The organism is Kitasatospora saccharophila, from assembly GCF_039529925.1.
Lineage (GTDB): Bacteria > Actinomycetota > Actinomycetes > Streptomycetales > Streptomycetaceae > Kitasatospora > Kitasatospora saccharophila.
The window spans coordinates 1-55886 of sequence record NZ_BAAANS010000028.1 but is presented as its reverse complement, the minus strand read 5'-3'; the positions used below and the strand labels follow the sequence as shown (position 1 = coordinate 55886).

At 72.0% G+C, this 55886-nt stretch carries 50 protein-coding genes and 1 pseudogene (1 of these 51 running past the window's edge); 16 read left to right on the top strand and 35 right to left on the bottom strand.

The features are described from left to right. The 7 genes from ABD345_RS21080 to hisC form a co-directional block, all read right to left on the bottom strand. Positions 1-745: the 5' portion of a response regulator transcription factor gene (locus ABD345_RS21080; protein ID WP_344553985.1), read on the bottom strand. Its footprint begins 17 nt before the window's first position; 745 of the gene's 762 nt are visible here — the first part of the coding sequence; its start codon is at positions 743-745; its stop codon lies off the left edge, out of view. Between the two features lie 146 nt (positions 746-891). Next, on the bottom strand, positions 892-1521 hold the full coding sequence (locus ABD345_RS21075) for a DUF5666 domain-containing protein (RefSeq protein ID WP_344553983.1): 630 nt from the start codon (positions 1519-1521) through the stop codon (positions 892-894). A 15-nt stretch (positions 1522-1536) separates the two neighbouring features. Continuing rightward, positions 1537-2739, bottom strand: a complete 1203-nt coding sequence (locus ABD345_RS21070) for an ABC transporter permease (RefSeq protein WP_344553982.1) — start codon at positions 2737-2739, stop codon at positions 1537-1539. Beyond that, positions 2736-3512: an ABC transporter ATP-binding protein gene (locus ABD345_RS21065; RefSeq protein WP_344553981.1), complete on the bottom strand. Its 777-nt coding sequence runs from the start codon at positions 3510-3512 to the stop codon at positions 2736-2738. Before ABD345_RS21065 ends, ABD345_RS21070 begins: the two co-directional genes overlap by 4 nt. Next, positions 3512-4915 (bottom strand): efflux RND transporter periplasmic adaptor subunit, encoded by a 1404-nt coding sequence (locus ABD345_RS21060; RefSeq protein WP_344553980.1) that lies wholly within the window; start codon positions 4913-4915, stop codon positions 3512-3514. The genes ABD345_RS21065 and ABD345_RS21060 overlap by 1 nt, the downstream gene beginning before the upstream one ends. Before the next feature lie 215 nt (positions 4916-5130). Then, positions 5131-6423: a TrpB-like pyridoxal phosphate-dependent enzyme gene (locus ABD345_RS21055; RefSeq protein WP_344553978.1), complete on the bottom strand. Its 1293-nt coding sequence runs from the start codon at positions 6421-6423 to the stop codon at positions 5131-5133. 105 nt (positions 6424-6528) lie between these two features. After that, positions 6529-7605 carry a histidinol-phosphate transaminase gene (hisC, locus tag ABD345_RS21050; RefSeq protein ID WP_344553976.1) on the bottom strand — a complete coding sequence of 359 codons (1077 nt, stop codon included), beginning with the start codon at positions 7603-7605 and terminating at the stop codon, positions 6529-6531. A gap of 287 nt (positions 7606-7892) precedes the next feature. Here hisC and ABD345_RS21045 point away from each other — a divergent pair, with 287 nt between their 5' ends. The 3 genes from ABD345_RS21045 (at position 7893) to ABD345_RS21035 (ending at position 11452) form a co-directional block, all read left to right on the top strand. Further along, positions 7893-9050: a LacI family DNA-binding transcriptional regulator gene (locus tag ABD345_RS21045; protein ID WP_344553974.1), complete on the top strand. Its 1158-nt coding sequence runs from the start codon at positions 7893-7895 to the stop codon at positions 9048-9050. 199 nt (positions 9051-9249) lie between these two features. After that, a complete protein-coding gene (locus ABD345_RS21040; protein WP_344553973.1) occupies positions 9250-10398 on the top strand; it encodes a metallophosphoesterase in 1149 nt (382 codons plus the stop codon). A 184-nt stretch (positions 10399-10582) separates the two neighbouring features. After that, the gene (locus ABD345_RS21035) at positions 10583-11452 is read left to right on the top strand and encodes a hypothetical protein (protein ID WP_344553972.1); all 870 of its coding nucleotides are present in this window, start codon (positions 10583-10585) and stop codon (positions 11450-11452) included. Between the two features lie 233 nt (positions 11453-11685). On the opposite strand, the gene ABD345_RS21030 is transcribed toward ABD345_RS21035, so the two are convergent. Continuing rightward, positions 11686-13089: an MFS transporter gene (locus tag ABD345_RS21030; RefSeq protein ID WP_344553971.1), complete on the bottom strand. Its 1404-nt coding sequence runs from the start codon at positions 13087-13089 to the stop codon at positions 11686-11688. A gap of 121 nt (positions 13090-13210) precedes the next feature. Between ABD345_RS21030 and ABD345_RS21025 the strand changes: the two genes are divergently transcribed. Continuing rightward, the gene (locus ABD345_RS21025) at positions 13211-14206 is read left to right on the top strand and encodes an Lrp/AsnC family transcriptional regulator (RefSeq protein WP_344553969.1); all 996 of its coding nucleotides are present in this window, start codon (positions 13211-13213) and stop codon (positions 14204-14206) included. 36 nt (positions 14207-14242) lie between these two features. Here ABD345_RS21025 and ABD345_RS21020 read toward each other — a convergent pair whose 3' ends face one another. After that, positions 14243-15457 carry a M20 metallopeptidase family protein gene (locus ABD345_RS21020; RefSeq protein ID WP_344553967.1) on the bottom strand — a complete coding sequence of 405 codons (1215 nt, stop codon included), beginning with the start codon at positions 15455-15457 and terminating at the stop codon, positions 14243-14245. Positions 15458-15838: 381 nt separating this feature from the next. On the opposite strand from ABD345_RS21020, the gene ABD345_RS21015 reads away from it, so the two are divergent. Beyond that, on the top strand, positions 15839-16699 hold the full coding sequence (locus ABD345_RS21015) for a SecDF P1 head subdomain-containing protein (RefSeq protein ID WP_344553966.1): 861 nt from the start codon (positions 15839-15841) through the stop codon (positions 16697-16699). Between the two features lie 27 nt (positions 16700-16726). Here the strand turns inward: ABD345_RS21015 and ABD345_RS21010 are convergent, their stop codons facing one another. Continuing rightward, complete coding sequence (locus tag ABD345_RS21010; protein ID WP_344553965.1) at positions 16727-17506, bottom strand: SDR family NAD(P)-dependent oxidoreductase; 780 nt, start codon at positions 17504-17506, stop codon at positions 16727-16729. A 70-nt stretch (positions 17507-17576) separates the two neighbouring features. Between ABD345_RS21010 and ABD345_RS21005 the strand changes: the two genes are divergently transcribed. Next, positions 17577-18419 carry a LysR family transcriptional regulator gene (locus ABD345_RS21005; protein ID WP_344553964.1) on the top strand — a complete coding sequence of 281 codons (843 nt, stop codon included), beginning with the start codon at positions 17577-17579 and terminating at the stop codon, positions 18417-18419. 194 nt (positions 18420-18613) lie between these two features. After that, positions 18614-20185 carry a recombinase family protein gene (locus tag ABD345_RS21000; protein WP_344553963.1) on the top strand — a complete coding sequence of 524 codons (1572 nt, stop codon included), beginning with the start codon at positions 18614-18616 and terminating at the stop codon, positions 20183-20185. A gap of 129 nt (positions 20186-20314) precedes the next feature. On the opposite strand, the gene ABD345_RS20995 is transcribed toward ABD345_RS21000, so the two are convergent. From ABD345_RS20995 to ABD345_RS20960, 8 genes are all read right to left on the bottom strand, one after another. Then, entirely contained in the window at positions 20315-21775 is a 1461-nt protein-coding gene (locus ABD345_RS20995) for a replication initiator (RefSeq protein ID WP_344553961.1), read from the bottom strand. 157 nt (positions 21776-21932) lie between these two features. After that, on the bottom strand, positions 21933-23528 hold the full coding sequence (locus ABD345_RS20990) for an FtsK/SpoIIIE domain-containing protein (protein ID WP_344553960.1): 1596 nt from the start codon (positions 23526-23528) through the stop codon (positions 21933-21935). A gap of 145 nt (positions 23529-23673) precedes the next feature. Beyond that, entirely contained in the window at positions 23674-24039 is a 366-nt protein-coding gene (locus tag ABD345_RS20985) for an SCO3933 family regulatory protein (RefSeq protein WP_344553958.1), read from the bottom strand. 1509 nt (positions 24040-25548) lie between these two features. Continuing rightward, on the bottom strand, positions 25549-26286 hold the full coding sequence (locus tag ABD345_RS20980) for a hypothetical protein (protein ID WP_344553957.1): 738 nt from the start codon (positions 26284-26286) through the stop codon (positions 25549-25551). A 94-nt stretch (positions 26287-26380) separates the two neighbouring features. Then, positions 26381-27286, bottom strand: coding sequence for an aldo/keto reductase (locus tag ABD345_RS20975; protein ID WP_344553956.1), 906 nt, complete (start codon positions 27284-27286; stop codon positions 26381-26383). Then, positions 27283-28473, bottom strand: a complete 1191-nt coding sequence (locus ABD345_RS20970) for a cupin domain-containing protein (protein WP_344553955.1) — start codon at positions 28471-28473, stop codon at positions 27283-27285. The genes ABD345_RS20975 and ABD345_RS20970 overlap by 4 nt, the downstream gene beginning before the upstream one ends. A gap of 14 nt (positions 28474-28487) precedes the next feature. After that, entirely contained in the window at positions 28488-28622 is a 135-nt protein-coding gene (locus ABD345_RS20965; protein WP_344553953.1) for a hypothetical protein, read from the bottom strand. 147 nt (positions 28623-28769) lie between these two features. After that, a complete protein-coding gene (locus tag ABD345_RS20960) occupies positions 28770-29258 on the bottom strand; it encodes an ATP-binding protein (protein ID WP_344554057.1) in 489 nt (162 codons plus the stop codon). 181 nt (positions 29259-29439) lie between these two features. Between ABD345_RS20960 and ABD345_RS20955 the strand changes: the two genes are divergently transcribed. Continuing rightward, on the top strand, positions 29440-30747 hold the full coding sequence (locus ABD345_RS20955; RefSeq protein ID WP_344553951.1) for an NsdA family TPR-like regulatory protein: 1308 nt from the start codon (positions 29440-29442) through the stop codon (positions 30745-30747). Here ABD345_RS20955 and ABD345_RS20950 read toward each other — a convergent pair whose 3' ends face one another. The 4 genes from ABD345_RS20950 to thiC all read right to left on the bottom strand — a co-directional run bounded on the left by ABD345_RS20950 (position 30748) and on the right by thiC (position 36305). Further along, entirely contained in the window at positions 30748-31281 is a 534-nt protein-coding gene (locus ABD345_RS20950) for an NUDIX hydrolase (protein WP_344553950.1), read from the bottom strand. It abuts the gene before it with no gap. 813 nt (positions 31282-32094) lie between these two features. Next, positions 32095-33063, bottom strand: coding sequence for a RelA/SpoT domain-containing protein (locus ABD345_RS20945; protein WP_344553949.1), 969 nt, complete (start codon positions 33061-33063; stop codon positions 32095-32097). Beyond that, positions 33060-34193, bottom strand: coding sequence for a nucleoid-associated protein (locus ABD345_RS20940; RefSeq protein ID WP_344553947.1), 1134 nt, complete (start codon positions 34191-34193; stop codon positions 33060-33062). Before ABD345_RS20940 ends, ABD345_RS20945 begins: the two co-directional genes overlap by 4 nt. 318 nt (positions 34194-34511) lie before the next feature. Beyond that, entirely contained in the window at positions 34512-36305 is a 1794-nt protein-coding gene (gene thiC / locus ABD345_RS20935) for a phosphomethylpyrimidine synthase ThiC (RefSeq protein ID WP_344553946.1), read from the bottom strand. Between the two features lie 241 nt (positions 36306-36546). Here thiC and ABD345_RS20930 point away from each other — a divergent pair, with 241 nt between their 5' ends. Continuing rightward, a complete protein-coding gene (locus ABD345_RS20930) occupies positions 36547-36747 on the top strand; it encodes a hypothetical protein (protein WP_344553945.1) in 201 nt (66 codons plus the stop codon). Positions 36748-36933: 186 nt separating this feature from the next. Then, a complete protein-coding gene (locus tag ABD345_RS20925) occupies positions 36934-38424 on the top strand; it encodes an SPFH domain-containing protein (protein ID WP_344553944.1) in 1491 nt (496 codons plus the stop codon). A gap of 115 nt (positions 38425-38539) precedes the next feature. On the opposite strand, the gene ABD345_RS20920 is transcribed toward ABD345_RS20925, so the two are convergent. The 3 genes from ABD345_RS20920 to ABD345_RS20910 form a co-directional block, all read right to left on the bottom strand. Further along, positions 38540-38740, bottom strand: a complete 201-nt coding sequence (locus ABD345_RS20920; RefSeq protein ID WP_344553942.1) for a hypothetical protein — start codon at positions 38738-38740, stop codon at positions 38540-38542. A 188-nt stretch (positions 38741-38928) separates the two neighbouring features. After that, positions 38929-39585 (bottom strand): thiaminase II, encoded by a 657-nt coding sequence (gene tenA, locus ABD345_RS20915; protein WP_344553941.1) that lies wholly within the window; start codon positions 39583-39585, stop codon positions 38929-38931. Positions 39586-39625: 40 nt separating this feature from the next. After that, the gene (locus tag ABD345_RS20910) at positions 39626-39943 is read right to left on the bottom strand and encodes a cupin domain-containing protein (RefSeq protein ID WP_344553939.1); all 318 of its coding nucleotides are present in this window, start codon (positions 39941-39943) and stop codon (positions 39626-39628) included. 94 nt (positions 39944-40037) lie between these two features. Here ABD345_RS20910 and ABD345_RS20905 point away from each other — a divergent pair, with 94 nt between their 5' ends. After that, positions 40038-40418 carry a phage holin family protein gene (locus tag ABD345_RS20905; RefSeq protein ID WP_344553937.1) on the top strand — a complete coding sequence of 127 codons (381 nt, stop codon included), beginning with the start codon at positions 40038-40040 and terminating at the stop codon, positions 40416-40418. Positions 40419-40512: 94 nt separating this feature from the next. Here ABD345_RS20905 and ABD345_RS20900 read toward each other — a convergent pair whose 3' ends face one another. Together ABD345_RS20900 and ABD345_RS20895 are read right to left on the bottom strand one after the other, a co-directional pair. Beyond that, a complete protein-coding gene (locus ABD345_RS20900) occupies positions 40513-40941 on the bottom strand; it encodes an SsgA family sporulation/cell division regulator (RefSeq protein WP_344553936.1) in 429 nt (142 codons plus the stop codon). A gap of 321 nt (positions 40942-41262) precedes the next feature. Beyond that, on the bottom strand, positions 41263-42126 hold the full coding sequence (locus ABD345_RS20895; RefSeq protein WP_344554055.1) for an IclR family transcriptional regulator: 864 nt from the start codon (positions 42124-42126) through the stop codon (positions 41263-41265). A gap of 363 nt (positions 42127-42489) precedes the next feature. On the opposite strand from ABD345_RS20895, the gene ABD345_RS20890 reads away from it, so the two are divergent. Beyond that, positions 42490-43017, top strand: coding sequence for an NUDIX domain-containing protein (locus tag ABD345_RS20890; RefSeq protein WP_344553934.1), 528 nt, complete (start codon positions 42490-42492; stop codon positions 43015-43017). A gap of 12 nt (positions 43018-43029) precedes the next feature. Here ABD345_RS20890 and ABD345_RS20885 read toward each other — a convergent pair whose 3' ends face one another. From ABD345_RS20885 to pdhA, 4 genes are all read right to left on the bottom strand, one after another. Further along, entirely contained in the window at positions 43030-44703 is a 1674-nt protein-coding gene (locus ABD345_RS20885) for a globin domain-containing protein (RefSeq protein ID WP_344553933.1), read from the bottom strand. Between the two features lie 170 nt (positions 44704-44873). Beyond that, positions 44874-46145 carry a dihydrolipoamide acetyltransferase family protein gene (locus ABD345_RS20880; RefSeq protein ID WP_380274087.1) on the bottom strand — a complete coding sequence of 424 codons (1272 nt, stop codon included), beginning with the start codon at positions 46143-46145 and terminating at the stop codon, positions 44874-44876. Further along, entirely contained in the window at positions 46145-47152 is a 1008-nt protein-coding gene (locus ABD345_RS20875; protein ID WP_344553932.1) for an alpha-ketoacid dehydrogenase subunit beta, read from the bottom strand. The genes ABD345_RS20880 and ABD345_RS20875 overlap by 1 nt, the downstream gene beginning before the upstream one ends. Then, on the bottom strand, positions 47149-48345 hold the full coding sequence (gene pdhA / locus ABD345_RS20870) for a pyruvate dehydrogenase (acetyl-transferring) E1 component subunit alpha (protein WP_380274085.1): 1197 nt from the start codon (positions 48343-48345) through the stop codon (positions 47149-47151). Before pdhA ends, ABD345_RS20875 begins: the two co-directional genes overlap by 4 nt. Positions 48346-48491: 146 nt before the next feature. Between pdhA and ABD345_RS20865 the strand changes: the two genes are divergently transcribed. Then, positions 48492-48959 carry an Lrp/AsnC family transcriptional regulator gene (locus ABD345_RS20865; protein ID WP_033253458.1) on the top strand — a complete coding sequence of 156 codons (468 nt, stop codon included), beginning with the start codon at positions 48492-48494 and terminating at the stop codon, positions 48957-48959. 4 nt (positions 48960-48963) lie between these two features. Here ABD345_RS20865 and ABD345_RS20860 read toward each other — a convergent pair whose 3' ends face one another. From ABD345_RS20860 to ABD345_RS20850, 3 genes are read right to left on the bottom strand one after another with little or no spacing between them, the layout of a single operon-like run. Continuing rightward, positions 48964-49491, bottom strand: coding sequence for a hypothetical protein (locus ABD345_RS20860; RefSeq protein ID WP_344553930.1), 528 nt, complete (start codon positions 49489-49491; stop codon positions 48964-48966). Continuing rightward, positions 49488-50072: a TetR/AcrR family transcriptional regulator gene (locus ABD345_RS20855; RefSeq protein ID WP_344553929.1), complete on the bottom strand. Its 585-nt coding sequence runs from the start codon at positions 50070-50072 to the stop codon at positions 49488-49490. Before ABD345_RS20855 ends, ABD345_RS20860 begins: the two co-directional genes overlap by 4 nt. Before the next feature lie 47 nt (positions 50073-50119). Further along, positions 50120-51178: a glycosyltransferase family 2 protein gene (locus ABD345_RS20850; protein WP_344553928.1), complete on the bottom strand. Its 1059-nt coding sequence runs from the start codon at positions 51176-51178 to the stop codon at positions 50120-50122. A 149-nt stretch (positions 51179-51327) separates the two neighbouring features. Here ABD345_RS20850 and ABD345_RS20845 point away from each other — a divergent pair, with 149 nt between their 5' ends. The 3 genes from ABD345_RS20845 to paaN all read left to right on the top strand — a co-directional run bounded on the left by ABD345_RS20845 (position 51328) and on the right by paaN (position 55371). Beyond that, a complete protein-coding gene (locus tag ABD345_RS20845; RefSeq protein ID WP_344553927.1) occupies positions 51328-52593 on the top strand; it encodes a hypothetical protein in 1266 nt (421 codons plus the stop codon). Positions 52594-52784: 191 nt separating this feature from the next. Continuing rightward, a complete protein-coding gene (locus ABD345_RS20840; RefSeq protein WP_344553926.1) occupies positions 52785-53576 on the top strand; it encodes a hypothetical protein in 792 nt (263 codons plus the stop codon). A 100-nt stretch (positions 53577-53676) separates the two neighbouring features. Further along, the gene (gene paaN, locus ABD345_RS20835; RefSeq protein ID WP_344553925.1) at positions 53677-55371 is read left to right on the top strand and encodes a phenylacetic acid degradation protein PaaN; all 1695 of its coding nucleotides are present in this window, start codon (positions 53677-53679) and stop codon (positions 55369-55371) included. Between the two features lie 18 nt (positions 55372-55389). On the opposite strand, the pseudogene ABD345_RS20830 reads toward paaN, so the two are convergent. Next, a pseudogene (locus ABD345_RS20830) lies at positions 55390-55886 on the bottom strand (hypothetical protein); the annotation flags it as partial.

Here is a 55886-nt window from a genome sequence, read left to right as displayed (position 1 = left end):
GGCGCAGCGCGTAGCCGATGCCGCGCACCGTGTGGATCAGCTTGGGGCCGTGCGCCGGACCGGAGTCGAGCTTGCGGCGCAGGTAGGAGATGTACGACTCGACGATCGACAGGTCGCCGCCGAAGTCGTACGCCCACACGTGGTCGAGGATCTGCGCCTTGGAGACCACCCGGCCGACGTTGGCCATCAGGTAGTGCAGCAACTTGAACTCGGTGGGGGAGAGCGAGACCGGGACGCCGCCGCGGGTGACCTCGTGCGCGGTCGGGTCCAGGGTGAGGTCGGCCACCACCAGGCGGCCGTCGTCGGCGGGGCCGCCGGCCCGGCGCAGGATCGCCCGGATCCGGGCGATCAGCTCCTCCAGGCTGAACGGCTTGGTGACGTAGTCGTCGGCGCCGACCGCCAGGCCCTGCACCTTGTCGCCGGTGCCGTCCTTGGCGGTCAGGAACAGCACCGGGACGTGCTCGGGGCTCTGCGGCCACTGGGTCTGGTCGCGCAGGCGCTGCACCACGGTGAAGCCGTCCAGGTCGGGCAGCATCACGTCCAGCACGACCAGGTCGGGGCGTTCGGCGGCGACCGCGTCCAGCGCCTCCTGGCCGGTGGCGGCGGAGGCCACCCGGAAGCCGGAGAAGCGCAGACTGGCCGAGAGCAGCTCGCGGATGTTCGGTTCGTCGTCCACGACCAGCAGGAAGGGCTCGCTCCCGGCCTGTCCTGCCGCCGCCGGGTTCGACTGCACTGCGCCTGACACGATTGCTCCGCCTCCCGGCCGGACGAATGGGCCACCCCGGACACCACGGGGCCTGTCCGCGGCGTCCGCCGGGCTGACCCGACCGGACACCGTCAGACAGACCCTAGCCCGACCAGGCTACGCAAAGTGAATGAAGATTGGATTAGTCATCCGCTCGTACCCGAACCGGTACCCGCGCCTCCCCCGGTGCCGCCGCCGGCGCCGCCACGGCCACCGAAACCGCCCGCGGCGTTGCCCTCGGTGAGCTGGGTGGCGTTGTAGGAGCCGTCCTCGGCCTTGCTGCCCATCACGGTGACGGTCTGGCCGGGCTGCAGGTCGCCGACCTTGCCCTCCTTGGTGGTGGTGACCTTGGTGGAGTCGCCGGTGGTGATCTTGACGGTGGTGCCGTTCGCCTCGGTCAGGTAGACGGTGGTGCCGTCCACCGACTGCACGGTGCCGCGGGTGAAGCCGCCCGCCGCGCCGCCGGGGAACTGGCCGGTGCCGCCCGTCTGCCCGCCCGCCTGGCCGCCCGCCTGCCCGCCGAAGCCGCCGTAGCCGCCGCGGGCGCCGCCGCCGGGGAACTGGCCGTTCGCCGCCCCGGCCCGGTTGCCGGTGCCGCTGCTGGTGCCGCTGTCCTTCTGGTACCAGACGCCGCCCGCGAAGGAGAGCACGGCGATGACGCAGCCGGCCAGCGCCAGGGTCGGCCAGGGGAGCTTGCGGCGCGGTGGCGCGGCCAGCTCGGCGGTGATGTCGCGGGCGTCCGGCGCGGTGGCCAGCAGCTCCTGGTCGTCAGACATGGGAGGAGTCTCCTTCTACTCGTGCCGGAGGGCGTCGATCGGGCGCAGCGCGGCGGCCCGGTTGGCGGGGTAGCTGCCGAAGAACAGTCCGATGGCGACGGCGATGCCGAAGGCGCCGAGCACCGACTCGGGGATCACCACCGGCTTGATGCCGACCACCGAGAAGTGCGAGCCGGCGATGCCGACCAGCACGCCCAGCCCGGCGCCGATCACCGACAGCAGGGTGGACTCGGCGAGGAACTGGCCGAGGATGACCGCGCGGGGCGCGCCGAGCGCCTTGCGGATGCCGATCTCCCTGGTCCGCTCGGCGACCGTCACCAGCATGATGTTGGTGATGCCGATGCCGCCGACCAGCAGCGAGATCGCGGCGACCGCGCCGAGCAGGACGGTGAAGGTCTTGTTGGTGGACTCGCGGGCGCTCAGCAGCGAGGTCTGGTTGCTGATCCGGAAGTCGACCTTGCTGGCGTCCTTGATGGCGTGGGTGCCCATCAGGATCCGGGTGATGTCGGACTGCGCCTCGGTGGTGGTCTCGGCGGAGGACGCCTGCACCAGGATCTGGTTGACCGAGCCGAAGCCGGTGAACGCGTTCTGCACGGTCGGCAGCGGGGCGATCACCACGTCGTCGGGGTCGTTGAAGCCGGTGGAGCCCTTGGTCTTCAGCACGCCGACCACGGTGAACGGGGTGCCGCCGATGGTGATCTTCTTGCCGACCGGGTCCTCGGTGGCGAACAGCTCGGTGGCGGTGGTCGAGCCGAGCACCGCGACCTTGCGGGAGTTCAGCACGTCGTCGGCGGAGAAGTAGTCGCCCTTGCCGACCTTCAGGTTGGAGGTCTCGAAGTAGGCCGGGTAGGTGCCGACGATCTGCCCGGGCTGGTACGAGATGTTCCCGTACAGCGCGGTGCCGCTGGTGGTGACCACCGGCGCGACCGACTTGATGGCCGGGGCGTCGGTGGCCGTGGCGAGCGCCTTGGCGTCGTCCACGGTGAGCTTCTTCGCGGCGGTCGCCGAGCCGCGCGAGGCGGAGGAGGAGACGGTCAGCGAGTTGGTGCCGAGCGAGGTGATCGAGTCCTTCACCGCCACCGAGGAGCCGTTGCCGACCGCGAGCAGCAGGATCACCGAGGCCACGCCGATCAGCACGCCGAGCATGGTCAGCGCGGAGCGGACCTTGTTGGCGGCCAGGCCGGCCACCGCGAAGCGGAGCATCTGCCAGGCGATCACGCGACCACCCCCGCGACGGCCAGGGCGGGCGGCGGCCCGTCGACCGGCGCCTGCCGGACGTCCGAGACGATCGCGCCGTCGACCAGCCGGACGACCCGCTTGGCGTGCAGCGCGACCTCGTCCTCGTGGGTGATCACCACCACGGTGCGGCCGCGCGCGTTGAGTCCGTCGATGATGCCCAGCACCTCCTCGGTGGAACGGCTGTCGAGGTTGCCGGTGGGCTCGTCGGCGAGCAGCATCGCGGGCGCGGTGACCAGCGCCCGGGCCACCGCGACGCGCTGCTGCTGGCCGCCGGAGAGCTGGTTGGGCTTGTGCCCGGCCCGGTCGGCCAGGCCGACCATGCCCAGCGCGGCCAGCGCCCGGCGGCGCCGCTCGGCGGCCCGCACGCCCGCGTAGGCCAGCGGCAGTTCGACCTGGGCCAGCGCGGTGGTGCGGGGCACCAGGTTGAAGGACTGGAACACGAAGCCGATCTTGCGGTTGCGGACCAGCGAGAGCTGGCCCTCGTCCAGGTGGCCGACGTCGGTGCCGTCCAGCAGGTAGCGGCCGGAGGTGGGCACGTCCAGGCAGCCCAGGATGTTCATCAGGGTCGACTTGCCCGAGCCGGAGGAGCCCATCACCGCGACGTAGTCGCCCTCCGCGATGTCCAGGTCGACGCCGAGCGGCTCGCCGCCGCCGGTCATCGGCCCGCGCAGGGCGTGCACGACGGCGTCGCCGTGGCCGTACGACTTGGTGACCTTGCGGATCTGGATCACCGGGGGCTTGGCGGTGCGCATCAGCGGGTGCCTCCGGCGCCGCCGCCGCTGCGGGTGCCGGTCCCGCCGCCGAAGCCGCCGGCCGCACCGCCCGCCGCGCCGCCGAAGCCGCCCGCCGCGCCGCCCGCGCCCGGGAACTGGCCGGACGGGAAGCCGTTGCCGGTGCCCGCGGTGGTGGAGGTCAGCTCGACCTTCTCGCCCTCGGTCAGGCCCTCGGTGACCTGCACGGTGCTGTCGCCCTCGATGCCGACGGTGACCTGCACCCGCTCGGTGGAGCCGTCGTCGTGCACCACGGTCGCGGTGCGGCTGCTGCCGGTGCCCTGGAGGGCCGCGGTGGGCACCGACAGGGCCTGCTCGGCGGAGCCGGTGGTCACCGAGATGGTGGCGCTCAGGCCGGTGCGCAGGGTCGAGGTGTCGCCGCTGATCTGCAGCGTCGCGCCGTACTGCACGGCCCCGTTGGTGGAGCTGGAGGGCAGCGAGGAGACCGACAGCACGGTCGCGTCCAGCTTGGTGTCGGACTGCGCGTTCAGGGTGACGGTGGCCGCCTGGCCCTTCTTCAGCTTGAGCGAGTCCAGCTCGGAGAAGTTCGCGGTGACCTCCATCCCGGACGGGTTGGTCAGCACGATGAAGCCGGACGGGGTGCTGCTGCTCGAACCGCTGCTGGTGGTACCGGTCTTGGCGCCGCTGGAAGAACCGGAGGAGCCGGAGGAGGACGAGCCGGAGGAGCCGGTGCCGGAGACGGTGTCGCCGACCTTGTTGGAGATCGAGGCGACGGTGCCGTCGGTGGTCGCGGTGAGCGTCGTCCCGGCCAGCGCGTCCTTCGCGTTGGCGAGCGTCGCCTCGGCGTTGTCGACCTGCTGCTGGGCCGAGGCGACCTGCGCCTGGTCCACCTTCACGGTGGTCGTGGTGGTCGGCTGCGGGGTGCTCTGGGCACTCGCGCCGCCGGTGCCGCCGCTGCCGGCACCGCTGCCGGTGCGGCTCGAACCCGACGAGCCGCTGCCGGACGTGCCGGCCACCGTGGTGGTGACCGTCTCGCCCGCCTCGGCCTTGGTCAGGTTGGCCTCGGCCGTGTTCAGCGCGGACTGCGCCTGGTCGACCTGCTGCTGGGCGGCGGCGGTGTCGACGGTGGCGAGCACCTCGCCCTTCTTCACCGCGTCGCCGACCGAGACCTTCACCGAGGTGAGCTTGCCGCCCGTGGTGAAGTCCTGCCCGGCGTCGGACGGTGAGAACAGCGTGCCCGATCCGGACACCGTGGCCTGGACCGTGCCCTTGGAGACGGTGGCGGTCCTGACCTTGGAGCTGGTCGCGGCCTTGCTGGTGCCGCTGTCCAGGGTGGTGTACGCCAGCGCGGCCCCGCCGAGCAGGGCCACGCCGAGCGCGGAGTTGACGAGGACGGCCCCACGCCGTCGCGGAAGCACCTTCATGGCGCAGAAGCATCGTCTCGTGCTCTTGCGCCGCTCTGTGCGGATCCTGAGTGCCGGCTGTGAGCAGCGATCCGGACGAATCCCCATGAACCGACCGCCCGGAGCCCGCCCGCCTACCGGCCGACCACCAGCCCTTGACCCTGCTCCCGGAAACCTCCCAGCAAAGTCCCGTCCCCGCTTCACGCGGGCCCGCCGAACGGGGACGGGCACCGGGATCAGTCGGTGAGCTTCCCCGCGAAGTGGTCCAGGTACGCCTGCATGTCGAAGTGCCCGTGCCCGGACAGCGCGAACACGATCGCCCGCGACTCGCCGGACTCCCGGCAGGCCAGCGCCTCGTCGATCGCCACCCGCACCGCATGGGTGGACTCCGGCGCGGGCACGATCCCCTCGGCCCGGGCGAAGGCCACGCCCGCCTCGAAGCAGGCGGTCTGCGGCACCGCGACGGCCTCGATCAGCCCGAGCTCCTTGAGGTGGCTGACGATCGGCGACATGCCGTGGTAGCGCAGCCCGCCGGCGTGGATCGCTGGCGGGGTGAAGCCGTGCCCCAGGGTGTGCATCTTCATCAACGGGGTGGTGCCCGCGCTGTCGCCGAAGTCGTAGTCGTAGCGGCCCCGGGTCAGCGAGGGGCAGGACGCGGGCTCCACCGCGACCGCCCGGACCTCCCGGCGGCCCGCCAACTGCTCGCCCAGGAACGGGAAGGCCAGCCCGCCGAAGTTGGAGCCGCCGCCGGCCGCGCCGATCACCACGTCCGGGTAGTCGTCGATCCGGGCGAACTGGGCCAGCGCCTCCCGCCCGATCACCGTCTGGTGCAGCAGCACGTGGTTCAGCACCGAGCCGAGCGCGTACTTGGCCCGGCCGCCGGCCGCCGCCACCGTCTCGACCGCCTCGGAGATCGCCAGCCCGAGGCTGCCGGTGGCCGCCGGGTCGGCCGCCAGCGCGGCCCGCCCGGCGGCGGTCAGTTCGGAGGGCGAGGCGTGCACCGAGGCGCCGTAGGTCTCCATCAGGGCCCGCCGGTAGGGCTTCTGGTCGTAGGAGACCCGGACCATGAAGACCTCGCAGTCCAGCTCCAGGAAGGAGCAGGCCAGGCCGAGCGCGCTGCCCCACTGCCCGGCGCCGGTCTCGGTGACCAGGCTGGTCACCCCGGCCGCCTTGTTGTAGTGCGCCTGCGCCAGCGCGGTGTTGAGCTTGTGCGAGCCGGTCGGGTTGCCGCCCTCGTACTTGTAGTAGATCCGGGCGGGGGTGCGCAGTGCGCGCTCCAGCCGCTCGGCGCGGACCAGCGGCGCGGGGCGGAAGCGGCGGTACAGGTCGAGGACCGGGCCGGGGACGTCCACCTCGCGCGGGCCGCCGAGCTCCTGGGCGACGAGTTCGGCGGGGAACAGCGGGGCGAGGTCGTCGGCGGTGACCGGCTCCTTCGTGCCGGGGTGCAGCATCGGCGGGAGCGGCTCGGGCAGGTCCGGCAGGATGTTGTACCAGGCGGTGGGGATCAGGTCGGCGTCGTACTGGCTCATCCGGGCTCTCCCTGTGGTGCGTCGTGCGCTTGCCGCAGGGAGTCCTTCCACCCGGACGGGGCGGGCAATCCGGTCCGCCCGCCCCGCCCGCGCCCTGACGCCGGGTCAGAGCTCCTTGCGGAACGCCTCCGCGGCCGCCAGGAACAGGTCGTTGCCCTGGACCTCGCCGATCGAGACCCGCGCGCCGTCGCCGGCGAACGGGCGGACCACCACGCCCGCCTCCGCGCAGGCGGCGGCGAAGTCGAGGGTGCGCTCGCCCAGGCGCAGCCAGACGAAGTTGGCCTCGGAGTCGACGACCGTCCAGCCCTGGGCGCGCAGGGCGGCGGTGACCCGGGTGCGCTCGGCGACCAGCGCCTCGACCCGCTCCAGCAGGGCCTGCTCGGCGCGCAGCGAGGCGACCGCGGCGTCCTGGGCGAGCTGGCTGACGCCGAACGGGACGGCGGTCTTGCGCAGCGCGTCGGCGACCGGCTCGTGGGCGATCGCGAAGCCGACCCGCAGGCCGGCCAGGCCGTACGCCTTGGAGAAGGTGCGCAGCACGCAGACGTTGGGGCGGTCGCGGTAGAGCTCGATGCCGTCGGGGACGTCGGCGTCGCGGATGAACTCGCGGTACGCCTCGTCGAGCACGACCAGGACGTCCGCCGGGACGGCGTCCAGGAAGCGGACCAGCTCCTCGCGGTGGATGGCCGCGCCGGTCGGGTTGTTGGGGTTGCAGACGAAGATCAGCCGGGTCCGGTCGGTGATCGCGGCCAGCATGGCGTCGAGGTCGTGGGCCTCGTCGGCGGTCAGCGGGACGGGCACGGGGGTGGCGCCGGCGACCTGGGTGATGATCGGGTACGCCTCGAACGAGCGCCAGGCGTAGATGACTTCGTCGCCGGGGCCGGCCGCGGAGAGCACCAGGGACTGGGCGACGCCGACCGAGCCGGTGCCGGTGGCGACGTGCTCGGCGGGGACGCCGAAGTGTCCGGCGAGTTCGGCGGTCAGGCCGCTGACCGCCATGTCGGGGTAGCGGTTGAAGTCGCCCGCGGCGGCGATCGCGGCCTCCAGCACGCCGGGCAGCGGCGGGTAGGGGTTCTCGTTGGAGGACAGCTTGAAGGCGTCGGCGCCGGCCGGCTTGCCGGGCTTGTAGCTGGGGATGCCGTCCAGGCTGGGCCGCAGGCGGGGGCCGTGTTCGGGCTGAACCACGGGGTTCTCCGTTTCTCGTTCCTCGACGGTGGCGTCGTTCCGCCCCCGGTCGGGTGCTGTGAACGATACCGACCGCCCTCACCCGTGCGGGTGAGATGCTCGTCCGGGTTACGGGCGCGGTTCGGCCATTCTGCCGGGTTCCTTTGGCACATGTCAGAGGTATCCGGGGCGGAAAACCGCGGCCTTCCCGGGGCACCCGGCCGAGGCGTCCACGGAGAAACGTATCTCCGACCTTCTGTAGCGAACCGGTCACGGACCGCCGTCACGCGCCATACGATCGGTCCGCCATGACAGCAGCAGCCAACCAGAACGGTCGACGGGCCACCGCGTCCCGGCGCCTGGAGCGGGCCGGCATCCGGGACGTCGCGGCGGCCGCCGGCGTGTCCATCACCACCGTCTCGGACGCCCTGAACGGCAAGGGCCGACTCCCGGACGAGACCCGCAGCCGGGTCCGCGAGGTCGCCGAGCGCCTCGGGTACCGGCCGTCCGCGGCCGCCCGCACCCTGCGCACCGGGCGGTCGGGGCTGATCGGCCTGACCGTCACCACGTACGGCGAAGAGCCGTTCACCTTCACCGAGTTCGCCTACTTCGCCGAGATGGCCCGGGCCGCCACCAGCGCCGCGCTCGGCCGCGGCTACGCCCTGGTGGTGCTGCCCGCCTCCTCCCGGCACGACGTGTGGAGCAACATCGCGCTCGACGGCACGGTGGTGATCGACCCGCCCGACCAGGACCCGCTGGTCACCGAGCTGTACCGGTCCGGGGTGCCGGTGGTCTCCGACGGGAAGCCGGGCAACTGCCCGGTCACCGCCTGGGTCGACAACGACCACGAGGCCGCCGTGCTCGGCATCCTGGAGCACCTCAGCGAGGCCGGCGCCCGCCGGATCGGCCTGCTCACCGGCACCTCCACCGACACCTACACCCGGCTCTCCACCGAGGCGTACCTCGCCTGGTGCGACCGGGTCGGCCAGGAGCCGGTGTACGAGGCGTACCCGGCGCACGACCCGGCCGCCGGGGCGGTCGCCGCCGACCGGCTGCTGGCCCGCCCGGACCGCCCGGACGCGGTGTACGGCCTGTTCGACCCGAACGGCACCGACCTGCTGGCCGCCGCCCGCCGCTACGGGCTGCGCGTCCCGGACGACCTGCTGCTGGTCTGCTGCAGCGAGTCCGACGTGTACGCCAACACCGAACCCCCCATCACCACGCTCTCCCTGAAACCCCGTCGGATCGGCACCACCGTGGTCAACCTGCTGATCGACGCGATCGAGGGGGTCGACGCGGACACCGGCACCGCGACCGGCCGGCTCTTCCCGCCGCGCTACCGCACCGCCGGCACCGGCCCGCCGCCCGGCACCCTGATGCCCACCGAGCTGATCGTCCGGGCCTCCTCGCAGCCCCGCGCCCCGCGCACCACCGTCAGCCCGCCCCGACCACCGGGCGAGGTCTAGACCCTTCCGCCCCGCACCGTCCGCCGACCGCCCCGCCACCGGTCGCCCCGCCCGCCGGTCGCCACCGGCGCGAAACGGGGCGGAACGGGATGGAACGGACACCCCGGCGGCCGGACCCGGGCCGGTGCGGGCGGGTCGACAGAAATCGGATACCGACCAGGTGAGGACGACGGGAGAGTACGCTTCCTATGATGGGCGAATGACACCCGAGGACCTCTTCCGCGAACCCGAGCAACCGCACTCGGGCCCCCGCCCCCGCCAGGACCTCGACGTGCTCCCGCAAGGCTCCTACTTCGAGCCGGCCGAACCGGCCGGCTACCCGTACGAGGAGACGTACAGCACCTACGGCGGCGCCCGCTACCTGGAACAGCACTGGGCCCCCGCAAGCGAGTTCGGCGCCGACGCGCCCGCGCCCGGCCGCCACTACGCGCCCGCCGGCCAGGCCCCGCACGAGGACCCGCCGACCATCGAGCTCGGCCCGCCGATCGACACCCCGCCCGTCGAGGTGCACTTCCCGTACCCGCAGCCCGAGCCCGGCGAGGGCCCCGGACCGCTGTTCGTCATCGGCGACGTCCACGGCTACCTCGACGAGCTGCTCGCCGCCCTCCACCAGCAGGGCCTGATCGACACCGAGGGCCACTGGTCGGCCGGCCGCTCCCGGGTCTGGTTCCTCGGCGACTTCACCGACCGCGGCCCCGACGGCATCGGCGTCATCGACCTGGTCATGCAGCTCGCCGCCGAGGCCGCCGCGGCCGGCGGCTACTGCCGCGCCCTGATGGGCAACCACGAACTGCTCTTCCTCGGCGCCTCCCGCTACGGCGACGAAGCCGTCCAGTCCACCGCCGGCACCGCCTCCTTCCTCGCCGCCTGGCGCCTCAACGGCGGCCAGCAGCACGACCTGGAACGCCTGCAGCCGCACCACATCAGCTGGCTGTCCCGGCTGCCCGCGATGGCCCTGGAGGACGGCCACCTGCTGCTGCACTCCGACACCACCGCGTACCTGGAGTACGGCGAGACCATCGCCGACGTCAACGACGCCGTGCACGCCCTGCTCGCCGACGAGGGCATCGACGAGTGGTGGGACGCCTTCCGCAAGTTCACCAAGCGCTTCGCCTTCCGCGGCCAGGCCGGCACCATGGCCGCCCAGGAACTCCTCGCCGTCTACGGCGGCTACCGGGTCGTCCACGGCCACAGCCCGATCCCGTACCTCACCGGCGACCAGCCCGAGGACGGCACCCCGCCGAACGTCCCCGGCCCCTACATCTACGCCGACGAGCTCGCCATCGCGATGGACGGCGGCGTCACCATGGACGGACGCCTGCTGGTCGCCCGGCTGCCGCTGAACTGACCCCCCGCGACCGGCACCCGAACTGAAGAACCGAACTCCCGAACTGACGTGCTGCCCGGCAACCGCACCGCCGCGCAGGGGAACTGAGCACCCGGAAGTTCCGGAAAGAGGCTGTCGGCCCGCTCCCGCGCACCCCTACCATCGAGGCCACTGACCTCCGTCGACCTCGCGGAACGGGGTACCCATGAGCAACCCCCCGCGCCTGCTCGCCGAGGACCGCGCCGACTTCGCGCGGCTGCTCGACGAAACGCTGCGCGACACCGGCGTCCGACAGGCCCTCGCCGAACCGGGCGACCACCTCACCGCCGAACAACTGCACACCAAGGCGCTCGCCGACGCCGACACCGTCGCCGCACCCGCCGCCCCCGAGTACGCCCACTACCTGGCACTGCGCAGCGCGCTCGCCGAACACCCCGGCACCGCGCCGCCCGCCGGCGCCGGACTGTTCCCCGTCCTCACCGTGCTCACCCCCGTCCTGGCCGGCGCCGCCGGACTCGTCCTGCTGCTGCTCGGCTGGCTGCTGCGCGCCGCCGCGCCCTCGCTCGCCCTCGGCCGCTCCACCGTCACCGCCGGCGTCGTCGCCCTCGCCATCGCCGCCGCCGCCCTGCTGATCGGCGGCGCCGGGCTCGTCCTCACCGCCCTGCGCGACGCCTCCGCCGGCCCCGACCAGGCCGACCCCCAGCAGCACGCCGACCTCGCCGAAGCCCGCGCCGCCTGGCGCGAGGCGCTCCGCGAACGCGCCCTGCTGCCCTGGCTGCACGCCAACCTGGCCGCCGCCCCGGCCACCACCCCGCTCCCGCACGCCCGGCCCGCCCCGCCCGACCTGCACAGCCCCGGCTACAGCCGCGCCGCCTACTCCTCCCCCGGCTTCAGCAGCCCCGGCGTCGAGGGCCTCACCGACGGACGGGGCCGCCCCCGCGAACGCTCCGCCGAGTTCACCGGCCCCGGTTACTCCTCCCCCGACTTCACCAGCCCGGGACCGGAGGGGCTCACCGACGAGAAGGGGCGGCCCCGCCCCGAGGGTCCGGGGTTCACGGGGCCCAACGAGGTCTGAGAGAGCACCACCAGGGGCTCGGGGAACGGCGAGCCCGTGGCTGCTGGCGGTTCACTGCCGTTGCGCGCATCTGCTTCCGGTTCCGTTCACTACACGCAGCAGCCCCGACCTCCGACGGGCTCCGGCCACCAGCAGCACGGACCCGCCGTTCCCCGGGCCCCTGATTGCTCCCGAGCCGCCTGCCGACAGTTCCCCGGGCCCCTGATGGAACGGCCGGAACCGGACCGGACCGGTCAGGCCGCCGGCTTGCGCCGCAGCGCCAGCGCCACCGGCACGCCCAGGCCGCACAGCAGCGCGCAGCCCGTCCAGACCAGGGTGTAGGCGCCCTCGGAGGGAATCCCGGGGCGCAGCAGCAGGTGGTCCAGGACCGCCGCCGCGGCCACCCCGGCCACCGCTCCGGCCAGGGACTTCAGGGTGTTGTACACGCCCGTGCCGATGCCGGTCTGGTCGGCCGGGAGGCGTCGCATCAGCAGCGCGGGCAGCAGGCTCAGCCCCAGGCCCGCCCCGTAGCCCGCCAGCGCGCCGCCGATCACGAACTGCCAGGCCGCCGTGTGCCCGAGGGCGATCAGGCCGTAGCCCGCGGCGCACAGGGCGAAGCCGCCGGCCAGGACGGTGGAGACCCGGTGTCGCGTGGTCAGCCGGTGCGCCGTCACCGCGCCCAGGGTGGCCGCCGCGGTCTGCGGCAGCACCAGCAGGCCCAGTACCAGCGGTACCGCGCCCAGCCCGTAGCCGGTCTCCGCGGGCTTCGCCGCCTCGAAGGCCAGCGTCGGGCCCTGCGCCCCGTACAGCGCGCAGCCCAGCAGGAAGCTCAGGCCGAACACCGGGGCGGTGGCCCGCCGGGCCAGCAGTCGCACGTCCACCATCGGGGTGCCGGTGCGCAGTTCCTGGCGGACGAACAGGGCCAGCAGCAGCGCCCCGGCCGCCGGCAGCGGCAGCGTGACCGCGCCCGGCAGCACCCCGCTCGCGCCCAGGCCGGACAGCAGCAGGGTCAGGCCCAGCGAGAGCAGGGCCGCCCCGGCCCAGTCGATCCGGCCCGCCGCCCGGGTCGCCGACTCCGGGACGAGCCACCACACCACCGGCAGCGCCAGCACCGGCAGCGCCGCCAGCGCCCACAGCAGCGGGCGGGTCGCCGCCGGGTCCGCGCCCAGGCCGCCGACCGCGATCGCGCCCAGCGTCGAGCCCACCGTCAGCGCGCCCACCAGCGGGCCGACCGCCCGTCCGCCGCGCTCCTCGCCGAGGCGGTCGCGCAGGATCGCGAACTCCAGCGGCAGCCAGCAGGCCAGGAACCCGGCCAGCGCCCGGCCGGCCAGCAGCACCGGCAGATCGGGGGCCAGCGCGGTGACCGCGAAGCCCAGCAGGGTGAGCAGCACGGTGGCCCGCAGCAGCCGCCGGTGCCCGTACAGGTCGCCCAGCCGCGAGGTCAGCGGCACCGCGACGCCCGACACCAGGAACTCCACGCCCAGTGCCAGGCTCAGGTCGGAGGCCCGCAGGTCCAGGTGCTCGCCGAGCCGGGGCAGCAGGATCGGGAACCCGCCCTGCAGCACCCCGCTGGCGAACTCCACCAGTGCGAGTAGCGGGACGGCGGAGGCGGCGGCCCGGGGGAGGCGGGACGGTCGGGGTGCGGCGGCGACGGTCATCGGCGGTTCCGTGGGGGTGCGGAGGGTGGTGGGGGTGGCGGCAAGGATGGCTAACCTGGAGGCCACCGCACCGCCCACGCACGAATCCGTTCCTGCGGCCGACCCCGCGCAAGGATCAGCCATGATCGACGAACTCGACCTGGCGCTCGTCGACGCCCTCCGGGTCGACCCGCGAGCCCCCTGGTCCCGGCTGGCCGCCCCGCTCGGCGTCGATCCCGCCACCCTCTCCCGCCGCTGGTCCCGGCTCACCGCGAACGGCGACGCCTGGGTCACCTGCTACCCCTCCGCCGACCGGATCGGCGCCGGTCTCACCGCCCTCGTCCAGGTCGACTGCCCCGCCGACCGGGTCACCGAGGTCGCCGCGGCCGTCGCCCGGCACCCGCAGACCGCCAGCATCGAGCTGGTCACCGGCGACGCCGACCTGCTGCTCACCGTCGCCGCGTACGACCGCGCCTCGCTCACCGCCTACCTGGTGGACCGGCTCGGCGCCGTCCCCGGCGTCCTGCGCACCCGGACCACCCTGGTCGAACGCACCCTGGTCGAGGGCAGCCGGTTCTCCAACGGCGCGCTGGACGCCGAGCAGCGCCGCGCCATCGCCGCTCCCCCGCCCGGCGGGGCCAAGCCGGTCGCCGACCGCCGGGTCGAGGAGGACCTCGCCCTGATCCAGGCCCTCGGCGCCGACGGCCGGATGCCCTACGCCGAACTCGCCGACCGGACCGGCTTGCCCGCCACCACCGTCCGCCGCCGACTGGCCGAACTGCGGGACTCCGGAAGGGCGGTGCTGCGCTGCGACGCCTCCCCGCGGGTCACCGGCCACCCCGTCGGCGCGATGCTCTGGCTGGACGTCCCGCCCGCGGCCCTGCCCGACGCCGTCCGCCGGCTCAGCGCCCTGCCGCAGACCCGGATGTGCGCCGTCACCGTCGGCCCCGCCAACCTCGTCCTCTACCTGATCGCCCCGCAACTCCCCGACCTGCGCCGGATCGAGCAGGACCTGGCCCACCACCACCCGGCGGTCCGGGTCCACGACCGGCACGTCACCCTGCGCACCCCCAAACTGGTCGGCCACCTCCTCACCCCGGACGGCCGCCGGACCGGCTACGTCCCGATCCAGCCCTGACGGGAAGAACGGCGGGAAGCGCGTTCAGGGGCTCTTCTACCGCACCTTGCCGAGCGCCAGCGCCGCCAGCAGGGCCGCCGCGTCGCCCAGGATCCCGTCGTCGAAGCGGGCCTCGGCGGAGTGGTTGTACGGGGCGGTGAACGGGTCGACCTCCGGGGAGCAGGCGCCGAACATCACGTACGCGGCGGGGACGTGCTCGGCCAGCACCCCGAAGTCCTCGGAGCCGGCCACCGGCCGTGGCATCTCGAAGTAGTGGTCGTCGCCCAGGAGTTCGCGGGCGGTGCGTTCGGCGTACGCGGCCTCGGCGGGGTCGTTGGCGGTCACCGGGTAGCCGTGCTCGACGACCGCGTCGACCTGGCAGCCGTGCGCCTCGCCGATGCCCCGGACCACCCGGACGGCCTCGGCGAGGACCAGTTCGCGGGCGGCGGGGGAGAAGGAGCGGACGGTCGCGCCGAAGGCGGCCTCGTCGGGGATGACGTTCTCCGCGGTGCCCGCGTGGAAGGTGCCGACGGTCAGCACGACCGGGTCGAAGGCGTCGAAGCGGCGGGTGACCATGGTCTGCAGGGCGAGCACCGCCGCGCAGGCGACCGGGACGGGGTCGACCGCCAGGTGCGGGCTGGAGCCGTGGCCGCCGCGGCCCCGGACCACCACCTTCAGGGTGTCGGAGGCCGCCATGATCGGCCCGGGCCGGCCGGCCACGTAGCCGGCGGGCAGCAGGGCGGCACCGACGTGCAGGGCGTACGCGGCGCTGACCCGTTCGCCGGCCGCGTCCAGGACGCCGTCCTCGACCATCAGGGCGGCGCCGCCGTCGCCCTCCTCGCCGGGCTGGAACATGAACACCACGCTGCCGGCCAGCTCTTCGCGGCGGTCGGCGAGCAGCCGGGCTGCGCCGACCAGCGCGGCGGTGTGCAGGTCGTGGCCGCAGGCGTGCATCGCGCCCGGGTTCTCGGAGGCGTACGGGAGGCCGGTGTTCTCCGGCACGGGCAGCGCGTCGAGGTCGGCCCGCAGCAGGACGGCGGGGCCGGGGCGGGCGCCGCGCAGGACGGCGGTGACGGAGGAGAGCCGCTCGCCAAGGGTGATCTCCAGCGGCAGGCCGTCGAGGGCGTCGAGGATCCGGGCCCGGGTGCGCGGCAGGTGGAGCCCGATCTCGGGGTCGCGGTGCAGGGCGCGCCGCAGTTCGACGAGTTCGGGGTGGAGCGCGGCGGCGTCGCGGCGGAGTCCGTCGAGCGGGGGGTGAACGTCGGCCGACATGGGTGCGCCTCCAGGGTGGACGGGGAGCGGACGGTTCCCCGGCATCCTGGCCCCGGCCCGGCCCGGCCCGGCCCGTGCGCACGGATCACCCGGGATCGGCGGGTGCCGCGCACGGATCTTCCAGCCCGGCGGCCCGCTCCGGGGGCGCGGCCGCCGGCAGCACGGCCGCGACCACCCCTGCCTCGGGACGGTCCCGGGCCCCGGCACCGCCCCCGGCACCGCCCCCGCCCCCGCCCCCGGGGGAATGCGGTGCCCGCCCCGACAGCCGTCCGATCGCCCACGAATGCCCCCTTCCCAGGACCGGCCCAACTCGGCCACAGCAGTGGCCGATTGGCCCGTAACCCGCCCGGATCCCCCCGGCCGACTGCCACAATGACCGCCATGACGAACCCCCGGCGCACCGCGGGCACCGCCGCCCTCCTGCTCGCCTGCGCCCTCGGCGCCGCCGCCTGCGGGTCCTCCGCTCCGCCCGCCCCGGCGCCCGTCCCGGCGTCGACCGGACCGACCGCCACCGGACCCGAGACGAACACCGTCTTCACCACCGACCGGCCGCTGGACTCCGGGGAGCTCACCCTGGCCGCCGAGCAGCTGCGCCACCGGGCCGAGTTGCTCGGTCTGCCGAACCCCCGGGTGAAGGCCGGTGACGGCACCCTGACGCTCACCACCGCCGGGCCGGTCGCCGACCGGCTCGCCGCGCTCACCCACCGGGCCGCGCTGGAGATCCGCCCGGTGCTGGCCGCGGTGGTCGACGCCACCCCCGCCCCCGCGGACGCCCCGGACCGGTGGCGGGACCGCCTGGCCGCCCTGGACTGCGCCGCCCCGGCCGCCCAGGCCGCGCCCGGCACCGAACTGCTGGCCTGCGACCGCGCCGACCCGTCCGGGGTCCGCTCGAAGCTCGCGCTCGGCCCGATCGCGGTCCAGGGCTCCGAGATCGCCGACAGCAGCGCCGCAGCCGACACCAACGGCGCCGGCTGGCAGGTGCGGGTGCACTTCACCCCGGCCGGCGGCACCGCCTTCGCCGACCTCACCGGCCGGATCGCCCAACTCCAGGAGCCGGAGAACCAGTTGGCCATCCTGGTGGACGGATACGTCCTCTCGCACCCCTTCGTCGTGGAGGCCATCACCGGCGGACAGGCCGCCGTCACCGGCGCCTTCACCAAGGAGCAGGCCGAGGAACTCGCCGCCCAACTCGCCACCCAGGCCCTCCCCGCCGACCTCCACCCCGTCGGCGCGACGCCCTGACCTCCGGCCCGCCTCCCGGGCGCCGCGTCACCAGTCGACCGGCCCGTCCTCGTCGAAGAACCCGCCGCTCGGTCCGTCCGGGCCCAGCAGGGCCAGCCGCTCGACGACCGCCGCGCCCTGGTCGGCGGTACGGGTGATGCGGCGGCCGAGGGCGAGCTCCCGGGTGAACCCGGTGTCGCAGGCGCCGGGTGCCGCCGCGTTGACCAGGATCCCCGCCGGGCGCAGCTCGCGGGCGTACTGCACGGTCAGCATGGTGAGCGCGGCCTTGGCGGCCGGGTACGCGGCCAGCGGTGGCTGGCCGGACAGGTAGTGGCCGGGGTCGCTCTGCCGGGCGAACGAGCCGACCGCGCTGGAGACGTTGACGATCCGGGCCGCCGCCGAACGGTGCAGCAGCGGCAGCAGCGCGTTGGTGACGGCCAGCACCCCGAACAGGTTGGTGGCGAACACTTCGCGCATCGTCTCCAGCGTGGTGGCGCTGGGCAGTTGGGCCTCCACTCCGCCGGAGATCCCGGCGTTGTTGACCAGCACGTCCAGTCGGCCGAACCGGTCGCCGACCTGCCGGGCCGCCGCCCGCACCCCCGCGGCGTCGGTGACGTCCAGGGTCAGCGGCCACAGCCGCTCCCCGCCGGCTCCGGCCGCCCGGATGCCGGGGTCCGCGCGCAGCCGGTCGACCGCGGCGGCGGCCCGGTCCGGGTCGCGCGCGGTGACCAGCACGGTCAGGCCGCGGGCGGCGAGTCGGCGGGCGACGGCACGGCCGATGCCCCGGTTGGCCCCGGTGACCAGGGCGATCCTGTTCTCGTTCGTCATGCGTCCAGCTGATCACCACCAACCGGTGGGCAGCCAGGCCGAGTTCGGCATCGACCGATACCGTGGCGGCATGGACCGGCTGGAGACCCGCGAACTCGCCCACTTCCTGGCCCTCGCCGAGGAACTCCACTTCGGCCGGGCCGCCCGCCGGCTCGGCATCTCCCAGCCCGCGCTGTCCCGCACCGTCGCCCGGCTCGAACGCCGGGTCGGCGCACCGCTGTTGCTGCGCGGCGGGCGCGAGCAGGCGCTGACCGGGGCCGGGCGGGTGCTCGCCCGCGAGGCCGCCGCCGTGCTGGCCGCCGCGGACGCCGCCCTGCACCGGACCCGCCGGGCCGGGCAGCACGAGCCCCGGCTGGTGCTCGCGGTGAAGCCCGGCGGCGACGGCGGCCTGCTGCCCGCCCTGCTGGCCGCGCACCGCGCCGGGCCGGACCCGGTCCGGGTCGACGTGCTGCTGTGCGACCCGGCCGAACGCGTCCGCCTGCTGCACGACGGCACCGCCGATCTCGCCCTGCTGCACCACCCGCCGCACGACCTCACCGGCCTCGACACCGAACTCCTGCTGACCGAAAACCAGTTGGCCGTCCTGCCGCGCACCCACCCGCTGGCCGACCGTCCGCGACTGCGGCCCGCCGACCTGGCCGGCGAGCCGACCGTCCGCTGGCAGGGCACCTCCGGCCCGGACCGCGCCGGCCCCGAAGTCCGCGACCTCACCCAACTCCAGCAGCTCGTCGCCCTCGGCCAGGCCGTCGCCGTACTGCCCGAATCCGTCCGCGGCCAGCTCCGCGCCGACCTGTGCGGCATCCCGCTGCTCGGCGCCGCCCCGACCGCCCTGCTCCTCGCCTGGCCCGAGCACAGCACCTCGCCCGTCACCGCCGCCTTCGTCCGCACCGCCGCCGCACTCGTGGCGGCCTGACGCACGGTCAACTCCCTTTCAAGGCAAGCGAATTCGGCGGGTTTCTCGACCATGCCGACGAGTGCGGCCCGTTCGGCTTCGTCCCCGTGTTCCGCGCGGATCTGCTGGGAGATCCTCATGGAGCAGAACATCAACAAAGACAGAATGGGCTAGTCTGCTGGCTGAAGTTCTCACGAGGAGGGGGCGGCCCACAGATGGCAGCACGTGAAGAGGTCATCAGCAAGCTCAGGGGTGTACCGGCGGACCTGCCGCCACTCGCCGAGGTGCTGGCCATGCTCGAAGCCAACCCCGGTATGAAGTGCGTGATCTGCTACGCGCGCATCTCCGACGACGCCCGTGCCAAGGACGCGCACGGTATCGAGGACCAGCACCGCGAGCTGTCCGACAAGGCCCGTGAGTTCGGTTGGCTGATGGTCCACCGCTACACGGACAACGACAAGAGCGCCAGCAAGGAGAACGTCATCCGTGACGACTTCGAGCAGATGCTCGTGGACCTCGCCGCAGGGAAGACCGCAGGGGGCTACCCGGTGCATGGCGTGATGGCGGTGAACGACGACCGGCTGTATCGGCGGCCGGGCGACTGGGAGAGGTACCTCCGCGCGTTCACCGCGCACGAGGGACGGGTGTACTGGGACTCCAACGGGCTCCAGGACCTCTACGCCGAAGGCTTCGAGATCAAGGGCCTCATCGGAGTCGCGATGTCGCTCGCTGAAACCAGGAAGAAGCAGCGCCGGGCGCGAGCCAGTCACCGCAACCGCGCGATTCGGGGCCAGTCCGTCTCTGCCTGGCGGCCGTTCGGCTGGGAGGATGACAAGATCGCTCTTCGGCCGGTTGAAGCAGAGGCGATCCGCAAGGCTGTGCACGACGTGATCAGCGGAGCGTCGGTCTCGGAGATCACCCAGCGGTGGAAGGAAGCCGGGTACCTCACCGCTCGGGGCAACCTGTTCCAGTACCAGAGCGTCAAGCAAGTGCTCATGAACGCCCGGATCTGCGGATACCGCGAGGTCAACGGCGAGTTGGTGCGGGACAGCGATGATCAGCCCATCGTCGGCGAGTGGGACGCGATCGTCACGCCGAAGGAGTGGTTTGCCGTGGTCGCGGCCATTCGTGGTCGCGGACGGGCTGGTCAGCCCGGCGGGAAGCTCGTTCACAAGTACCTACTGACCGGCATCCTCCGCTGTGGCAACACCTTGGAGGACGGCACCAAGTGCAACCACCCGATGAAGGGCCAGAAGGCCAACGAGTGGGTGAAGTACGAGCACGGGTACTTCTGCAAGAAGACCGTGGACGGCGGCTGCAACGGGACGTACAAGCGCGGGGACGAGACCGACAAGCACATCACCAAGCTCGTCCTGGCGAAGTTGAAGGCCGATGCCGCAGCGGCGGTCAAGGACGTACCGGACTGGGGTCGGGAAGACGAGCTACAGGCCGCGCTGCAACGCCGGGCCACTCTCGAACTGCGGTGGAACGCTGGTGAGATTGATGATGAGGGGTTCTTCCGGAACCTCCCGGTGGTCGAGAAGACCATCAAGGAGCTGCGCGCTGATCAGGCGAAGAACATCGCGGCGAAGGCCGCCGCCGAGGAGGCGACGGCCGACGTCGATAGGGAATGGAAGTCCAAGACCATCCGGCAGAAGCGGGAGCTGATCAAGAAGGTTCTGCACGCGGTTATCGCATTTCCGGGTGGCATGGGGAACAAGCCGTTCGATGTGGAACAGCTCATCCCTGTGTGGAGGTCCGCCGAGTCAGCTGCACTCCCAGAATGACGCCCATCTCCCGAAGCTGGTCATCCGAGAAGCGCGGGGCCGTCGCCAGGTGCTTCTCGATCCAGCGATCCACGGCCTCATCGGGGCAGAGTCGAGAGGACGAGAAGGAAGGACCCTCCGTCAGTGGCGTCACTGCAAGTCCCCCTCTCGCTTGAGGCGTTGTGTGGCTTGGCGGTTGTCGCGGACGGTTTCGGCGAGGAGTTCTTCACCAGGGGTGTAGCCGGTGGCGAGGTACCGCCAGTCGGAGACGACGAGGGTGGCGGTGGGGTCGAGGGGCGCGTGTCCGGTGCGGATGCGGGCTTGTTCGGTCTGCCAGGTTCGGCGGACCGCGCGGATTGCGCCGAGGGTGGTGGAGTAGCGGCGGGACTTGGTGGAGAAGTGGCCCCGGAAGCCGAGCATGTGCGCCCAGCGGGTGAGCTTGAGTTCGGCGAAGTCGGCCACGCTGCCGAGGTCCCAGCAGGTGCGGATCATCTGACGAACGTGGCCAGCCACGCGGAGATCGGCGATCGGCTCGGCCAGGCCCGTGCCCTCGCAGGCCCGGCATTCATCGGTCAGGCCGGCGGGGGTGGGGACGCGTCCGCGTCCCTTGCACGGGCCGCAGTAGAGGGGCCGGTCGATGGTGCCGGTCCCTTCGGCGCTCTTGGTGGCGTACTTGGCGACGTACCCGGCCACAGCGGCGTCGGTGAGCGGGGCCGAGCCGTTGGCGGTGGCGTCGTTGGCGCGGATCTCGCGCACGTCGAGTTGCGCACCCCACCGGAGTTCGCGTTCCCCGATGGAGTCGCTGGTGACGGTGACGTGGACCCGGTCAGCGGCTCGGCGCACGGCATCGGTGAGGAGGCCGATGGTGGCCCAGGCCGGGGGTTGCTCGGTGGAGCCTCCGGGGCCGTCAAGGCGGACGATGGCGTGGAAATGGACCAGGCCGCGCTTTTGGAACTCGGCGACCTTGGCGAAGGACACGCGGCACTGCTCGCGCAGCTCGGTCACGGTCAGGCCCACCGCGCGGGAGATCTCGCGGCGCAGGTAAGTGGTGAAGCGGTCCCAGAGCTTCCCGGCGTGGGCGTTGAACAGGACGGCCCCGGCGTAGTCGTAGGTGGTCGGGTCGAGCGGGGTGCCCAGGGCGGGGTGGCCGGCGGGGTGCAGGGTGCCGCAGCGGCAGGGGAACGGCTTGCCGGTCCTGGTGGTGGGCCGGTTGTGGACCGGGCCGAAGCTGGGGGCGGTGAGGGTGGTGAACACGCGCGGGTGGGCGCGCACCTGCTCGGGGGTGCCCTTGCCACCGGCCAGGCCCGCTCGGATGAGCTGGTAGGTGTCGGCGGCGTAGACGCGCGAGCAGGTGGGGCAGCGACTTGCGCGGCGGTTGCCGCAGGCGGTCAGGAGGCGGCCGAGGGGTTCGCTGGCGGTGGTGTAGTGCCGCAGCACCTCGTGCGTGGCGGCGTCGAACGTCGTGGTGTGGCCGACCAGTTGGATGGGACGGGTGCAGCCGCCGAGGCGTTCGATGGTGGATTCGATGCGGTCGAAGTCGTCGCGCTGGGCGAGGTCGAGCAGATCCCGGACGTACAAGCTGGGGACCTTTTGCGGGTCGATGTAGGTCATCTGGGCTGTCCTTCCGGGCAGTTGAGGGATGCGTGAGGCATGGGGGTGCCGTCGCGCCGACCACGAGGGGTGGTGCTCGCGGTCGGCGCGAGGCAGGGCGGGATGGGAGGTCAGGCGGTCAGAGCCGCCGGGGAACCGCTATGCGGCGGTGCGATTGTCAGCGTCGCGGCGCGCGCTGCGTCGAGCCGGGGGATGCGGGAGCCAGCGGGGTGGAGCCGGGGCCGGTCAGGTCGGCAGGGGTGCCGGGTGAGGAGGTGGAGACCGCACGCGCCGCCTTGGTGCGGAGATCCGGGCCGCTTTCGGGGGCCTGGCCGGGGGCGGTGGCCAGCGCGGAGGGGGCGGGAGCCAAGGACGTGAGCAGGTCGGCGGGGTCCGCCGTCAGGTGGGCGGTGGCGCGGGCGATGCGGGCGGTGTCGTCGGCGCTGACGTAGGGGGTGCGCACCCGCAGGAAGCCCTCGTGCGAGTCGCGGGCCATGACAGCGACGCCGACGTAGTCGGAGTGCTGCATGGTGCTGGGGTCCATGTCCTTCCACTGGCGGATGTTCTCGCCCAGGGTGGCCACAGCGGCCTCGGTGCTGCGCTGGGCGAAGGACAGGGCGACCGAGCACACGTCGCGGATCGCGGTGGGGATGGCGTCCCCGGTCGGCTTCTGGGTGATCAGCACGATCAGGAAGCCCGTGTTGCGGCCCATCTTCACCAGTTCTTCCACCAGGATGACGTTCTCCCGCGCGAGTTCAGCCCGGCGCCGGGTGGCGGGGTCGGAGCCCTTGAAGTCGCGGAAGAAGGTATGGGCCTCGTCGATGACCAGGACGACCAGCGGCCACTCGGGGGTCGGACCGACCTCCCACATGCCCCTGACCTTGAGGGTCTGGCGCAGCAGTTCGGACCGTTCGTCCCGCAGCCGGGCCAGGCGCTTGAAGAGGGCGTTGGCCTCTTCCAGGTCGGCCCCGGCGAACGCGAAGAGGCGATCGGTGATGTCGGCGTAGTCGCCTTCGTGGGCCTTCTTGACCTTGCCGTCGGCCACGGCGAACTGCACCGTACGGGAGGGGGCGAGCCGGGAGATCAAGGCGTTGATCAGGGCGCTCTTGCCCTTGCCGGGCAGGCCGCCGACGACCATGCCGGGCACGTCGGCCACGTGGAGCACGGCCGGCCGCGCGTACTCATCCAGTCCCAGGTGCCAGCGGGACAGGTCGGTCGGCACCTTGCCGTCGGGCACCCAGGTGGTCTTGCGGGCCAACGGCTCGATGCGCACGGCGCGCACAAGCAAACGGCCCCGCTTGTCGGGGTCCTTGTCGGCACCGACGCGCACGCAGCCCCAGGCGTCGGCGAGGTAGGCGGCGTTCTTCTGGAAGTCATCCAGGCCGACGCCGGGCACGGTGTTCACCGTGACATGGACGCCGTAGGGGTCGCACTTGGTGCGGATCGAGGGGGTGAGGATCTTCGGCTCGGGGCGGCGCTGCCCGTCGATGACGATCGTCTGGCCCAGGGTGGGGACCCGGTCGGTCGTGACCAGGCTCAGGGCCCGTGCGAGGCGGTGCCAGCGGCGGCGTATCCAGAACGCCTGCCGGATGCTGGCCCGGGTCTCAGGGTCGGCGACCAGGTACCGGACCGTGATGACGATCAGCCAGGACAGCAGGACCAGCAGCGCGGCGCCGAGCACGTACCAGGTGATCGGAGGGAAGCGCAGACGGGCCAGGGTGGGGAGCAGGTCGGGCCCCGGGGACGGAGACGGCGAAGGAGAGGGGGTGGGCAACAAGAGACTTGTCCTTGCAGGGAGTTGGAACAGCCACGGGCGCACCGGCCCGGGACGGGAGAAGGCGAGGGCGGGGGTGCCGGGTGGGGCCCGGCCGGGCCGGTGGGCGATTGGTCCACCGGCCCGGCCAGGACGCCTCTGCCCGTCACGACTTGACCGCCTTGGGCGCGGCAGCGGCCGAGGCGAGATCCAGCGCCTGAGCGCGGTAGGCCACGCCCTGGGAGATCTGGCCGTTGAAGACGTTCGCCCACGGGGAGGCGATCAGACCGACCGGGCGCACGACCGCGCCAACCGTCAGCGAGGTGTCCACCCCGCCCTCGGGCACGGTGACCTTGATCAGCTGGGCCTTGCCCTCGTAGGTCTCCAGCAGCTGGACCGTGTACAGCGTTGCGCCGCTTTCGCGGTCGGTGGCGACCTGACCGGTGGCCGCGTCGGCCAGCTTCGGCACGGGCGCCGTGGCGACCATGTGCGCGGTGCCGGTCAGGTCGGGGCGGATGACAATGCGAGCCATGAAAACTCCAGGGAGTCGAAGAAAAGGAAGGAAAGGATGACGGGCCGGAATATCGGAGTTCCGAGCCCCGTTGCGAAGCCCGCCGGGCGGGGTGTGCGGGTCAAGGAAAACCCGACCCGGCGGGCCCTGTCGAGGACCGATTTACGAGCCCTCGCACCCGTCGCGAAAGCGGCGGGAAGCAGCGATGAAGAGCGAGAGACATCGAGAGGAACGAACCCTCCCGGGCGTGGTGCGGATCACACCATGGTGGATGCCGGCTACGCCACCGATCTGTCCGACCGGCACCCCGAGCCCTGCGGCCCGTGCACCACTCTGCCCGTCAGGGTGGTGCTTGCGTGAGAGATACGGGCCGCGTTATGCGCCTGACGGGTTTTAGTCAACGCCTTCTCCTTCCGTCTACGAATTGCCCTTTCGAAACAAGGGGGCATCTTTGGTCGAATGGGCTTGAAACTCGGTTATGTGATGCCCGTCACAGGGCTATTTGCCGGGTCCGGCGGCGCGGTGCGGGAGCAGTTTGCAGACATTTCCCGGCCGCACCAAACGCGAGCGCGAACCCCCGCGATCGGGGCCTTGCTGCGCGTTGCGGAAGCAGTGTGCACCCCACTCCCGCACTTGGTGCGGCCGGAAAAACCTGGTAGTGCCCGACTGCTGTCCGGCCGCATGAACGACTCTCGCGCATCGGCGGCCGGACGCAGACGGCCGACTTTGTGGTATGGGCCCCGCACGGCACAGTCGGCCCCCTCTCGCGCGTCGTCTCGGTCGCCCTCGCGGTGCAACTATCCGGATGGAGCGGCCGTTTTAAGACGGCCGGGTGCCGTGGTGCACGGCCAGGGCGGCCGGCAAGGTCCGCCGCTGCCAGTCCGCAGCAGGCGACCGGTCACCCGCCAACGCCCGAAGCCTCGGGGCAGGGCGCAGGCGACCGGAAGGGGCACGGGAGCGGGCGGGACGCGGTTCGGTGCGCCAACTGGTCATCAGGCCGCAAGTGGCGAGGACTCAGCGGCGGAAAGGGACCCGGCCCAGGCAGGGGCGGCCCCATGCCGGAGGGCGTGTCGAAAGTTTCTTTACTGGATCAAGGGCGGCCCGCCAGAGGCGGGCCGCGCGCCGCCGCGTTGCCGCCCGCCGCTCCTGTCTCGCGCCCCGCTATGGCCGGCCCCGCTGGCGGCGCAAGGAACAAACAAGCGGCATACCAGGGCCGGTAAGGACCCGACAGACGCCAGGCCCGAAGCGCACAGGTCAAGGCCGATGGCTGACCGCCGTACGTCCAGGCTCCCCGCTGCCCGATTCTCCGGGGCGAACGGAACCCGTCAAGCCCGCAACATTCACCACCGCAGCCAGCACCAGGCCCGTACACGCGGGCTTGACCGAACCCGCCCGCCCCTACAACTCGGCAGCTATCGGGGAGCCCGGCCGGAATGGTCCCCGCCCCGGGGTGCCGGAGCCGGAAACGCCGAGTGCCCCGACACCGGGAAGGCGCGGGGCACTGCTGGCAGGCACTCACATTCTTGGCCGTCAGGCCGGGATCTCCGAACTGCTGGGCTCAGGCGGCCGAATGCCGGTGAGTTCGGCGGCGCGGGCGACCAGGAGCGGGGCCAGCTCGGGGTAGTAGCCGCGGGCGACGGCTTGCAGCATCTCGGCCAGGGCGACGAGTTCGCCGATTCGGCCGGCGGGGGTGTCGAGCACATCCGCGAACTCGGCGCGGATGCGTGCGGCCACCTCGGGGACTAGGAGGCTGTTCACGTACAGGAGGCCGGGGTCGTAGCCGACGGGGAGCAGGCCCCAGCGCTCCCAGTCGAGGATGTTCAGCGGCGCGGTCAGGTTTCCCCAGTGCAGGTCACCGTGGCCAGTCGCGCGCTCGACCTTTTCGGGTGCGGGGATGCCGAGGAACTGCGGGAAAGCCTTCTCGATCCAGCTGTCCCGCACGGTGGTTCGCTCGCCCTGTGCCCTGCCGAGACTGCTGATGGCGCGGCGCAGGGTGCACCACCATTCCTCGGTCAGGCCGGGGTCGTGGTCCAGGTCGGGGCGGTGGGGTGAGATGACCGGGTGGGGTACGAAGTCGAGGAGGTCCGCCCCGTAGCCGAACCCGTCGGTGACCCAGTCGAGGGAGCCGTGCAGCCGGGGGCGCGGCACGTCGTCGGGCACCAGCGCTTCGGCGCCCACGATGCCCTGGCCGCCGGGCCGGGCCGCGTCCGTCCGCTTGGTCGAGAAGACCCGCAACCACCGCTCCCCGGCCCGCCGGCTGAGGGTCACACCGAGGACTCCCCACACCGGAGCGCCGTCGCAAGTCACTCCGAACTTGTACGCCGCGTCCCGGTGCGCGGCCTCCATCCGCACTCTGATCGCTTCATCCGGTGGCGAGTGCATCCATCACCTTCCCGAGTCGGTCCACGTCCAGTGGTTCGGCCAGTGCCTGGGCAGCATCGTCCCAGTGCTGCGCGCTGCTGGCCGAGAGCAGGACCACGTCCAGCGCGGGGCACGAGGCCGCCACCAGCAGCGCGGCGGCCGGGGCCGTCAGGCCGGGGCGGATCAACTCCACCAGTTCGGGTGTCATCAGCTCGGGCAGCTCACCGCCGTGCAGTGGTGCCGAGCCGAAGGTGGTCACCCCGAGGTGCCGCGTCTCCACGAGTGGACCGTCACCCTTGAGCCCCTGGGTGATCGGGTCGGCCATCACCAGGCTCACCGGCAGTTGCAGCCCAGTGAAGTGGTGCGAGTCGGAGCCAGTGGCCTGCCCGGCGAGGCGGAGGAGTTCCGGCACCGTGAACGCGCCCGATTCCAGGCCCGACCAGGTGGCGACGCCGTACCCGCCGATCCGGCCAGCCTGCGCGAAGTCCTCCAGGACGGCGAACGCTTCCCGCAGCTCACCGTGGAGTTGAGCGCGGTCGCGTCCCCGGACGGCGTGTTCGGGGTTGTGCACGAAGACCAGGCTGGCGCGGCCCAGCATGCTCAGGGACTGCTCGGTCTGCCAACGGACGAACGCCGGGGCGAGGCAATGCCCAACGGCCGCCTGTGCGCGGCTGAGCACACCAGCCGCAACGGCGGCGCGGCCCTGTTCGGCCGTGTGGAATCCGGTCTTGGTGCTGACCCCGGCGTCCGAGTGCTGGGCCAGGACGGGTGCCAGTTCCCGGTGGGCCAGGCCGTGAGCGTAGTTGGGGGCGGTGTCCACCCAAGCCGCTACGGAGGCGAGGGCGGTGCGCGCCGCCTGCTCGACGGCGCGCACCCGGTACGTTCCCAACGCGAGGACGGCGGTCACAGCGCCGTCCCCACCACGGCGGCTGCCTGGCCCTCGATCAGGACGGACAGCAGCGAGGCGATGTCCTTGACCTCCAGGTCGGCCGTCCCGGCCAGCGATCCGAGCGTGGCCGGCTGACCGGTCAGCAGGACCCGGAGCATGGGAGCCGCCTGTGCGGCGAAGTCCCACGCGGTCCCCGCCGCAGCGAGGGTCACCGTGCCCTCGGTCCCGTTCTCCGTCAGCCGTGCCCGAGGAGCAGTCAGGCGAACCGACACCTCCGGACGATCCGGAAGGCCGTCGATGTACGGCAGCGAGGGCACCGCGCGTCCGTAATGCGTGGTGTCCACCGACTCAGCCCACCGGCTCACCAACTCCGGGTCGGACAGCTCCGCCAGCACCTCTGTCCGCAGCCCGTCCACGAACGCGGACTGCTCACTCGGCGAGGCGAAGCGCGGCACGTCGAGCCGAAGGGCGAGACGCGACCGCAGCTGATCGACCACCCACGTCAGCAGCTCGGCACCGGTGTTGGTCACCAGGCCGAACGTCAGGTGGAGGGAAGCCGTCCCCTGATCGGCCGTGACCGCATGCCACCACCCTCGCGGCAGGTAGAGCACATCGCCTGCAGTCAGGACGATGTCTGCCACCGGGTCACCTTCCGGCTCTTCCGGGGTCTCCACGTCGCGGAACGTCGGAGCGGTCCGCGTGGGGCCGTACAGCTTCCAGCGCTTGGCGCCGTACATCTGGACCACCACCACGTCGTGGTCGTCCCAATGCGTTCCGAAGCCCTCCCGCTCGGTCCACGACGCGTAGGCGTTGACCTGCACCAGCGTGCCGAGGAAGCGCTCCAGCGCCTCAGCGGCGGTCCCGATCGGCGGGTGCATCTTCTCGATCGAGTCCACGACGAGGGAGGCCCCTTCGGCCAACCGGGCGTGCAGCTCGGCCGGTTGGACGCGGTGCCAGGTGACCGAGCGCCTGGTGGTGACCGGCAGCGCGTACCTGTGCAGGGGCAGCATCTCGCCGTCCAGCGACAGCCGAAGCCGCGGGGGTTCCAGGCGCTGAGTGGCGAGGATGGTGTTCAGGTCGTCCCAGGACAGGAGGCCGGCAACGTCGGCGGCCTCACCCGGAATGACGGCATAGGAGCGGTTGAACGTCTGGGCGAGGAACGAGTCCCCGCCCAGACGCGCCGCCCACGAAGCAGCATCAAGCATCGTGGGCAGCCTTATCAGTCGTTGCCGTCGGAACGGCCGCTGCTGACGTCGGACGGCTGCTCGGTACGGGCCCGAGCGGCGGCGATCTTCCTGGAGGCGACCAGGAGGCCGCCCTCAGCGGCCGGGGCCGCCGGGGTGTCCTGCACCATGTGCTTCTTCCCTTCTACTTGGGGAACTCCCGCCGGGGTTCCGGCAGGAAGACTTGGGCGGCTCCAGCCGGCCGTGGGGGGCGTGGCGGCTGGCGCCGTGGTCCACCGGCCCGTTTCCCCAAGGGCCGGGTGGAGATTGAGAGGAGGTCAGGCCGTGTCCGGCAGGTCGGCGACCCTGGTCCGAGCGACATTGACGAGGACGGCGAGGCGCCCGGTCCCGGTCACCAACTGATCAGCCGTGCACTCGAACCACACGACCTTTCCCGCGCCCTCGGGGTGCCAGCCCCACGAGTGGGCAAGCCCTTCGACCAGGGCCAGTCCACGGCCGCCGGTGGTCGTGTCGGCGGCGGTGCCGGGGTCGGGCGGGCGAAGGCTAGTGTCCGCGACCTCCACGCGCAGGCGCTCACCGGTCCAGCGGACGGTGACGCGGAAGCGGGCCCCGGTGTGCTCGACAGCGTTGGTGAGCACCTCGCTGGCGCACAGCTCGACATCACGCAGCGCGTCAGCGGACAGCGGCACGCCCCACTGTTGCGCAATCCCCTTGATCAGTCGGCGCGTTGACGGGACGGTAGCCAAGTCAGGCTCGACCTCCCACGTCAGTGGCGTCGGCAGTGCGGCGGTGTTGACCAGGTTCATCAGCACGGACCGCCCTCCGTCTCAGTCAGGTTCCCCGGGCGTTCCCGGGAGGACTCTCAGAATGGCCGGGCCGCCAGTTTCGAAATAAGGGCCAGGTGATTACCCACCGTGGGTAAACTCGCGGGCAGTTATGCCAAGTGACACCGAGTGATCATCTTCGCGGGTGCTGGGGGTACCGGACATGACTGACTCCAGGCCGTCATCCGGGCTGCCGAGCCGACTGCTGGCTGCCCCCGAGATGGTGGCCGCTTGCGCGGTACGGGACTTCACCGCGGTCTTCCGGTTGGCCAAGGCCAGAGGCGGCTTTCACGCATCCCGCATCGCGCGAGCCTGCGAGCTGACGCCCAGTCGGGTGGGCGAGGTCATCGCGGGCCACCGCGAGATCACCAATATGACTGTCATCGAACGGATCGCGGACGGCCTCCGAATCCCGGGTCACATGGTCGGCCTTGCTCCCCGGGCCTGGGAGGGCCAGCAGGCGACGTTCCGGCCCGCTCTACCGCTGTACCAGCCGGCCACCCCATCCGCAGGCTCGGTGCTGCCCAGCCTCGAACTGGACGGCATCCTTGCCATAGCGGCCAGCACCCGGGTCACGCCGACCGTGCTCCGGTCCCTCCAAGCCTCCATCGAGGACTACTGGCGGCGCGACGACGAGCACGGCGGTGAAGCCCTCCGCCCAGCCGTCATGGGCCAACTCCGCTACGTGCTGGATGTCCTGCGCGACACGGCCGATCCCAACTACCAGCGCAGCCTGCACGGCATCGCGGCCGAACTCGCGCGACTCACCGGCTGGACCTACTTCGACGCCCGGCAGTACAGCACGGCCCGGGGCTACTTCACCGAGGCCCTGCGCTTGGCACGAGTCATCGGCGACCGCCCGTTCATCGCCAACGTGCTCTCCTGCCTAAGCCTCCAAGCCACCTACGAGGACAAGGCGCATGAAGCGATCACGCTTGCCAGGGCCGCACAGGACAGTGCCCGACTCGACGGCGGCACGCCGAGGCTGATGGCGATGCTGTCCATGCGGGAAGCCTTCGGCCACGCCAGCGCGCACGACCAGGAGGCCACTCACCAGGCGATCGAGGACGCCCGCCGGCACTTCGACCGTATCGACTCGGCCGATGACGATCCGGCGTGGGTCCAGTACTTCAACCGGACGAAGCTCACCGTCGACACTGGTATCGCGCTGGGCCAGCTCGGCGACGCGGCAGCAGCCGAACCCCTCATCGAGGAAGCCCTACGCAGCGAGCCGTCCGCCAACCTGCGAGGCCGGGCCTTCCACTCCTTCTGGCTGGCCCGCACCCAACTCCAGCGCCGTCAGGTCGAATTAGCGTGCACCACGGCAGGGGGAGCCCTTTCCCTCGCTACCGAGGTGGCATCCCCGCGAGTGCTCGCCCACCTCCAGGAGTTCCGCCACCAACTGACCCCCTACCGCAGCACACGGCCCGCCGCCGAGCTGTCGGCCCGGATCCGGGAGCTGACCGCCTGACTACAGCCCGGCCTCATCGAGCAGCAGGTACAGCACACCGACCAGTGAGCCGCTGCTGACGATCTCGCGCCGGTCGATCATGCCCCGCAGGTCGGAGAGCGGAATCCACTCGATCCGGTCCGACTCGTTGCGCTCAGTCGGCGGCCCGGCGTACTCGACGGCTTCGGCGCGGAAGACGAAGTGCTCCGAGTCGGTGATGCCGTTGGCCGGCTGGGCATAGATCAGCGGCTTGACCTCCCCGACCTTCCAGCCGGTCTCCTCCAGCACCTCACGGCCCGCAGCCTCCGCCGGAGTCTCGTCCGCCTCGATCAAGCCCATGGGCAGCTCCCAGGCCCACGAGTCGGTGATGAACCGGTGCCGCCACATCATCAGCACTTGCTTCTGGTCGTTCACCACCGCGGCTACCGCCAGGTGCCGCAGCTTGAGCACGTGGTGTTCCCATCGGTGCCCGTCCGGCTGCTCAACGTCGACCAACCACAGGTTCACCCATGGGTTCTCGTAGATCGGACGTTCCCCGTGGATCTTCCACTGCATCGCTGCGGCCCCTCTCGACGGACCCTCAGCATCTCAGATCGGGGCCGTCCAGCGGATCGACTCCGACGAATTCGCGTCAGGGTGACGAATATGACCATTGGTCACGACCACCAGGGCTGGCGAAGCCCCCGCGTCACGGCTCTCGTAACGAGCTGGCAGTCAAGCTTCGCTGACGCTTGGTTCGGGTGCCCTGGACCGGCTGGCCGGCACAGGGCACCCAGGCTCACGCGCGAGTACTGCCGAGCGCGACAGTTTCTGAGGCGAGCTGCCGGTATCCCGCCCTAACAATGCTTCGCCAAGCAAAAATAGTTGCACCCGTCAAAATAGCTCCCAGAACTGTGCAGAGAACCACGGGGGTAGCGCCTTCTCCGTGCGGCCTGATTCGAAGCATCCAGATATCTAGTGCAGTAGTCAAAATCGGGAAGATGACAATCCATCCGCGGCAAACCCGCATTCGACTTCTTGCATAGACTGATTGGGCTGCAATGTCAGGAAATCTCGAAGCCTTGAGTCGCGCCGACAGATAGCTGTCCGAGTCTGGAAAGTGCTCCTTTCGGAGGGCGGCAGACCAGCGGCCAAGGATAAGGTCTGCCACTCGGTCGACGACAATCCCGAGGACGTACGCGAGCGCCAGGAAAACAGCTGCGGCCACAGGCGTATCGAGCTTCTTGAAAGCTTCCTCTGAAGAGACTCGAAAAATTGCCAGGACGGACACGGATACTGCAGACAAAAATCCGATGCCAGTTACAAGAACCTCAACGAACATGGCTGTAACAGCAATGCCCGCGGAGCTGATGGAGCCAGACTCTTCACTCAAAGATCGATCCCCCAAACGGACGCTATTTCAGTCAGCCAGTCAGCAGGCAAGTCCCTAGCCCATCGAGATCGCAGGAGTTCAGGCGACTCGGTTAGCCGTTCAAAGATCAGAACGCTCTCAGGCTGGCCGGCTAGAGGGAAGCGCCCATTTTTCCCTGAGTCACTCTCTGGGCCGTATTCTTGGTAAAGTTCGATAAGCTTCTCGCGATTCAGGCTCACGAAGGTGGTAAGCTTATCTCTATATGTAGAGATGTCCATATCAATCAACCTGGACAATACAGGCATCACCTCCTGTGATAGCGCTATCTGATAGTCGCTGGCAACGAAGGTGTGGAATACGGCTTCGGCCTCTTGAAGTAGTTGTGCTTCCCTGTAGTCTGGATTATTTGCCATTGCGGTCATGCCCCGTTCGACCTCAGAGTCGTACAGTTCGACCAGTGCAAGTAGACGATACAGGGAGCGTCTGACATCAGCCGACGCTGGCGCCGTCGGCTTGTACAGGAGGGCATGTGACATCTTCGACCACAGGTCTTGCGCTGCTGTACGCAATTGGATCTCGCAGCTGAGGCCCTCTGTTCCATCGCCAGACTGAAGGGTGACCTGGGCATGTACCTTCGGGTACTTCAGCCTGTCCTCATTGCCGACAACCTGACGATCGTCTTCAATGACCGCGTCTGGGAATACCTCTCGAACCGCCTGCAGGCCAATATCTAGGCTCGCTGGCATATCAAATACGATGCGGACACCGGCCTTGTCCGTAATTCCTGTCCATGGATCAGTGTAGTTCTTAGCAAGAGCCTTCTTTACGAAGCTTGCAACGGTCTTGGCTCTGCTGGATACCTGGAATACTACGTGCTTCTCGCGGAGTGCCTGTTTGATCGACTCTGCCACGGATAGAGCAGTCTCTTCATACTTATCGCGCTCTGAGATGAAGCGAATTCGAGCGGCTTCGAGAGTGCTTGTCATTCCTGGTCATCCTCGTGGGATTGACTTGAGGACGTCTCAGTCTCGGCGACACCTTCTGGCTTATCCTTCTTTGGCCTGGCGCCGCTTTTTGCCTTGCCCTTCAGTTCCGTCACATCATCAGTCACGACGAGCCGGCTCTTCCCGTTGTCGGCCTGCTCCATGGTGACAGTTCCATCATCGAAGGCGCTCTGTGGCGCGATTACTGAGGTGCCGCCGCCAAATGCGATCTGGATTGTCGAGAGACGACTTGCAATCCTATCGACATCCTTAGGGAACCCACTTTTTGGAATATCGTCGCCGCAGACGGAATTGAGGAAGCCGTCTCGGTGCTCCTCGTCAAGATGCTTGCGGGCAAACTCGCGCGGGTTTACGTCAGAACTCTGGCTCAGCAGTTCGGCGTGCAGGGAAACCAAGTAGACGGACTTGGTTTCCGGTGGAATTTCTTGAGCGTTGACCCACTTAACTGACTTATCGTAGAAGGCGTGTGTGACCTCGGCGGGGTCCTGCCTGGGCCTGCATCCGAGATAGGTGGCCAGAAAGAATTGCGCCGCAATTCCGTTACTGTTCTGCTTATCGGTCACCCAGCCGGAAATCATCTCCCCTTCTACGGCACTTGCCAGAAAAAATCCGATCTTGTAAACGCGGGACTTTGAGGTATACATAAGATCGGGGACTTGCTGGACGTCGAAGGTCTTCTTGCCGGCGGAGTTCGAGAATGACGCCTGAACTCCATCCTGATGTTCAAGCTTCACGATCATCAACGCCCTAGAGCCTGGCAGCATGCAGTCTGCAACCAAGAGCATCCCATTCGGGTTATGTCCATTCTGGCTACCCCGAAGATGCTGTGCCAGTTCGCGGGACATATCCACAAAGTCGTCCGGCTCTTCAGACAAGTATGTCCGGATTATCTTGGGGACCGGAGATTCGATGGTCGGGTCCTCGACGACCTCGCGGGAAGCATAGAGATCGCCTCGCAAGCGCGACTGCAACGATGCTCGCATCACGTCGTCCAGAGGGCTTACGACCTCGCTCAGTCGGAGCGGCTCGGGGTTCGGATCGTCTCGGACCGCCCGAGGGATCGCATGCACGATCACCTGTTCGATCCTCAGTCGTCCGAAGTCAATCGCCATAGCCTGCGGCTCCCTGCTCGACGGGGGTTGACCAGCCTCTAGTCAGAGACGGTATCCCTGAGTGATCGAGCTGGCAGCACTTCCCGCACGTGCGCGGGTCTCGATCTGGTGAACCGCCTTGCGCCCGTGCCGAGGACTACCCAAGGAGCCGAGGCACACAAGATGCTGGCGTAGCGTGAGGGAAGTCGCGGCCAGTCCCCCAGCGGAAGACGCAATCCCCACCGTGGAGTGCTGGAGGATCCTTCGGGCTCGATGAGGCTACGAGCCAACGACGAAGCGCCGCCCCGAGGATGATCGGGGCGGCGCTTCGATGGGATGTTAGTCCGCCATCGGCAAGTAGACCCGGTTGCCCTGGGCCTTGAACTCCTCGGACATGGTCTTCATGCCCTCGACAGCGGCCTCGTCGTACTCCGGCGAGGCGGCTCCGTTGCCGAACTTCTCATTGATGCTTTTACTGATCTTCATCGAGCAGAACTTCGGCCCGCACATGGAGCAGAAGTGCGCGGTCTTGGCGGGTTCGGCGGGGAGGGTCTGGTCGTGGAAGGCGCGGGCGGTCTCCGGGTCGAGGGCCAGGTCGAACTGGTCCTCCCAGCGGAACTCGAAGCGGGCGTCGGAGAGGGCGTCGTCCCAGACCTGGGCGCCGGGGTGGCCCTTGGCGAGGTCGGCGGCGTGGGCGGCGATCTTGTAGGTGATGACGCCGGTCTTGACGTCGTCCCGGTCGGGCAGGCCGAGGTGTTCCTTGGGGGTGACGTAGCAGAGCATCGCGGTGCCCCACCAGGCGATCATCGCGGCGCCGATGCCGGAGGTGATGTGGTCGTAGCCGGGCGCGACGTCGGTGGTCAGCGGGCCGAGGGTGTAGAACGGGGCCTCGTCGCAGATCTCCTTCTGCAGGTCCATGTTCTCCCGGATCTTGTGCATCGGGACGTGCCCGGGGCCCTCGATCATCACCTGGACGTCCTTGGCCCGGGCGATCCGGCCGAGTTCGCCGAGGGTGGTGAGTTCGGCGAACTGGGCCTCGTCGTTGGCGTCGGCGATCGAGCCGGGGCGCAGGCCGTCACCGAGCGAGAAGGTGACGTCGTAGGCGCGCAGCAGGTCGCAGAGTTCCTCGAAGTGGGTGTAGAGGAAGTTCTCCCGGTGGTGCGCCAGGCACCAGGCGGCCATGATCGAGCCGCCGCGCGAGACGATGCCGGTCTTGCGGCGGGCGGTCATCGGGACGTACCGCAGCAGCACGCCGGCGTGCACGGTCATGTAGTCGACGCCCTGCTCGCACTGTTCGACCACGGTGTCCCGGTAGACCTCCCAGCTGAGTTCCTCGGCCCGGCCGTCGACCTTCTCCAGCGCCTGGTAGAGCGGGACGGTGCCGATCGGGACGGGGGAGTTGCGCAGGATCCACTCGCGGGTGGTGTGGATGTTGCGGCCGGTGGAGAGGTCCATCACGGTGTCGGCGCCCCACCGGGTGGCCCAGGTCATCTTCTCCACCTCCTCCTCGATCGAGGAGGTGACGGCGGAGTTGCCGATGTTGGCGTTGATCTTCACCAGGAAGTCGGTGCCGATGATGGCGGGTTCGACCTCGGGGTGGTTCACGTTGACCGGGATGACGGCACGTCCGCTCGCCACCCGCTCGCGGACGAACTCCGGTTCCAGCCCTTCCCGCAGCGCCACGAACTCCATCTCGGGAGTGATCAACCCCTGTTTGGCGTAGGCGAGTTGGGTGACGGAGACGCCGTCGCGGGCGCGCAGCGGCCGGCGCGGGCGGCCGGGGAAGACGGCGTCCAGGTTGCGCAGGTCGCCGCCGCGCGGGGCGGTGTGCCGGATGCCGTCGTCCTCGGGCCGGGCCTCGCGGCCCTCGTACTCCTCGACGTCCCCGCGCCGGCGGATCCAGGGGTCGCGCAGCGCGGGCAGTCCGCGCCGGACGTCAGCGGTGTGCTCCGGGTCGGTGTACGGGCCGGAGGTGTCGTACAGCGGGACGGTGCGCCCGTCGGTGAGGTGGACCTCGCGGTACGGGACCCGCAGGTCGGGGGTGCTGCCCTGGCGGTACGCCTTGCGCCAGGCCGGGGTCGGGTACCCGGTGGCCGGCCGGTGGGCAGAGGTGTGCTCGGTGAATGCGGTCATGCGGACCTTCAACTCCCTACGCCGGCATTACCCGGTCAGGTTCCTGCGGTCGACGCAGCGGTGGTACGCGGGCCGCGTACCGTCAGCGCCCTCTCAGCCCGGTGCTCCGAGCTCCCGTTCCGCGCAGGGGCGTTCGCCGCCTGCGTTCGCCGTTCACCGTAGGGCACCGGGCACGGCTGGTCCAGCACGCCTCCCGGCCGGGCGCTGTTCAGGCCGGCGCCGCGCGGGGGAGAATCCCGGGGTGATCGGACTGGTGGGACGGGTGTCGGGGCGGATCGGCGCGGGCCTGGTCGGCGAGGTGATGGTGCACGTCCCGCAGCGGCTGGGCACCGAGGCGTTCCTGGCGTACCGGGCGGTGCCGGGCGAGCCGCTGGAACCCGGGAGCATGGTGGTCGTGGTCGATTACCAGCCACCGCGGACGGTGTACGTCGAACCCTTCTGACCACGCCTCGGGCGGCTCCGGCAAACCCTTGGCGACCATTTCGGGACAGTGAGAGTTCCCACCCGCCCGCCCCCTTCCTCCCCGTCCGCAACCGGCGGAGAATGCGGCTGCCACCGGCTTCCGCGCCAACGAACTGCACCACCCTGCGCAGCCACGGACCGGTGTGCCACGAAGGGGGAGATCGCGATGCTGATCGGCATCGTCGGAGGCGTCGTCGTCGGCGTCGTCCTGTTGATCGTGCTGTTCAAGCTCATGTGGCGGGTCGCCGAGCCGAACGAGGCACTGGTCATCTCGGGTTCCAAGCACGGCGAGGGCCTGGGGTTCCGCATCATCACCGGACGGGGCACCATGGTGGTGCCCGGCGTCCAGGTGGTCCGGCGGCTGTCGCTGGACCTCAACGAGGCCGCGCTGGACGTCGAGTGCGTGACCTCGCAGGGCATTCCGGTGCACGTCAAGGGCGTGGTCATCTTCAAGGTCGGCGACGACCCGGCGTCCATCGCCAACGCCGCCCGCCGCTTCCTGGACCAGCAGCGGATGATGGGCCAGCGGGTGCACAACGTGTTCGCCGGCCACCTGCGCTCCATCGTCGGCGGGCTGACCGTCGAGGACATGATCCGCGACCGCGAGCGGCTCACCGGCGAGACCCGCTCCGCCTCGGGCATCGAGATGGAGAAGCTCGGCCTGATCATCGACTCGCTGCAGATCCAGGAGATCCTGGACCCGACCGGCTACATCACCAACCTGGCCGCCCCGCACGCCGCCGCCGTCCAGCGCGACGCCCGCATCGCGGCCGCCGAGGCCGACCGCCGGGCCACCGAGGCCGAGCAGGAGGCGTTCGCCCGCAAGGCCGAGGCGACGCGCAACTCCGGTATCCAGCAGGCCGGTTACCAGGCCGAGATGGACACCGCCGCGGCCCGCGCGCTGCAGGCCGGGCCGCTCGCCCAGGCGGCCGCCCGGCAGGAGGTCGTGGTCCAGGAGACCAAGGTCGCCGAGTTGGAGGCGCACCGCAAGGAGCAGCAGCTCCAGGCCGACGTCCGCAAGCCCGCCGACGCCCGCGCGTACGAGACCCGCACCAAGGCCGAGGCCGACCGCGACGCCCGGATCTCCGCCGCCGAGGCGCTGGCCCGGGAGACCGAGCTGAAGACCGCCGCCGAGGCCAACCGGGTCAAGGTCGCCGCGGCCGCCGAGGCCGAGGCCACCAAGGCCCGCGGCCTGGCCGCCGCCGAGGCCACCCGCGCCACCGGTGAGGCGCAGGCCGCCGCCGAGGCCGCCAAGGGCCTGGCCGAGGCCGAGGCCGCCCGCGCCAAGGGTCTGGCCGCCGCCGAGGCCACCCGGGCCCAGGGCCTGGCCGAGGCCGAGGGCATCAAGGCCCGCGCCGCGGCCCTCGCCGAGAACCAGGAAGCCGTCGTCGCCCAGCAGTTGGCCGAGAACTGGCCCGCCATCGTCCGGGCCGGCGCGGACGCCTTCGGCAACGTCGAACACATGGTGCTGCTGAACGGCGCCGAGGGCATGTCCGAGATGTTCGCCAAGGCCCTCACCATGGGCGGCACCGGCCTCGGCCTGGCCCGCCAGCTGCTCACCTCGATGAACACCACCGCCCCCGCCGGGGCCCCGGCGGAGCAGGCCGCGGCCCCGGCCACCCAGGTCATCCCGGTCCAGGCCGACAACGGCAACTGACGCTCCGTCAATTCCCTCGCCCCGCCCGGCCCGTACGGCAGCACCCGCGCCGTACGGGCCGAGCCGTCCCCGCACCCCAGCGCGGTGGCCGGCGCGGGCCCGAGCCGGACCGGCGCTAGTTCTTGGCGGCCTTCTTGACCAGGATCACCACGGCCGCGGCGATGCCGACCAGGACCAGCACGTTGATCGCGAAGCTGACGACGCCGGCCACCACGCCGACGATGGTCCAGAAGATCTTCCAGGCGATCAGCAGCAGCAGGATCGGCACCACGATGTTGCGCATCCACGAGGGCAGCGACTTCCAGAGCCCGGCCATGTCCGTACCTTCTCCCCTCGGGGTCGGTGCCGGTGTTTCCGGCTGCGTTCCCGCTCCCTCGATCTCGACACTTCGATCGTAGGCGGGAGCGGGAGCCGAAATCGAGGGGGTCCGGCCCGGAGAGAACCCGGAGATCCTCCCCTGAGTCCGGGCCGGTCGGACCCGGGGTCGCGTCTGCGGGTGGACCCTCAGACCGGCCAGTCCTCGCCGCGCCAGGCGGCGTCCCAGAACATCCACTCGTAGCGCGAGGTGGTGGTGAAGTGCTCGACCACGCGCCGCCGTTCGGCCGCGGAGAGGTCCGCGCCGATCCGGTCGGTGAGGTCCAGGACGCGGCGCGCCACGCCCTGGAAGCCCTCGTCGCCGTACGCGGCGATCCACTTGGCGTAGAGCGGCTCGGGGGAGGAGCGGCGGGCCAGCTCCTCGCCGACCCGGGCGTAGATCCAGTAGCAGGGCAGCACGGCGCCGAGCGCCTCGGCGAAGGAGCCGCCGTACGCGGTGGCCAGCAGGTACGAGGTGTAGGCGCGGGTGGTGGGCCGCACCACCTCGTCGCCCTCGGCGGCGCCGCCGAGCGCGGACATGAACTCGCCGTGCATCTCCTGCTCGGCGGCGATCGCGCCGACCGCGTCGTTGCAGAAGGCCAGCACCTCGTCCTCGCCGGGGGCCTTGGCCGCGCAGACGGCCAGCGCCCGGGCGTAGTCGCGCAGGTAGTGCGAGTCCTGGACGACGAAGTGCCGGAACGCGGCGGTCGGCAGGGTGCCGTCGGCGAGGCCGAGCAGGAAGGGGTGGTCGAGGATCCGGCGGTAGGTCGGCTCGGCGGCCGCCCACAGTTCGTCGGTGAGCTTCACGGGTCGGTCCTCCTGCGGTGCGGGCCCGGTGGTCACGGGGTCAGTCCTCCGGCGGGGAGAAGACCACGAGCACCCGCAGTTCCTCGGTGATGTGGTGGAAGCGGTGCTCCGTCCCGGCGGGGACGAACACCACGCTGCCGCGCCCGACCGTGGCGGTCTCCCGGCCGACGGTCAGCTCGGCCCGGCCGCTGACCACCAGGTAGATCTCGTCCTGGGCGTGCGGGGTCTGCGGGTCGGTGTCACCGGGGGAGAGCGCGTACAGGCCCGCGGACATCGTCGGCTGCTTCAGGAAGCGCAGGTACGCGCCCTCGCTCGCGGCGCGCTCGGCGTCGAGTTCGTCCAGCCGGAACAGCTTCATCGGGGCTCGGCTCCTCTCCCGGGTCGGGCCCCATTCAACAACACCGCCCCGGAGAGCTTCCGCCCACCCGTCCTGGCCTGCCACCATCCGCACCATGAAGAATTTCGTGATCAAAACGCTCATCAACGCGGCGGCGATCTGGGTCGCCGCCTGGATCGTCACCGGGATCACGCTCACAGGAGACAACGACGACTGGCAGCACAAGACGCTCACCGTGATCGGGGTCGCCCTGGTCTTCGGCGTGATCAACATCCTGATCAAGCCGGTGGTGAAGCTGTTCTCGCTGCCGCTCTACATCCTCACCCTGGGGCTGATCACCTTCGTGATCAACGCCCTGATGCTGTGGCTGACCTCCTGGGCCTCGGACAAGCTGAACCTGGACTTCCACGTGGAGGGCTTCTGGTCGGCGCTGCTCGGCGCGCTGATCGTCACCGTGGTGTCCTGGGGCCTCAACCTCGCCTTCGGCGACGACTGACCGGCCGGCGGACCACCGCGGACGCACCGCGCCCGCGGGAGCGCCGCCCGACGGCCGGCCAGTCGCGCGGGCCGACCCCGGAACGCACCCGGGGTCAGCCCGCGTTCTCGTGCCCGGTGGTGGAGAGGATGGAGGCGAGTTCCTCGTCCAGCTCGCCGCCGGACAGCTCCTGGCCCATCGGCACCAGCCGGTCGGTGCGGGCCAGGAAGGCCAGCAGCGGCGGGGCGGCCGCGCGCATCAGTGCGTCGCCCTCGGGGGAGCGCAGCACCAGGCAGACCTCGGCGAGGTCGTCGCCGACCGGGTGGATGTGCACGTCGCCCTCGCCGGTGGGGCGGCTGATCCCGTCGACCAGGAGTTCGCGGGCGAAGACCCAGGTGACGGGTTCGTCCCCGGGCAGGTGGAAGGTGAAGCGGACGGCGAACGGGTCGTCGCCGTCGTAGTCCAGGTCGACCACGATGCGGAAGGACAGCTCGCTCGACACCACGAGGTGCATCGCCATCTGGGCTTGGACCGTGCTGTGCATGCGCCAGTACCTCTCGTTCTGCGCGCCCGGTGCGCCGAGGGTCGAGCGGTGGGCGGGCATATCGGTTCGATCTTGTTCGCTGTGCTGGAACGGCACCCCGGTGGGGCTGGCCCGTCAGGTCGTGCGGGTACCTGCGGACGGTGGCTGCTTCTGTGGGTCTTTGTCCCCTGTTTCCCCGTTCGAACCTCATCGTCCCCGTTTGCCAGCGATGCGGACAAGGTTCGCTTTTTCAAATGGTGAACGAACACCACACGGAATCACCGCACGGATCCCGGCCCGACCGCCTCCGCGGCCTCCACCGCTCCCGCAGCCCCCGCCGCCTCATCGCACGAACCCCGCGAGCCCCGGACACGCCGCGGCACCCGCGGACCCCGCGACCGCCGGGAACACCGGGAACATCGCGCCGACCAGCGAGCGCAGCCGGGCCGCGACCGGGCCGAGCCGCTCGCCCTGCTCCAGCGGGAGCGAGATGGCCATGGTGGCGACCACCGAGCCGACGGTGATCGGCACCGCCGCGCACACCGTGCCGAGCGCGTACTCCTGCCGCTCCAGCACCGGTACGGTCGGCCGGACCAGCTCCAGCCGGCGCAGCACCGCCCGGACGCCGTCCGAGGTGGACGGGGTGAGGGCGGCCGGACGGTACCGGGAGAGGTGGTCGAGCCGTTCCTCGGTGCCGAGTTGGGACAGCAGGCAGAGCCCGATGGCGTGCGCGTGCGCGGTGGCGCGGAAGTCCGCCCACTCCTCGACCTGCGGCTGGGCCGGGCCGGAGGCCACGTCGACCACCCGGACCTCGCCGTCCTCGTAGACCGCGTAGTAGACGGCGGCGCCGAGTTCGTCGCGCAGCTCCTCCATCCGTTCGTGCAGGTCGGTCCGGTCGGACTGCCGGTCGGTGGCGTGGCCGATCCGGTCGACCGCCGCGCCGTAGTGGAACCGGCCGTCCTCGCGCCGCAGGTAGCCCTCGTGGGTGAGGGTGCGCAGCAGGTGGTAGGTGGTGCCGAGGGGCAGCCCGGCGGCGCGGGCGAGCTGTTTGGCGGTGGCGCCGTGGGCGTGCGAGCCGACCTCCTCCAGCAGGCGCAGGGCGCGCTGCACCGAGGTGATCAGGGTGGGTGCCCGCGGCGCGCGTATGGAACTGTCCGCCGAGGCCGTTCCCGGGCCCGCCGGTTCCCCGATCCGGTGCATGCTCATCCCCATCCCCCGGACGGTGGACGACTTTCGGAGGAGGCTGCTCCGATTCCGTCCGGCAGGCGGACATTTGAGCACAGGGCGGGCATCCCCGCAATGACAATGGTGTACACATGGGGCAATTCACCTTCAATACGAAGGATGCCTACCAATGCGGCCCATATATTACTAGGCGTCAGCTGGTCCGTCCGGGTGAATCGAAGATCCACAAGGGATGTGTCCATCGCCACCACCCGACACCGCCGGGCATGCCGGTGCACCCGGACGGCGGAACAGGTACCGCCGATTCGTCCCCGTGTGCGAGTTTCGCTCCCGCCGCCGCGCGGCAGAATCCCGCACAACGCTCGTGCCCCGGAGGTAACAGCCATGTCGGGCCCGGTCCGTCCCGTCGTCAAGCGCACCGCCCGCGCGATCCTGCTGGAGTTCGACCCGGCCGACCCGCACGCGCCCGCCGCGCTGGTGCTGATCCGCCGGGTCCGCCCCGGCTCCCCGCACCCGTACTGGATCACCCCCGGCGGCGGCGTCGAACCCACCGACGAGACGGTGGTCGCCGCCCTGCACCGGGAGGTGGACGAGGAGTTGGGCGGCAAGGTCACCGACGTGGTGCCCGCCTTCGTCGACACGGTGGCGCACTCGCACCACGAGGACGGCACCCCCGCGCACCCGCACGGCGTCAAGGTCCAGCACTTCTTCGCCTGCCGGCTCGCCGGGATGGACGAGTCCCGCCGGCACGGCCCCGAGGTCGAGCGGCCCAACGGCGAGTACGCGATCGTCAAGGTCCCCTTCACCCGCGAGGGCGTCACCTCGGTCAACGTCGTCCCTCCCAGCCTCCGCGCCTACCTCGCCGCCAACATCGAGGGCGTCCGTGCCCTGCTCGCCCCGGACCTGGGCTGACCCGCCCCCGGATCAGCCCCGCTCCTCCTCCCGCGCCGCCAGGTCGTGCCGGACGCTCCCGTCCGGCACCCCGCAGCGCCGCAGCACCGCCGAGGCGGCCCGCACCATCGCCTCCGGGCCGCTCAGGTACGCCGCGAAGCCGTGCCAGGGCGCGTACCGGGCCGCCACCTCCGGCAGGTCGCCGACCAGCGCCCCGGCCGGCGCGCCCGCCGGCTCCGACACCACCGCGCGCACCGTCAGCCAGGAGTGCCGGTCGGCCAGTTCGCGCAGCTCCTCCAGCCGGTACAGCTCCGCGGCCCGCCGCGCCCCGTAGAACACCTCCACCCGGCGCCCGGCCGCACCCCGCTCGGCGACCTCCTCGACCAGCGCCGCGACCGGCCCGATCCCGGTGCCGCCGCCCAGGCAGAGCAGGTCCCGCCCGGCCGCGTGGTCCACCGTCATCGCGCCCTCCGCCGCGCCCAGGCGCAGCACGTCGCCCGGCCGCGCCCGGTGCACCAGCGCGTTGCTCACCCAACCCGCCTGCACCGCCTTCACGTGCAGGGTCAGCAGCCCGTCCGGCCGCGGCGCCGAGCCGAACGAGTACGGCCGCCACACCCGCGGCCACCACGGCGTCTCCACCGCCGCCCACTGCCCGGCCCGGAACGGGTACGCCTGGTCGGGGCGGAGCGTCAGCACCGCGACGTCCCGGGTGGCCTGCCGGTGCTCCACCACCTCGGCCTGCCACCACGGCGGGGCCGACCGGGCCTCCTCCTCCGCGCCCTCCACCATCAGCCGGGACACCAGCGCCAGCAGCCGCCGCCAGGCCGCCTCGGTGCGCCCGTCCCAGCCGCTGCCGCCGTACCGGGCCAGCGCCGCCACCAGGCAGTCCGCCACCGAGGCGTAGTGCCGGGTCAGCGCCCCGTACTTGCGGTGCCGGCGCCCCAACGGGCCCAGGTACGCCCGCAGTTCCGCCGGGTCACCGGCCCGGGCCGCGCACAGCCGGAGCGCCTGGAACAGCCGGGTGCGCTGCTCGTCCATCGCGGCCGGGAACATCGCCCGCAGCTCCGGGTGGCGCAGGAACATGAGCGCGTGGAAGTGCGCCATCGCCCGGTCCGCGTCCGGCGCCACCGCGGCCAGGCAGGCCCGGACCAGCACCAGGTCCTCGGCGCCCGGCGGCTCGGCGACCGGCGCCGCCGCCCCCACCGGCTCCAGCGCGGGCGGCGGCTCGACGGCCGCCGGCACCCCCCAGGCCCGGGTCCAACGGTCGTCCGGCCCGACCCAGTTGAGCGCCGGAGCCTGCCGGAACAGCGGCTCGAACGACACCGGGGCGGACGCGGTGACGGGTGCGGCAGGCGTGACGGGCGTGACGGGCGCGGGCCCGGCGGGCAGCCCGGCGGGCCCGGAGGCCACCGGCAGCGCGGCCACCGCCGGGGGCACCACCGGCGCCCAGGTCGGCTTCGCCGGGACGGCCGGCACCGGGGTCAGCCCCAGCGCCCCCGCCCCCGTCCCCGCAGCGGACTCCCCCGCGCCGGACTCCCCCGCGCCGGGCTGCTCCACGGCGGTCGGAGGTTCGTCCGCCGGCTCGGCCGGGGCGGACCGGGCGGGGGGAGCGGCTTCGGCACCGGGCTGCACGGGGCCGGCCGCGGTGCCCCGGCCGACCCCTGCCTTCGACGGCCTGCTCTCCAGTACGAGCTGACGAGTGCTCAAGGGAATCGTTTCGCTTCCGATCGACCTGTGTGCTGACGCCCCAGCACAGTGACACCGACCGCACAGCTCATCCGAAGAATCCGGCGAACCCCGGACATCCGGGCCGTCCACCCGCTACCCTCACCCGCCGCCGCGGCGGCCCACCGGCGCCGGGCCGGCCGGCCCGGGTGCTACAGCGCCCGCAGCAGCATCCCCGGCCGCTCCACGCAGTCCGCGACGAACCGCAGGAAGCCGCCCGCCGTGCCCCCGTCGCACACCCGGTGGTCGAAGGTGAAGGACAGCTGGGTGACCTGGCGGACCGCCAGCTCCCCCTCGTGCACCCACGGCTTGGGGACGATCCGGCCCACCCCGAGCATCGCCGCCTCCGGGTGGTTCAGGATCGGCGTCGAGCCGTCCACCCCGAACACCCCGTAGTTGTTCAGGGTGAACGTCCCGCCGGTCAGCTCGGCCGGGGCCAGGGTGCCCGCCCGGGCGCCCTCGGTCAGCCGGGCCATCTCCTGCGCGAGCCGTTCGGTGCCCAGCCGCCCGGCGTCCCGGACCACCGGCACCAGCAGCCCGCGCGGGCCCTGCGCGGCGAAGCCCAGGTGCACGGACGGGTGCCGACGCACCGCCTCGCCCTCGACACTGGCGTTCAGCTCGGGGAAGCGCTCCAGCCCGGCCAGGCAGATCCGGGCCAGCAGCGCGAGCACGCTCAGCTTCGGGCCGGGCGCCCGGTTGGACTGGGCCCGCAGCGCCATCAGCGCGGTGGCGTCGGCGTCCACCCAGCAGGTCGCGGCCGGGATCTCCCGGTGGCTGCGGGTCAGCTTCTCGGCGACCGCCCGGCGCAGCCCGCGCAGCGGCACCAGTTCGCCCTCCGGCCCGGTTCCATGTGGAACAACCGCGGGCGCGCCCACGGCAGTTGCCCCGATCGCCCGTTCCACGTCCCGCCGGGTGACCAGCCCGTCCGGCCCGCTGCCGGCCACCGCGGCCAGGTCGAGCCCGTGCTCCCGGGCGATCCGGCGCACCAGCGGCGAGATCACCGCCACCACGACCGGCGCGGGCGCCGGAGCCGGTGCCGCAGCCGGAGCCGCCACCGCCTCCCCCGGCCGCACCCGCCGCCGCCCGGCCCGCCGGCTCTCGGCCACCCCGTACCCGACCAGCGGCCGCTCCACCGCGGGCTCGCCCTCGCCGTCCCCGGAACCGCCCGGCGCGGGCGCGACCGCGACGGTCACCAGCGGGGCGCCCACCGGCACCTCCTGCCCGACCTCGCCGAACCGGGCGGTCACCACCCCGCCGTACGGGCAGGGCACCTCGACCACCGCCTTGGCGGTCTCCACCTCCACCACCGGCTGGTCGACGGCGATCACCTCGCCGACCTCGACCATCCAGCGCACCACCTCCGCCCCGGTCAGTCCCTCACCGAGGTCGGGCAGCGTGAACTCGCGGACCACCGGCACCGCCATCACTCCTCCCACTGGAGCCGGGCGACGGCGTCCAGGATCCGGTCCACCCCGGGCAGATGGTGGTGCTCCAGCATCGGCGGCGGGTACGGGACGTCGAAGCCGGTGACCCGCAGCACCGGCGCGGCCAGGTGGTGGAAGCACTTCTCGGTGAGCCGGGCGGCGATCTCCGCCCCGGCCCCGCCGAACCCGGCCGACTCGTGCACCACCACGGCCCGGCCGACCGAGCGGACCGCCGCGCAGGCGGTGGCCTCGTCGAACGGCACCAGCGAGCGCAGGTCGAGCACCGCCAGGTCCCACCCCTCGGCCTTCGCCGCCTCGGCGGCCTCCAGGCAGACCGGTAGCGAGGGCCCGTAGGTGACCAGCACCGCGGACGTCCCGGGGCGGCGCAGCACGGCCCTCCCGATCGGTTCGACGCCCGCCGCCGGGTCCCACCCGTCCTTGCCCCAGTAGAGCCGCTTGGGCTCCAGGAACACCACCGGGTCGTCGGAGGCGATCGAGGCCCGCAGCAGCCCGTACGCGTCGGCGACGGTGGCGGGGGTGACCACGTGCAGGCCGGGGGTGGCCGCGTAGTACGCCTCGGAGGCGTCGCTGTGGTGCTCGACGCCGCCGATGCCGCCGCCGTACGGGATCCGGACGGTGATCGGCAGCGGGAGCTTCCCGGCGGTGCGGTTGCGCATCTTGGCGACGTGCGAGAACAGCTGCTCCAGCGCCGGGTAGGCGAAGGCGTCGAACTGCATCTCGACCACCGGGCGCAGGCCGTACATCGCCATGCCGACGGCGGTGCCGAGGATGCCGGCCTCGGCCAGCGGGGTGTCCAGGCAGCGGTCGGGGCCGAACTCGGCGGTCAGGCCGTCGGTGATCCGGAAGACGCCGCCGAGCGGGCCGACGTCCTCGCCGAGCACGTGCACGCCCTTGTCGGCGCGCATCGCGTCGCGCAGCGCGAGGTTGAGGGCCTGCGCCATGGTGCCGGTGCGCGGGCCGGCCTGTTCCCCGAGGACGGTGCTCATCGGCCGTGCACCCCGTTCCCGGTCCCGGTCCCGCTCCCGGCCCCGATCCCGCTCCCGGCCTCGGCCTCGGCGGCGAGTTCGGCGGCCAGCTGGGCGGCCTGTTCGCGCAGCTGCTGGGTGGGTTCGGCGTAGACGTGCGCGAACAGCGACATCGGGTCGAGCTCCGGGTCGGTGTGGAACTCGGCGCGCATCCGGGCGGCCAGCCGCTCGGCCCGCTCGGCGGCGTCGGCGACCAGCTCCTCGTCTAGCAGGCCGCGCCCGCGCAGGGCGTCCTCCAGCAGCCGGACCGGGTCGTGCCGCTGCCAGGCCGCGACCTCCTCGGGCTGCCGGTAGCGGGTGGCGTCGTCGGCGTTGGTGTGCGCCTCGATCCGGTAGGTGAGCGCCTCCACCAGGGTGGGGCCGCCGCCGGCCCGGGCCCGCTCGACCGCCTCGGTGAGCACCGCGTGGACGGCGAGCGCGTCGTTGCCGTCGACCAGCCGGCCGGGCATGCCGTAGCCGACGGCCTTGTGGGCCAGCGTCGGCGCGGCGGACTGCCGGGTCAGCGGGACGGAGATCGCGTAGCCGTTGTTCTGCACCAGGAACACCACGGGGGCGTGCAGCACGGCCGCGAAGTTCAGGCCCTCGTGGAAGTCGCCCTCGCTGGTGCCGCCGTCGCCGAGCAGGGCGAGCGCGACGGTGTCGTCCCCGGCCAGCCGGGCGGCGTGCGCCAGGCCGACGGCGTGCGGGACCTGGGTGGCCAGCGGGGTGCACAGCGGGGCGGTGCGGGTGGCGCGCGGGTCGTAGCCGGTGTGCGCGTCGCCGCGCAGCAGGGTGAGCGCCTGCAGCGGGTCGACGCCGCGGGCGACCACGGCGAGGGTGTCCCGGTAGGAGGGGAACAGCCAGTCCTGCGGGCGCAGCGCGAGCGCGGCGGCCACCTGGCAGGCCTCCTGGCCGGTGGAGGCCGGGTAGACGGCGAGCCGGCCCTGCTTGGTGAGGGTGGTGGCCTGCTGGTTGTAGCGGCGTCCGGCGACCAGCCGCCGGTACAGCTCGCGCAGCAGGGCGGGGTCGGCCGCGTCGGCGGCGGGGGTGCCCAGGACGCGGAGCGGCTCGGCGTCGGGCAGCAGCGGGGCGGGGTCGGTGCGCGGCGCGGTGGCGCCGGGCCGCCAGCCGGGCACGGCCGCGGCGGGGTCGTTCCTGTGGTCCAGGACGGTCATCTCGGGCACCTCCGGGGTGTGGGGGCTCCCTACCGATTGTTCGGTCGTCTGTTCATCTTGACCATATCCCCGTCAAGACGGTGGACAGTCGGCCGAAAGGGGGGTCTGCTGGGGCCAGCACGTCCAATCGCGAGGGATGGGGGGCCATGTCGGCTGAACAGGTGTCCAGACTCGACCGTGTCGACCGGTCGATCCTGCGGCTGCTGCGGCAGGACGGTCGCGCCTCGATCCGCTCGGTGGCCGAGCGGGTGCACGTGTCCCGGGCGAACGCGTACGCCCGGATCTCCAGGATGGTCGAGGACGGGGTGATCCGCGGCTTCACCGCCCGGGTCGACCACGAGAAGGCCGGGCAGGCCGCGTCCGCGTACGTCACCCTGCGGATCGTGCAGAACTCCTGGCGCACCGTGCGCGAGCAGCTGCTGCGGCTGCCCGGGGTGGCGCACATCGCGCTGGTCGGCGGCGACTACGACGTGCTGATGCTGGTCCACACGGCGGACAACCGGGCGCTGCGCGAGCTGGTGCTGGGCAGCATCCAGTCCATCCCGGAGGTGCTGGGCACCCGCACCATGCTGGTGTTCGAGGAGACCGACCAGATCCCGGCGGACGGCCTGTAGCCGCTCAGTCCTCGCCGGTGGCGACGGCCACCACGGTGCGGCCGTTCCCGATGCCGACCAGCGCGGCGTCGAAGGTGAACGGGGTGACGGAGCCCCAGCTGCGGTTGTGCCCGGCGGGCGCGGGGTGCGCGGCGTAGCCGTTGGCCCGCCAGTCGGCGTCCGGGCCGAGCAGGGCGACCAGCGGTTCGGCCAGCTCCCGGGCCCTCCGGCCGGGCGGGTTGCCGTGGGTGTGCACCAGGTTCTGTCCGAGCGTGTGGGTCATCCAGGTCAGCGCGTCCGCCGCCGGGACGCGCACCCGCAGCCGCTCGTGCACCAGCCGGTCGTCGTGCGGGCTGCTGTGCCGACCGGGGCGGGGGCACCAGCACGCGGGGCCGATCAGGTCGACCGCGCGGAGCGCGTCCCAGCAGAGCCGGCCGTGGTCGAGTCCGTGGTCCTCGCCGACCGTCACCACCATGTCGGAGTGCTGGCGGGCGGCCCAGTCGGACAGCGGCTCGCGCAGCGCCGCCAGCTCCTCCGGCAGCCGGACGCTCACCGGGCGCGCAGCCCGTCGAAGGCGAACCGGGCCACCGCGTCGGGCAGGTGCTCGGCGCCGCGCTGGCCGGGCCGGTACCACTCCACCAGCGAGTTGACGGTGCCGAACAGCAGCCGGGTGGCCAGCCGGGGTTCGACGTCGGCGCGCAGCTGCCCGGCGGTGACGGCGTCCTGGACGAGGGCGGCCACCCGGTGGTCGAAGTCGCGGCGCCGCTCCAGCGCCCACTGCTCGGTGGCGGTGTTGCCGCGCACCCGCAGCAGCAGCGTCACGTACGGCAGTTCGTCCAGCAGCACCTCGGCGGTGCGGCGCACCACGTGCTCCAGCCGGTCCGCCGGGCGGCCCGCGGTGGCGGCCGGCTCGTCGAGGATGGCGAACAGCGCGTCCAGCGCCCGGCCGACCGCGAGCCGCAGCAACTCCTCCTTGCCGCGCACGTGGTGGTAGATCGAGGACTTGGAGATCCCGGCGGCCCTGGACAGGTCCTCCATCGAAGTGCCGTCGTAGCCGCGTTCGTTGAAGACCCGCACGGTGACGGCGAGCAGCGAGTCGACGGTGTAGGCGGCGCGCGTGGAGTGGTCGGCCATGCGACGAGTATCCCCGGGGCGGCGCCGGAGCGCCCCGGGGGGTGCGCTCAGACCCGGGACCCCTGCCCGGCCGACCGCCCGGCCGACCGCCCGGACGCCTGACCGGACGCCTGACCGGACACCCGGTCGCCCGCCCGCTCGGCCGCCCGCTCACCCGCCCGGCCGGTGTCCTCGGCGACGAAGTAGGCGGGGCGGCGCTGCACCGAGGTGTAGATCCGGGCCACGTACTCGCCGAGCAGGCCGACGCAGATCAGCTGCACCCCGCCGATGAACAGCAGTCCGACGAAGAGCGAGGTCCAGCCGGGCACCGTGGCGCCGAACAGGTAGACGGCCAGGCAGAAGGCCATCAGCAGCAGGCAGGTGAAGAACGCGGCGGTGCCGAGCCAGGTGGCCAGTCGCAGCGGGGCGGCGGAGAAGCCGGTGATGCTGTCCAGGGCGAGCCGGACCATCTTGGTCAGCGGGTACTTGGTGGTCCCGGCGACCCGCTCCTCGCGGACGTAGCGCACCTCGCCGCTGGGGAAGCCCAGCCAGGGCACCAGCAGCCGGTAGACCCGCTGCTGCTGGTCGGGGAGTTCCTTGAGCGCCTCGACGGCCTCCCGGCTGAGCAGCCGGAAGTCCCCGGCGTTGGACGGCACCTGCTGCCCCACCAGGCGGCGGATCAGCCAGTAGTAGCCGCCGGCCGTCCGGCGCTTGAAACCGGTGTCGGTGGAGCGGTCCTCGCGCACCCCGTAGACGATGTCCAGGCCCTCGGAGCGGGCCAGTTCCAGCATCTCCGGGATCTTCTCCGGCGGGTCCTGCAGGTCGGCGTCGATGCTGGCCACGTAGTCGCCGAGGGCGTGGTCGAGCCCGGCGGTCAGCGCGGCCTGGTGCCCGCCGTTGCGGCGCAGCCGGACCATCCGCAACTCCGGCCAGTCGGCGGCCAGGTCGCGCAGCAGGGCGGCGGTCTTGTCGGCGCTGCCGTCGTCGACGGCGAGCAGCTCGTAGCGGACGCCGATCCCGTCCAGCACCGGGCGGATCCGGGCCGCGAAGGCCGGCAGCGCGTCCTCCTCGTTGTACATCGGGACGACCACCGACAGCAGAACGCCTGCTTGTGCCGCTGCACTCATCAGTCTCTCCAGCTCGGTGGGCCCATCCGTCCAATGGTGGGGAGTGTAACCACGCGGCGTCCGGTCAGGTACAGACCAGGTGAACGTGCCGTAGGCTCGCCCGAGCATCCTGGCGGCCCGGCGGGGCCCGAGAACCCAGACAGGACCTGATGGCGATGGCAGCGAGCCCCGACACCGAAGTGGTCGAACGACCCGATCCGCCCGCGGACGCGGCCCCCGCGACGCAGGGCCCACGCGAGTGGCTGCGCCGGACGGCACAGGAGTACGGCCCGGCCCTGGCGGTGTTCGGCGCGATCCGGCTGATCGCGTTCACGGTCTTCGCCTGGCTGCTGTCCTGGTCCGGCGAGTACCTCACCAAGTCGCCCAGGTTCGGCGGCGGCAAGCACGTCTGGGACGTGCTCGGCGGCTGGGACGGCTGGTGGTACCAGCAGGTCGCGCAGAACGGCTACGACCCGAAGCTGCTGCCCTCCACCTCCGAGCCGTGGACGCTGGAGCAGAACTCGGTCGCCTTCTTCCCCCTCTACCCGGGCCTGATCAAGATGGTCTCCGCGGTGACCGGCCTGAACTCGCTGGGCGCGGGCATCCTGATCTCGGTGCTGACCTCGTTCGTCGCGGCGGCCGGCATCTACGCGGTCGCCAAGCTGATCGCGGGTCACCGGGCCGCGGTGATCGCGGCCGGCGTCTGGGGCCTGTTCCCCGGCTCCGGCGTCGAGTGGGCGGTCTACTCGGACTCGCTGTTCGTCGCCCTGGCCGCCTGGGCCTGCTACTTCGTGATGACCCGCAACTGGCTGGCCGCCGGCGTCACCACCTTCGTCGCCGGACTGAACCGCCCGACCTCCGCCGCCCTGGCCGCGGCGGTCGGCGTGGCCGCGCTGATCGCGCTGTGGCAGCGCAAGGACGGCGTGCTCGGCCCGCTGTCCGCCATGGTGCTCGCCCCGCTCGGCTTCATCGGCTACATCGCCTGGGCGAGTTGGCGGATGGGCAGTTGGACCGCCTACTTCGACCTGCAGCGCGGCGCCTGGCTGCACTTCTTCGACTGGGGCGCGCACACCGGCAACGTGCTGAAGAACGTGCTGCTCGGCCACCACGACTACATCTTCGGCTACCCCACCGAGGACATGATCGCGCTGCTCCTGGTGTTCAGCCTGCCGGTCCTGCTCTTCCTGATGATCCGGATGAAGGTGCCGGTCTTCCTGGTCGTCTACACCTGCGTCACCATCGTCCTGGTCCTCGGCAGCCAGCAGATCTTCGGCAACACCTCCCGCTACCTGCTGCCCTGCTTCCCGCTCTTCCTGCCGATCGCCGTCGCCCTCAAGCGGCTCTCCCGCTCCTCGCTGGCCGTCACCCTGGGCACCATCGCCGCGGCCTCCGGCTGGTACGCCGGCTACGTCCTGTTCGAGCTCGGCATCCCGTAGACCGGCCCCCGCCCCGACCGACCGACGGCCGCTCCCGCTCCGGGGGCGGCCGTCCCGCGTCCCATTCGGGCGGGGAATTCCGTAAAGCACACCCAAGAACGGGTAAAGAGCGGGTATCCGGTCCGCAGGGCCGACCCCGCTCGCTGCGACACTCGCGCGTCCGATTCCCGTACGAACCAGGGATGCGCCAGATGCCCCTCCACCGAGTGCCGACCGCCCTCGCCCTCTCCGCCCTCGCCCTCGGCGCCCTGACGGCCTGCGGCTCGAAGGGGGACTCGACGGACGCGGCGGCCCACGCCCCGTCCGCCTCCGCCTCCGCCTCCCCGTCCGCCTCCGCCTCCCCGTCCCCGTCGCCCTCCCCCACCGCGCCCGCGCTGGCCGACCTGACGGCGGGCGAGATCGCGCAGAAGTCCCGGGACGCGGGCGAGAAGCTGAACAGCGTCACCATGACCCTCACCCTGCCCGGCTACCCCGGCGGGGCGTTCGACGGCACCTTCAGCGAGGACAACAGCGGCAACTGCCACGGCACGTTCAGCATCGGGGGCCAGGGCTCGGCGGAGATCGTCCGCGTCGGCACCGACGTGTGGCTGAAGCCGGACGCCGCCTACCTGAAGAACCTGCTCGCCGGCACCTCCGCCAAGGCCGCCGGGAAGTGGATCCCCAGCGGGAACACCGTGAAGGACAAGGCCCTCTTCTGCGACCTGGGCGTGCAGTTGGAGAAGCGGGTCGGCCTGCACACCGACGGCAACCTGGTCGACGGCATCGCCAAGGGCGGCACCAAGCAGGTGGACGGGGCCCCCGCGGTCGTGCTCACCATGACCGACGACGACGGCGCCCCGGTGCGCTACGACATCGCGGCCGAGGGCGAGCCGCGCCTGCTGGTCACCGAGACCGGCAACGGCGACATGGTCGTGCGGCTCGGCGGCTTCGACCAGCCGGTGCAGGTCACCGCCCCCGCCGCGGACCAGGTGTTCCAGCACTGACCCGGCGGCCGGGCGAACCGGCGGGGCCGGGCCCCTTGCACCGACCGATCGTTCGGTTACGCTGAGGAGCGTCCCGCCCCGCCCCCGTGAGGAGCGCACCATGGCCGCTGCGACCCCCGCCCTGCCGGTCGCCGAACTGCTCGCCCGCCACCAGGACACCCTCGACCGCGCGCTGGCCGCGATCGCCGCCCGCGACTACTGGTCCCCGTACCCGGAGTTCCCCAAGGCGTACGGGGAGGGCGCCACCGCCGACGGCAAGGCCGCCTTCGACGCCCTGCTGGGGCGGGAGTTCGAGCTGCCCGGCCACCCCGGCGGCGGCGAGCCGGTGACCGGCGAGGCGAGCCCGTACGGCCTCGAACTGGGCGTCGGCTACCCGCACGCCGAGCCGGACGCGCTGCTGGCCGCGCTGGAGGCGGCCCGCCCCGCCTGGGCGCGGGCCACCCCCGCCGAGCGGGCCGCGGTCTGCCTGGAGGTGCTGGCCCGGATCAACGCCCGCTCGCACGAGTTCGCCCAGGCGGTGATGCACACCACCGGCCAGGCGTACGGCATGGCGTTCCAGGCGGGCGGCCCGCACGCCCAGGACCGCGGCCTGGAGGCGGTGGCGTACGCGTACGCCGAGCAGACCCGGCTGCCCCGCTCGGCGAGCTGGACGAAGCCGCAGGGCAAGCGCGAACCCCTGGTGCTGACCAAGGAGTTCACCACCGTCCCGCGCGGCACCGCGCTGCTGGTCGGCTGCAACACCTTCCCGACCTGGAACGGCTACCCGGGCCTGTTCGCCTCGCTGGCCACCGGCAACGGCGTGCTGGTCAAGCCGCACCCGCGCGCGGTGCTGCCGCTGGCGCTGACCGTCCGGACCGCCCGCGAGGTGCTCGCCGAGGCCGGCTTCGACCCGAACCTGGTCTGCCTGGCCGCCGAGCACGAGGGCTCGGCGATCGCCAAGGTGCTGGCGCTGCGGGCCGAGGTGAAGCTGATCGACTACACCGGCTCCACCGGCTTCGGCGACTGGCTGGAGGACAACGCCCGCCAGGCGCAGGTCTACACCGAGAAGGCCGGCGTCAACACCGTCGTCATCGACTCCACCGACGACTACCGCGGCATGCTCGACAACCTGGCGTTCGCGCTCAGCCTGTACAGCGGCCAGATGTGCACCACCCCGCAGAACCTGCTGATCCCGCGCACCGGCATCCGCACCGAGGACGGCGAGCGCTCCTACGAGCAGGTGGTCGCCGACCTGGCCGCCGCCGTCGAGGGCCTGCTCGGCGACGACAACCGGGCCGCCGCCATCCTCGGCGCCGTGGTCAACCCGGGCGTGCTGGCCCGCAGCGCCGCCGCCGCGGGCGGCGAGTACGGTGAACTCGCCCTCGCCCCACGGGTGGTGGCCTCCGCCGAGTTCCCCGGCGCGACCATCCGCACCCCGGCCCTGCTGAAGGCCGACGCCGACAAGCCGGACGACCGCTCCCGCTTCCTGACCGAGTGCTTCGGCCCGGTCGTCTTCGCGGTCGCCGTCGAGTCCACCGCCGCCGCCGTCGAACTGCTCCGCCGCACCACGGCCGAGCAGGGCGCGATGACCGCCGGCGCCTACACCACCGACCCGGCCGTCGAATCCGCCCTGGTCGAAGCCTGCCTGGACGCCGGTGTCTCGCTCTCGCTCAACCTGACCGGCGGCGTCTACGTCAACCAGACCGCGGCCTTCTCCGACCTGCACGGCACCGGCGCCAACCCGGCCGCCAACTCGGCCTACTGCGACGCCGCGTTCGTGGCCAACCGCTTCCGCACCGTCGAGGTCCGCAGGTAACCCCCGGCCGCGCTGGGCCTACCCGGTGAACGTGGCGGGCAGGCCCAGCGGCAGGGCTTCCCTGGCCGCGCGCATCGCCTCCCGCACCCGGGCCGCTCCCGCACGGGTGGTGGCCTTGCGGTCGACCGCGCGCCGCCTGGGCGCGAGGCCCGCACAGGCGAGGCAGATCCCCGGACGGGGGACGGGGTCGTGGCAGGTGGCGCACTCGCTGTACCGGGCCGTGGCCCGGGGTGCGGGTACGGGCGGCATCTTGCGTTGCAACCGGTCGCGGAGCACGGCCACCGGGGAGTGCAGCGGGACGGGCAGCCCCGGCAGCAGCGCGGTGGCGAGGTCGGCGGGGGTGGCGCCGCGTTCCTGCCACAGCACGACCAGCGGCGCGAGCCCCTCCGCCTCCGCCTGCCCGATCCGCAGGCGTGGTTCGGGCCGCACCACCCGCAGCAGCACGGCCGCCGCCTCGCGCAAGCGCCCGTTCACCACCCCCGGCACCCCGACGGGCTCGGCCGGTTCGGTGGGGA

Coding starts and splice junctions, on each gene's coding strand:
- ABD345_RS20995 (WP_344553961.1), bottom strand. CDS start 21,775: ATGACCTACATCGACCCGCAAAAGGTCCCCAGCTTGTACGTCCGGGAT.
- ABD345_RS20940 (WP_344553947.1), bottom strand. CDS start 34,193: ATGGCGATTGACTTCGGACGACTGAGGATCGAACAGGTGATCGTGCAT.
- ABD345_RS20965 (WP_344553953.1), bottom strand. CDS start 28,622: ATGGTGCAGGACACCCCGGCGGCCCCGGCCGCTGAGGGCGGCCTCCTG.
- ABD345_RS20925 (WP_344553944.1), top strand. CDS start 36,934: ATGCTGATCGGCATCGTCGGAGGCGTCGTCGTCGGCGTCGTCCTGTTG.
- ABD345_RS21015 (WP_344553966.1), top strand. CDS start 15,839: ATGACGAACCCCCGGCGCACCGCGGGCACCGCCGCCCTCCTGCTCGCC.
- ABD345_RS21060 (WP_344553980.1), bottom strand. CDS start 4,915: ATGAAGGTGCTTCCGCGACGGCGTGGGGCCGTCCTCGTCAACTCCGCG.
- ABD345_RS21005 (WP_344553964.1), top strand. CDS start 17,577: ATGGACCGGCTGGAGACCCGCGAACTCGCCCACTTCCTGGCCCTCGCC.
- ABD345_RS21025 (WP_344553969.1), top strand. CDS start 13,211: ATGATCGACGAACTCGACCTGGCGCTCGTCGACGCCCTCCGGGTCGAC.
- ABD345_RS20865 (WP_033253458.1), top strand. CDS start 48,492: ATGTCGGCTGAACAGGTGTCCAGACTCGACCGTGTCGACCGGTCGATC.
- ABD345_RS20840 (WP_344553926.1), top strand. CDS start 52,785: ATGCCCCTCCACCGAGTGCCGACCGCCCTCGCCCTCTCCGCCCTCGCC.
- ABD345_RS21010 (WP_344553965.1), bottom strand. CDS start 17,506: ATGACGAACGAGAACAGGATCGCCCTGGTCACCGGGGCCAACCGGGGC.
- ABD345_RS20850 (WP_344553928.1), bottom strand. CDS start 51,178: ATGAGTGCAGCGGCACAAGCAGGCGTTCTGCTGTCGGTGGTCGTCCCG.
- ABD345_RS20845 (WP_344553927.1), top strand. CDS start 51,328: ATGGCGATGGCAGCGAGCCCCGACACCGAAGTGGTCGAACGACCCGAT.
- thiC (WP_344553946.1), bottom strand. CDS start 36,305: ATGACCGCATTCACCGAGCACACCTCTGCCCACCGGCCGGCCACCGGG.
- ABD345_RS20955 (WP_344553951.1), top strand. CDS start 29,440: ATGACTGACTCCAGGCCGTCATCCGGGCTGCCGAGCCGACTGCTGGCT.
- ABD345_RS20970 (WP_344553955.1), bottom strand. CDS start 28,473: ATGCTTGATGCTGCTTCGTGGGCGGCGCGTCTGGGCGGGGACTCGTTC.
- ABD345_RS20920 (WP_344553942.1), bottom strand. CDS start 38,740: ATGGCCGGGCTCTGGAAGTCGCTGCCCTCGTGGATGCGCAACATCGTG.
- ABD345_RS21040 (WP_344553973.1), top strand. CDS start 9,250: ATGACACCCGAGGACCTCTTCCGCGAACCCGAGCAACCGCACTCGGGC.
- ABD345_RS20910 (WP_344553939.1), bottom strand. CDS start 39,943: ATGAAGCTGTTCCGGCTGGACGAACTCGACGCCGAGCGCGCCGCGAGC.
- ABD345_RS21035 (WP_344553972.1), top strand. CDS start 10,583: ATGAGCAACCCCCCGCGCCTGCTCGCCGAGGACCGCGCCGACTTCGCG.
- ABD345_RS20960 (WP_344554057.1), bottom strand. CDS start 29,258: ATGAACCTGGTCAACACCGCCGCACTGCCGACGCCACTGACGTGGGAG.
- ABD345_RS20950 (WP_344553950.1), bottom strand. CDS start 31,281: ATGCAGTGGAAGATCCACGGGGAACGTCCGATCTACGAGAACCCATGG.
- ABD345_RS21000 (WP_344553963.1), top strand. CDS start 18,614: ATGGCAGCACGTGAAGAGGTCATCAGCAAGCTCAGGGGTGTACCGGCG.
- paaN (WP_344553925.1), top strand. CDS start 53,677: ATGGCCGCTGCGACCCCCGCCCTGCCGGTCGCCGAACTGCTCGCCCGC.
- ABD345_RS21065 (WP_344553981.1), bottom strand. CDS start 3,512: ATGCGCACCGCCAAGCCCCCGGTGATCCAGATCCGCAAGGTCACCAAG.
- ABD345_RS21045 (WP_344553974.1), top strand. CDS start 7,893: ATGACAGCAGCAGCCAACCAGAACGGTCGACGGGCCACCGCGTCCCGG.
- ABD345_RS20895 (WP_344554055.1), bottom strand. CDS start 42,126: ATGAGCATGCACCGGATCGGGGAACCGGCGGGCCCGGGAACGGCCTCG.
- ABD345_RS21020 (WP_344553967.1), bottom strand. CDS start 15,457: ATGTCGGCCGACGTTCACCCCCCGCTCGACGGACTCCGCCGCGACGCC.
- ABD345_RS20855 (WP_344553929.1), bottom strand. CDS start 50,072: ATGGCCGACCACTCCACGCGCGCCGCCTACACCGTCGACTCGCTGCTC.
- ABD345_RS20880 (WP_380274087.1), bottom strand. CDS start 46,145: ATGGCGGTGCCGGTGGTCCGCGAGTTCACGCTGCCCGACCTCGGTGAG.
- ABD345_RS20985 (WP_344553958.1), bottom strand. CDS start 24,039: ATGGCTCGCATTGTCATCCGCCCCGACCTGACCGGCACCGCGCACATG.
- ABD345_RS20905 (WP_344553937.1), top strand. CDS start 40,038: ATGAAGAATTTCGTGATCAAAACGCTCATCAACGCGGCGGCGATCTGG.
- ABD345_RS20945 (WP_344553949.1), bottom strand. CDS start 33,063: ATGACAAGCACTCTCGAAGCCGCTCGAATTCGCTTCATCTCAGAGCGC.
- ABD345_RS21055 (WP_344553978.1), bottom strand. CDS start 6,423: ATGAGCCAGTACGACGCCGACCTGATCCCCACCGCCTGGTACAACATC.
- ABD345_RS21030 (WP_344553971.1), bottom strand. CDS start 13,089: ATGACCGTCGCCGCCGCACCCCGACCGTCCCGCCTCCCCCGGGCCGCC.
- ABD345_RS20875 (WP_344553932.1), bottom strand. CDS start 47,152: ATGAGCACCGTCCTCGGGGAACAGGCCGGCCCGCGCACCGGCACCATG.
- ABD345_RS20900 (WP_344553936.1), bottom strand. CDS start 40,941: ATGCACAGCACGGTCCAAGCCCAGATGGCGATGCACCTCGTGGTGTCG.
- ABD345_RS20890 (WP_344553934.1), top strand. CDS start 42,490: ATGTCGGGCCCGGTCCGTCCCGTCGTCAAGCGCACCGCCCGCGCGATC.
- pdhA (WP_380274085.1), bottom strand. CDS start 48,345: ATGACCGTCCTGGACCACAGGAACGACCCCGCCGCGGCCGTGCCCGGC.
- ABD345_RS21075 (WP_344553983.1), bottom strand. CDS start 1,521: ATGTCTGACGACCAGGAGCTGCTGGCCACCGCGCCGGACGCCCGCGAC.